Source organism: Haemophilus sp. 27098_8_127 (genome assembly GCF_041433495.1).
In the GTDB taxonomy this organism is placed as follows: Bacteria; Pseudomonadota; Gammaproteobacteria; order Enterobacterales; family Pasteurellaceae; genus Haemophilus_D.
This window is the reverse complement of the sequence record NZ_JAPWBP010000007.1, coordinates 1-57671: the sequence shown is the minus strand read 5'-3', so window position 1 is coordinate 57671 and position 57671 is coordinate 1. Positions and strand designations below refer to the sequence as shown.

Sequence of the window (57671 nt, the reverse complement as noted above, 5' to 3'; positions counted from 1 at the left end):
ATTTGTCGCCAACTTCTTTACCTTCTAAGGCATTTTCAAGACCAATGATTAAGTTATTGTGGCCTTGTAAATATTCTAATGGTTGATTTGCTGGTGCTTCATCAACTAATACACCGTCTTGAGTACGTACTTGGTAAGCAATACTCACAACCGTATTTTTTGCTACTTTCATATTGTTTTCCTTATTAAAAAAATCGTCATTCATTGTATAGAAAATTATTCTTTAAGCAATGCAATTCGCGCATTCACACTGACTTTAATTTTCTCTTTACCACTTTGAGTGTAAGTTTCATCTTTTTCATCCGAGTAAGATAAACTTTTTGCCATCATTGCCCCTGCGGCATAAGGGCGAAAATCATTCGCGGAATCATTGGCAGAAGACACATCAAGGCTTTGTGTGTGATAACCTTTCATCTGCAAAGATTCTTGAATTAATAGGGCTTTATCTTTAACTTTTGCTAAAGCTTCTTTGGTTAATTCTTTTTCTAAGCTATTTAATTTCTCACGTGAAACAGAAGCGCTTACGCGATCAATGGCTAATACGCCATCTAATTCATGTACTAAGGTTGATAATGCTTGAGAATCTTTACTTTCTAAGGTTAATTCTGCACGCGCAATCCAGCCTTGTTGTTTGCCTTTATTGTCATAGCGAATCCAGGTATTGCGAGAATTATCTTTAATTTCAACCGCACTTTGTGCTTTTGCTAACTCAATGGCTTTATTCATTTTTTCTGCCATGGTTTTATTGAGCGCGGATAAATCATTGCCTTCCGCTTGGTAAAAAAGAGACACTTGCAATAAATCGCGTTCTACCTCTCTTTCAGCTTCAACACTAAAGCTGACATCCGTTGGCTGATGAGATACGGGCTCTGCTGCAAAAGAAGTGATAGGCAAGGCAAGTAATGCTAAAGAAAGCGCTTTGAGTTTCATTGTTTCATTCCTATTTGGGTAAGATAAAAATTAAGGGCGGTTTAACGCGCCCTTTGTTATTATTAATGTAAACGTTCGTTGTCGTCTTCGACATCTTCATCGTCAAAAAATTCGCCATCATCGCCGTATTCATCATCTTCCGCATTCGGATCTTCAAAATACGTGCCCCAGCCATCATAAATACCTTTGTATTTTTCCACTAATGGCAGAATTTCTTTTTGCTGTGCATCGATAATTTCGGGCTTTAATTCTACTTCACTGATGATGTCAAAGCAGAAAATCACCTTGCCATTTTCATCTTCAAATTCTTCTGCTTCTGACACTTCATAGCCTGCTTTGAAAGCATCCACGGCAATTTTTTCTAATGTATCAAAATCATAATGAGCGATGTGATGTTCGATAATATAAAGGGCATCCGGATCGCTGCCGTCATTTAATAAATCCGTAATGATTTCACGGGTTTCTTCTTGGAGTTCGTTAAAGTTCGTCATAAGGCATTCCTTTTGTCAGAAAAAGTGCGGTCATTGTAGGGGATAAAGATGAAAATGTCGCTAAAAATTTATTCTCATTTCAGTTTGCCTTGAGGGGGCGGAAAGGTTAAAATTCTGCGCGAATAAATTGTGCTTAACATGCCCAGCTGATCACGCTATTTATTGCAGCGAAAAAGTTGGGCTTTCTTATTTTAGAACGAAAAAAATGGTCAAACATCTCCCTTATTTCACCTTAAAAACACCGCCAAAATCAACCGCACTTTTAAAGCAAGCGTTCTCTGATTTTATTGTTAAAGAAGATCTTGGCTATGAAATGTCAGGCGAAGGCGAATTTGTGGCGGTAAAAATCCGTAAAACTGATTGTAATACGTTGTTTGTGGGCGAAAAACTTGCCAAGTTTGCGGGTGTTTCTGAGCGAAATATGGGGTATGCCGGTTTAAAAGATCGTCATGGCATTACGGAACAATGGTTTTGTTTACAAATGCCGGGGAAGGAAACGCCAGATTTTAGCCAATTTAAGTTGGAAGGCGTCGAGATTTTAGACGTCACTCGCCACAATCGTAAAATTCGTACGGGGAGTCTTCAAGGAAATGACTTTGAGATTTTATTGCGCGGTGCAAAAGAAAGTGATGAGTTGAATGAACGCTTAAATTTTGTGGCGAAATATGGTTTCCCTAACTACTTCACTGAACAACGTTTTGGGCGTGATGGGCATAACCTGACTCAAGCGATTCGTTGGGCTAAAGGGGAGATTAAGGTCAAAGATCGTAAAAAACGCAGTTTTTATCTTTCAGCAGCTCGCAGCGAAATTTTTAATTTAGTTGTAGCAGAACGAATTGAACAAAATGTGGCAGATCAGGTTCTAAGAGACGATATTGTGCAATTAAACGGATCGCACAGTTGGTTTAAGGCTGATGAAAATGAAGATTTAGTGGTCTTACAGCAACGTTTGAACGAACAAGATATTTTGCTCACTGCACCTTTAATTGGCGAAGAAAATTTATCTGCAAGTGCGGTCGAAAATAAAGTCGTTTTGGAACATCAGATTTTCCAAGAATTAATGAAACAAGAACGAATGAAAGCTGCTCGCCGCCCTTTATTAATGCAGGCAAAAGATTTCCATTGGACGTTTGTTGAAGAAGGATTGAAACTCTCATTTTATTTGCCGGCGGGGAGCTATGCCACTGCATTGGTGCGAGAGTTAGTGAATATTAAGGAAGAAGAATAATGCGAATTTTAGTCAGCAATGATGACGGTTTTCATGCCGAAGGGATTCAAGTTTTAGCAAAAGAATTACGCAAAATTGCCGATGTGGTGATCGTTGCGCCCGATCGTAATCGTAGCGCGGCATCAAGCTCATTAACGCTTGTTGAGCCACTTCGCCCGCGTCATTTAGACAGTGGTGATTATTGCGTGAATGGCACACCGGCTGATTGTGTGCATTTGGCACTAAACGGTTTTTTATCTGGACAAGTGGATCTTGTCGTATCAGGCATTAACGCGGGTTGCAATATGGGGGATGATACGATTTATTCAGGTACTTTGGCTGCAGCATTGGAAGGCCGACATTTAGGGTTGCCAGCTATTGCGGTATCTTTAGATGGTCGTTTGCATTATGAAACAGCGGCTCGTGTAGTGTGTGATTTAATTCCGAAATTACATCCTCAATTATTGAATAAACGCGAAGTGATCAATATCAATGTGCCAGATTTGCCTTACGAAGAGCTTAAAGGCATCAAAGTCTGTCATTTAGGTTATCGCTCATCCGCTGCAGAAGTGATTAAACAAGAAGATCCTCGTGGCGAAAATATTTATTGGATTGGCCCGTCAGGCTTGCCAGAATATGATGGTGAAGGTACAGATTTCCATGCGGTAAAAAATGGTTATGTTGCCATTACGCCAATTCAAGCGGATCTTACTGCTCATCAGTCAATTGCTGCTTTACAAGATTGGCTGGAAAGTGAATAATGTGCCGTTTTGAAACGAATTTTCCCTATTGAAGCAATAAAGGATAAGTGAATGAATATTTTTGGTGCGATGTATGATAAAACAATGCAATGGTCAAAACATCGCTTTGCCGTGTTTTGGTTATCCTTTGTGAGTTTTATTGAGGCCATTTTTTTCCCTGTTCCACCGGATGTGATGTTGATTCCGATGTCAATGTCAAAACCGAAAAGTGCATTTCGTTTTGCACTTTATACCACGATTGCTTCGGTTGTCGGTGGAATGATTGGTTATGCTATTGGTTATTACGCCTTTGATTGGGTGCAAGGCTATATTCAACAATGGGGATACCAAGCTGCTTGGGAACAGGCCATGGCGTGGTTTAAAGAATGGGGTATTTTAGTGGTCTTTGTTGCCGGTTTTAGTCCTATTCCTTATAAAGTTTTCACCATTTGTGCCGGCGTGATGCAAATGGCATTTATCCCCTTTGTGATTACTGCGTTTGTGTCGCGTTTTGCTCGTTTTATTTTAGTGGCAAAACTCGCCGCATGGGGCGGAGAAAAATTCGCCGCGAAATTACGTAAATCTATTGAAATCATTGGTTGGAGTGTGGTTGCTCTGGCTGTGATTGCTTATCTTATTTTAAAATAACAGGATGACCTTTTTTATGAATAAATTACTCTTAATTATCTCGAGTGCATTGCTGATTTCAGCTTGTACAGGAGAACCACAAAAACAAGATCCCGATACATTACCTAATGGTATTATGCAACCTGTAGAAGGAACGGGAGCGGTTGCCGGTGGTAGCTTTATGCCGGAAATTGAAAAGAATTCGATGCCAAATCAAATGAAATAAATTTAATGTTAAAGGAAGAATAAATGAAAAAATCGTTTTTATTGCTCCCTGTGAGTATCGCTATTTTAACGGCTTGTAGTTCAAATAGCCCTGCGCCAATTGAAAATGTAGATGGCACACTCTCTCCGGGTGTAATGCAACCTGTTGATAATAATTCAAGTGGTACATGGCAGCCAGAAATCCAACAAAATACGATGCCAAATACCATGGGCAATAGTGTGCCAACGGGAACTCAAACACCACAACCAAGTTTCCAACCAACTTATCAACCGGTTCAACAACCTGCTGCAGCACAGCCTAAACCAACGCCAGCTCCAGCACCGGTTCAACCACAGACTAAAACAGTAACCAAAACGGTTTCTGATTGCACCAGCTCTGGCGCAATCAATGTGCCGCGTAATCCAAATACCAATGCGCCGGATTACAGCCAAATTCAAAAAGGTTCATACAAAGGAAATACCTATAAAGTAAATAAAGGCGATACCATGTTCTTAATCGCTTACTTAACCGGTATGGATGTAAAAGATTTAGCGAGCATGAACAATATGAAAGAGCCTTATAGCTTAAGTGTGGGCCAAACGTTAAAAATTTCAAATTGTTCAACTAAAACGGTTACCACGACTGTACCAGTGAAAACGACGGCACCAACTGCACCAACAGCTCCAGCTGAACCAGAAGTGACTTATACACCAGGTGCGAATGGTACTCAAATTGGCTCTGATGGTACGGTAATTGGTCCAATTAAATCAGGTGTTGCTACAGGTGGCGCATCAACACCAGCGTTTACCAACAATACATCTAGCACACCGGTGACAACGACAACGCAAGAGGAAACCACAAATAATACACCAGTTAATGCGAACGTTGTGGCACCAGTTGCATCAAATGTGGCATGGCAATGGCCAACACAAGGTAACGTGATCCAAGGCTTCTCTAACTCTGATGGTGGTAACAAAGGGATTGATATCAGTGGTTCTCGCGGCCAAGCAGTTAAAGCTGCTGCGAGTGGTCGTGTAGTGTATGCGGGTAACGCATTACGAGGCTATGGTAACTTAATCATCATCAAACATAATGATGATTTCTTAAGTGCTTATGCACACAACGACAAGATCTTAGTTAGCGATCAACAAGAAGTGAAAGCGGGTCAAGAGATTGCGAAAATGGGTAGCACAGGGACAAATGCTGTGAAACTTCACTTCGAGATCCGTTATAAAGGTAAATCTGTGGATCCAGTTAGATACTTACCGAGAAGATAATCTTTTCACAGAAAAAAAGTGCGGTTAAAAATGACCGCACTTTTTGTTATACTCTCACCAATTTTTTCTCAATGCTTAGAATCTAAGGTTAATTCAATGCGTACAAGTCAATATTTATTCTCAACATTAAAAGAAACCCCAGCTGAAGCAGCTATTGTGAGCCATCAATTAATGCTTCGAGCAGGGATGATTCGTCCTCTTGCTTCAGGTCTTTATAACTGGATGCCAACAGGCTGGCGTGTGCTTCGTAAAGTAGAAAAAATCATCCGTGAAGAAATGGATAAAAGCGGCGCACTTGAAATCAAAATGCCAGTCGTGCAACCAGCAGAATTATGGGAAGAGTCAGGTCGTTGGGAACAATATGGTCCAGAATTACTTCGTTTTGAGGATCGCGGAAACCGTAACTTTGTATTAGGTCCAACACACGAAGAAGTGATTACGGATTTAGTTCGTCGCGAAGTGTCATCATACAAACAACTTCCGATTAACTTATACCAAATTCAAACTAAATTCCGTGATGAAGTGCGTCCTCGTTTCGGTGTCATGCGTTCGCGTGAATTTATCATGAAAGATGCGTATTCTTTCCATGCGGATCATGCTAGTTTGCAACAAACGTATGATGTGATGTACCAAACTTATAGCAATATTTTCAATCGCTTAGGTTTAGATTTCCGTGCAGTACAAGCGGATACCGGTTCTATTGGTGGTAGTGCCTCACATGAATTCCAAGTGTTAGCAAACAGCGGTGAAGATGATGTGATTTTCTCTACGGAATCTGATTACGCTGCAAACATTGAATTAGCGGAAGCGGTAGCGATCGGTGAACGTGCCGCGCCAACGAAAGTGATGGAATTAGTTGATACACCAAATGCAAAAACGATTGCAGAGTTGGTGGAACAATTCAATTTGCCAATTGAGAAAACGGTCAAAACCTTAATCGTAAAAGGGGCAAGTGAAGAGCAACCGTTAGTAGCATTAGTAATTCGTGGTGACCATGAATTAAATGAAATCAAAGCGGAAAAATTACCTGAAGTGGCTTCACCATTTGAGTTTGCGGATGAAGCTGTTATTAAAGCAAAAATTGGTGCAGGTGTTGGTTCATTAGGCCCTGTTAATCTCAATATCCCAGTGATTATTGACCGTTCAGTGGCATTAGTGTCTGATTTCAGTGCAGGTGCAAACATTGATGGTAAACATTACTTCAATATCAATTGGGAACGTGATGTAGATTTACCAAAAGTGGCGGATATTCGTAACGTGGTTGAAGGTGATCCAAGCCCAGATGGTAAAGGTACCTTATTGATTAAACGTGGTATCGAAGTAGGCCACATTTTCCAATTAGGTAAAAAATACTCAGAAGCGATGAACGCAACTGTTCAAGGTGAAGATGGTCGTCCAATGGTCGTAACTATGGGATGTTACGGTATTGGTGTGACACGAGTGGTGGCTGCGGCGATTGAACAACATTTTGATGATCGCGGTATTGTATGGCCGACAGATGAAATTGCACCATTCACTGTAGCCGTTGTTCCAATGAATATGCATAAATCTGAAAGTGTTCAAGAATATGCCGAAGAATTGTACCGCACTCTACAAGCACAAGGTGTAGAAGTGATCTTTGATGACCGTAAAGAACGCCCAGGTGTGATGTTTGCTGATATGGAACTTATCGGTGTGCCACATATGGTGGTGATTGGTGAGAAAAATCTCGCAAACGGTGAAATTGAATACAAAAATCGCCGCACTGGTGAAAAACAAATGATTGCAAAAGAGCAGTTGTTAGATTTCTTGAAAGGACAAATTAAAGCTTAATTTGATCCTTTGATATGAAAAAAGGAGATTGAGGCACACACTTCAATCTCCTTTTTTATTATTGATTAGTAATTGCTTGAGGTATTATCAGAAACACCCGTTACAATCGCAATGCCTGCGCTTGCACCAATTCGAGTAGCTCCCGCTTCAATCATCCCTAGTGCGGTTTGAGTGTTACGAATACCGCCAGAGGCTTTCACACCGATGTTACCCACCGTTTTTTTCATTAAAGCCACATCTTCTACGGTTGCCCCACCTTTATTGAAACCCGTTGAGGTTTTAACGAATGCCACACCCAACGCTTTACAGATTTCACAGGCTTTTACGATTTCTTCTTTAGTGAGTAAGCACGTTTCTAAAATTACTTTAAGCGGCACACCATGACAAGCGGTTAATACAGCTTGAATGTCGTCTTTTACGGCATCCCATTGATTTGATTTTATCAAGCCGACATTAATCACCATATCGATTTCACCCGCACCCGTTTTGATTGCTTCTTGGGTTTCAAACGCTTTGACAGAGGATAAGTTAGCGCCAAGTGGAAAACCGACTACGGTACAAATTTTGACGTTTGAGCCAGTGAGTTTTTCTTTGGCTAAAGGAATATAGCCTGAATTAATGCAGACTGAATAAAAGCCGTATTGAATGGCTTCATCACAGAGCTTAAGAATATCCTGTTCTGTTTTTTCAGCAGTAAGGGCCGTGTGATCAATATATTGTGCTAATTGTTTACTATCCATATTTTTCTCCTTATTAAATGATGGGGTTATCATAGCAAAATATCTGTAATTTTGACCGCACTTTTCTGATCGATTACAATCCTTTTATCCTAGATCATGGAATTTGTTGTGAAACTTAAAACCTTATTAAAAAATGCGATTTCGCTCTTGCTGACGTTGATTATCGTGAGCAGTATTCTTGATTTTATTCGTAAACCTAATATTCCGCCTGAAATCAATGCAACGGCACTTTATGATTTACAGGGAAATGCCTTCTTTTTACCCCAATTAGATCAAGCTAAGCCGACGATCATTTATTTCTGGGGAAGTTGGTGTGGTTATTGTCGTTATACTTCTCCAGCGATTAATTCACTTTCAGAAGAAGGCTATCCCGTAGTCTCTGTCGCACTACGTTCGGGGACAAATAAGGACGTGGAGGATTATTTACAAACCCATCACTATCAGTTTACAACGGTGAATGATCCTCAAGGCAAGATTGCGGATCAATGGCAGGTGAATGTGACACCGACGATTATTATTTTAAACAAAGGAAAAATGGATTTAGCCACAACGGGTTGGACAAGTTACTGGGGCTTAAAAGTGCGGTTGTTTTTCACAGAGTTTTTTGGCTAAGCGGCACAAAATCTATTACAATACACAGACTTATTTTAAAGAGGACAGAATTATGATTATCGTAACAGGTGGCGCCGGCTTTATCGGCAGTAATATCGTTAAAGCATTAAACGATATGGGACGCAAAGATATTTTAGTGGTGGATAACTTAAAAGACGGGACTAAATTCATTAACTTAGTGGATCTTGATATCGCAGATTACTGTGATAAAGAAGACTTCATTGCGTCAATTATTGCAGGTGATGATTTAGGCGATATCGATGCGGTATTCCATGAAGGGGCTTGCTCGGCGACCACTGAATGGGACGGTAAATACATCATGCATAATAACTACGAATATTCAAAAGAGTTATTGCATTACTGCTTAGATCGTCAAATTCCGTTCTTGTATGCATCAAGTGCGGCGACTTATGGCGACAAAACTGAATTCCGTGAAGAGCGTGAATTTGAAGGCCCATTGAATGTGTACGGTTATTCTAAATTCTTATTCGACCAATATGTGCGAGCGATTTTACCTGAAGCAAAATCACCAGTATGTGGTTTCCGTTATTTTAACGTGTATGGTCCGCGTGAAGGCCACAAAGGTTCAATGGCAAGCGTGGCATTCCACTTAAATAACCAAATCCTGAAAGGCGAAAATCCAAAATTATTTGCAGGTAGTGAACACTTCCGCCGTGATTTCGTTTATGTAGGTGATGTGGCACAAGTTAATATTTGGTGCTGGCAAAATGGCATTTCGGGTATCTTCAATTGTGGTACTGGCAATGCAGAATCTTTTGCGGAAGTGGCAAAAGCAGTGATTAAATTCCATGGTAAAGGTGCAGTGGAAACTATTCCATTCCCAGAGCATTTGAAATCTCGCTATCAAGAATATACGCAAGCTAACCTTGAGAAACTTCGTGCAACTGGCTACGACAAACCATTTAAAACCGTAGCGGAAGGTGTGGCTGAGTACATGGCGTGGTTAAATAAATAAAAATATTGAACAAATAATGTCGTTCAATACTAGAAAATGAATAAAGTGCGGTTAAAATTAGTCTTATTTTTAGCCGCACTTTTGTTATAAGGTCAAGCATGAATATTTTAATTATCGGCCCGTCTTGGGTCGGCGATATGATGATGTCGCACAGTTTGTATCAACAACTCAAACTGCAATATCCCCATTGCCAAATTGATGTGATGGCACCGAATTGGTGTAAACCGCTTTTAGCCCGTATGCCTGAAGTGCGTCATGCCATTGAAATGCCGCTTGGTCATGGTAAGTTTGCCTTGTGTGAACGTTATCGTTTAGGTAAGGCATTACGCAATCAATATGATATGGCAATCGTATTACCAAACTCGTTGAAGTCAGCCTTTATTCCCGCCTTTGCAAAAATTGCGGTGCGTCGTGGTTGGAAAGGGGAAAGTCGTTATTTCTTACTTAACGATTTACGCAATAACAAACGTGATTACCCAATGATGGTGCAACGTTATGTCGCGTTGGCCTTTGAGCAAAATACGGTACTGAAAGCGGCAGATATTCCTGTTCTAAAACCTTATTTAACCGTTGACCCAACTCAACAAGCGGAAACCTTAAAAAACTTTGAAAAACAGACCGCACTTTTAGGTGAACGTCCGATTATCGGGTTCTGTCCCGGAGCTGAGTTTGGTCCCGCTAAACGTTGGCCACATTATCATTATGCTAAATTGGCCGAAATGCTGATTGAAAAAGGCTATGCGGTAGAATTATTTGGTTCACCAAAAGATGTGGAAGCAGGAGAGCAAATCCGCAATGCGTTGCCAGCAGAACTGCAACCGTTTTGTTTAAATTTAGCGGGACAAACGAATCTTAATCAAGTGGTAGATTTAATTGCTAACTGCACAGCAGTGGTGAGCAATGACAGCGGCTTAATGCATATTGCGGCAGCCACAGATCGCTCATTGGTTGCGCTTTATGGCCCAACGAGTCCAATTTATACGCCACCATTATCAGATAAAGCCGTGATTATTCGTTTAATTGAAGGCGATTTAATTAAGGTGCGTAAAAGTACAGATAGCTCAGAAGGGTATCATCAAAGTTTGATTGATATTACACCAGAAATGGCATTAGAAAAATTAGAGGCATTATTAGCAAAATGAACCCTCTCCGCATACACTTACAATTAATCGGAATGGCTATTTTATGGGGGGCATCTTGGCCTTGGGGGCGGGTGGTTGCCCAAGCTATGCCGACATTTGTTGCCTCCAGTTTGCGATTTTTCTTTGCGATTATTCCGCTCATGATTTGGTTATATGCGGCAAATCGCTTCAAATATGCGAAACAACTAAGAGCGAATCAATGGATAGGGTTGTTTGTGACTGCCTTTTTCGGTGTTTTTGCCTATTCCACGTTTTTTATCTGGGGACTGAAATATCTTCCTGCGGGGCAAGCAGCCGTGATTGTAGCAACAAACCCTGTTTTCACGACGCTTTTGGCAATTTTTTTATTTAAAGAAAAATGGAATCGATGGGTAATACTCGGAATGATTATTGCCATGAGTGGATCGCTATTGGCTCTCACAAAAGGGAATTTTTTACAGATGATGGATTCATTTGGCTTTGGGCAAATATTATTAATTGGGGCGCTAATTTGTTGGGTCGTTTACACCTTATTGGCGAGAAAAGTACTCGCGGGAATTGATTCGCTCACCGCAACCACCTTATCTTCTATTTTTGGTTTTTTATTGTTATTTATGAGCGCGTTATGCGTGGAAAGTGCAGACGATTGGCTTACGGTACTGAATTTATCTCAAGGCGAATGGATCAGTTTGCTTGGACTCGCATTTGGTGCCACAGTATTAGCCTATGCCTGGTATTTTGATGGGGTGAAATACTTAGGGGCAGGTAATGCCTCAGCTTATATTATTCTTGTGCCGATTTTAGGAATTTTATTCTCAGCGGTTTGGTTGAATGAACAAGTGGATTCATCCTTAATTATTGGGGGTATTTTAGCGGTGTCAGGTCTCGGTATTATGCACTGGGGAAGAAGGTTAATTAAATGAAAGTATGCGTGATCAAAACGTCTTCTATGGGCGATGTAATCCATACTTTGCCGGCATTGACTGATGCGCAGCGTGCTATTCCTAATCTCTCCATTGATTGGGTGGTAGAAGAGAATTTTGCCGAAATTCCACATTGGCATTCTGCAGTGAAGCAAATCATTCCAATTGCCTTAAGACGTTGGCGAAAATCGCCTTTTTCGATTCAGACCAAAAACGAGTGGAAATCTTACCGCACTTTATTGCAAGCCAATCAATATGATGCCGTGATTGATGCACAAGGTCTTTTTAAAAGTGCCTTTTTTGCAACACGCTTAGCTAATGGCATTAAACATGGCTATGATCGCAAAAGTATCCGTGAGCCGATTGCCTCATTTTTCTACGATAAAAAATACACTATTTCCTATCAACAACATGCGGTAGAACGTATTCGTCAACTTTTTGCGCAAGCCTTATCTTATCCATTACCGAAAGAAAAAGGGGATTATGACATTGCTCGACATTTCATTTCCGAAGATTCTATCGAACCTTATGTGATCTTTTTTCATTCTACGACAAGAGATGAGAAGCATTGGCCAGAACGAGAATGGCGAAATTTAATCGAAAAACTGACCGCACTTTCTGTTCAAGTCCATTTACCTTGGGGAAATGAAAAAGAAAAGGCAAGAGCAGAGCGATTAGCCGCAGGTTTATCTCATGTAGTCGTTTTGCCTAAGCTTTCATTGAATGAATTGGCTGGACAAATTGCCAATGCGAAAGCCGTGGTATCGGTAGATACAGGGCTTGCCCATTTGACAGCCGCACTGGATAAACCGAATATAACGCTTTATGGTGCAACTGATCCGACCTTAATTGGCTGTTATGGTCAAAATCAGCATTATTTAACGGCGAATACAATGGAAAATATTACTTCAAGCCAAGTGTTTTCTACGCTAAATTTATTAATTAAATAGGCGATAAAATAATCAAATATGTATTTATCTGGATTGATTTTCGTCAAAATATTGCCTATTTTCTGATAGTTAGCAAAATTTAAGGTTGACCATTTAGGTTGTAGTGTATAAACTGCAAAAAGTTCAATTTTTTAATAAACTTCATTAAATAATAGGGAAAGCGTTATGAAAAAAACACTTCTTGCTTTATCTGTGGCTGCATTAGCAGCAGGTTCTGCACAAGCTTATAATTTCCACATTGACCAAACTGGTACTGATGTTGATTTTTACGGTTCTTTACGTGTTAAATGGGAAAGCACTTCTAACAAAACTAACTATGTAAATGGTGATGTAACTAAAGAACACATCAACCACGCAGTAGATAACAATGGTTCACGTTTTGGTATTAAATTAAAACAAAGCTTAGGTGGGGATTTCTACGCTTTAGGCCGTGCGGAATGGCGTATGCGTGGTGATGCGCCTTCACAACATGATTTTGACCATGTTTATACTCGCCAACTTTATGCTGGTTTTGGCCACAAACAATTCGGTGAGTTAACTTACGGTAATATGACAACTATTACTGATGAAGTAACACAAAGTGATTTAGCAAATACTTATAGCTTGACTGATGGTTTATTAGAGACTTCAGCTCGTCGTGTAACACAATATGTTTATAATGGTGACTATGGTTCAAATAAAGTGAAATTTGGTGCGTACTACGGCGGTTCAAGCAAACGTAACATCAAAAACGTAGATTTAAAAAATAACCGTAAAAACACTTGGGGTACAGGTCTTATCTTTGATCATGAAATTGATAGTATCCAAAATGTAACTGTCGCAGCAGGTTTCACTCGTGAAATCTCTGAAAATGCTAACAAAACAGCATATTACAGCAATGCTTACGCTTTAGGCTTAGCATATAACTTTGTTCACACTACTTATGGTTTAGACTTTGCTCACAAAGATACTAAAAATAAAGATGGTGCAGGTAACAAAGTAAAAAATAATGAAGTGACCGCAGTAATTCGCCAAGGTTTAAATGAAGACTGGAATGTATATGCAATGTATTCTTACAAAACTGAGAAAACTTTACCTGTAGGTTCTGCATATTCAAAATCAACAGATCGCCAATTCTTAGTGGGTACTGAATACTATGTGTATAATCAAGGTTCATTAAAAGTGAAACCATTCTTAGAATGGCAAGCTACTCGTACTAAATACGAGAATACCTTCGATAAAGACTCAGGTAAACAGCTTGATCGTAGCCGTGACTTCAAAACTGTTATCGGTTTACGTGCATACTGGTAATTTATCAGTTTAATCTTATAAAACGAGCGGATAGTGAAAGCTATCCGCTTTTCTTTTTGGCTTGTAATTTTGATTTTCACCCCCATAATACTGCACAGGCACGAAGTGCGGTAACAAAACGACATCTTTTTTGAACGTTTTAGATTTATTCACAAAATTGACCGCACTTTTTACTCAAAGAATAAATAGGAACAAATAATGAATTATACTCAAGATAATGACAAACTTTACCGTTACCTTTTTCAAAACCGTGCAGTGCGTGGTGAATGGGTGCGATTAAACCAAACTTTTACTGATACCTTGAATACCCATCATTATCCAAAAGCAGTACAAAACTTATTGGGTGAGATGATGGTAGCGACTAATTTGTTGACCGCAACATTAAAATTTAACGGTAATATTACTGTTCAAATTCAAGGTGATGGCCCATTAAAATTAGCTTTAGTAAATGGTAATGACCAACAACAGATCCGTGCATTAGCACGTGTACAAGGTGATATTCAAGATGGTATGAGCCTTCATGATATGATCGGTAAAGGTGTGTTAGTGATTACGATTGCTCCAACTGAAGGTGAACGTTATCAAGGCGTTATCGGTTTAGATAAACCAACGATTACGGAATGTTTAGAAGACTATTTTGTCCGTTCAGAACAATTACAAACCCAACTTATTATTCGCACAGGTGAATATGAAGGCAAACCAGTTGCTGCAGGGATGTTGTTGCAAATCATGCCAGATGGTCAAGGTACACCAGAAGATTTTGAGCATTTAACTACTTTAGTTGCAACCGTAAAAGATGATGAGTTATTTGGATTGCCCGCAGAAGAATTGCTTTATCGTTTATATCATGAAGAAGTAGTGGAAGTTTTTGAACCGCAAACTGTTTCTTTCTTCTGCGGTTGCTCACCTGAGCGTTCAGGGGCAGCATTATTACTGATTCCAGAAGCTGAAATTGAGGAAATCTTAGAGGAGCATAAAGGCAGCATTGATATGCAGTGTGAATGTTGTGGCACGCATTACTTCTTCAATAAAGAAGCGATTGATAAACTCAAACAAGCCCAATAAGAAAAATCCCCGTTCATGATAACGGGCATTTTTTTATGGACGTTTTATTGTTGCACTTGTTCCAAGCAATGTTTAATTGCGTCAGGAATTGAGCTACCATGATTTTTATTGGGAATGGAAATAAACGCCACAGAATTACCTTGTTTTTCCAATATTCCCGCCAGTTGATGCGCATTGATTGTTCGCATTTGTTTCCGTTGATTAATACGCTGTAATTGTTCCTCAGTGATATTCGGATCCTGTTCAGGATGTTCTTCATAAGAGCCTAATGTAATCAGAATATGTGATGGTTTTTGGCTAATCCAAGGTTCATGTTGAGGTAAAAATGAGCCATTTCCCCACCAAAGAGAAGGGCTTGCTAAGGTGTAATGTTGAAATAAATCCGGTTGATGGAAGAGCACGTATAATCCAAACACCCCCCCAAAAGAATGGCCAAAGAAATATTGTTTTTCCTTGTTGATATCGAAATGTTGTTCAATATAAGGCTTTACATCTTGTTGAATAAAACGTAGAAAATCAGCAGCTTTCCCTCCTTTGGCAAATTCAGCACCTTCTACTGGAAACGTGTAGTCTCTCATTCGTTCCTCAATAGCGTAAGCTTTATCAGATACATAACCGATGCCGACAATAAGGGGGAGAGGTTTATTAGGATTGACCGCATTCACTGCTATTGGAAATTGTGCATTGCCATCCAACGTGTAAAGTGCGGTCAGTTTTTGCGATGTTTTTGGTGGAACAGCAATAAACAAACGGTAATGTTTGTCTTCAAAGGTAAAATCTTTTTGTTGAATTTGATACATTTTTTTCATGCTTTCTTGAATAGGAGGAATCTTAAAGTCGGGTTCTGCTTGCGTACTTTGCGTAAACATCAGCAGGAAAAATAAAAAGGGTAAACGCAGAAATGAGAACATGGTTATCCGGTCTTAATTTGAGAATGGTTATCACTATATAAGAAAAGTAAAGGTAAAATCAACCGCACTTCATCTTGGCTCCCCAAAACACCCTAAAAATAGGTAGGAATTTTCAATGAATGTTCAAAAATTTGATCTAGTTAACATTTTTTTTCTGGCAATTCCCCTACAATAACCACAGGAAAAATTTTTAAACTTTAATCAAGAGGTGAACTATGACTGACATTAAAAATGTAATTAAAGAACTTGAAGCCATTGGTATTCATGACGTAAAAGAAGTGGTTTATAACCCAAGCTATGAACAACTTTTTGAAGAAGAAACCAAACCTGGCTTAGAAGGCTTTGAAAAAGGTACACTTACCACAACTGGAGCGGTGGCTGTTGATACAGGGATCTTTACTGGTCGTTCGCCGAAAGATAAATACATCGTTTTAGATGATACCACAAAAGATACTGTGTGGTGGACTTCTGATGTGGCGAAAAACGATAACAAACCAATGACTCAAGAAACTTGGTCAAGCTTGAAAGGTCTTGTGACTAAACAACTTTCTGGTAAACGTTTATTCGTGGTTGATGGTTTCTGTGGCGCAAGTGAACAAGACCGTATCGCAGTACGTATTGTGACTGAAGTAGCATGGCAAGCACACTTTGTGAAAAATATGTTCATTCGTCCGACAGAAGAACAATTAAAAACCTTTAAACCTGATTTCGTGGTAATGAATGGTTCTAAATGCACCAACCCGAACTGGAAAGAACAAGGTTTGAACTCTGAAAACTTCGTTGCATTCAACTTAACTGAGCGTATCCAATTAATCGGTGGTACTTGGTACGGCGGCGAAATGAAGAAAGGTATGTTCTCAATGATGAACTACTTCCTACCACTTAAAGGTGTAGGTGCAATGCACTGTTCTGCTAACGTAGGTAAAGACGGTGATGTAGCAGTGTTCTTCGGTTTATCAGGTACAGGTAAAACCACCCTTTCCACCGATCCAAAACGTGAATTAATCGGTGACGATGAGCACGGTTGGGATGATGTAGGTATCTTCAACTTCGAAGGTGGTTGCTACGCGAAAACTATCCATCTTTCTGAAGAAAATGAGCCAGATATCTATCGTGCAATCCGTCGCGATGCGTTATTAGAAAACGTAGTGGTTCGTGCTGATGGTTCAGTTGATTTCGATGATGGTTCTAAAACTGAAAATACTCGTGTGTCTTACCCAATTTATCACATTGATAATATTGTTAAACCAGTATCTCGTGCTGGTCACGCAACGAAAGTAATTTTCTTAACTGCGGACGCATTCGGTGTATTACCTCCTGTGTCTAAATTGACACCAGAGCAAACTAAATACTACTTCTTATCTGGTTTCACTGCTAAATTAGCTGGTACAGAGCGTGGCATTACTGAACCAACTCCAACCTTCTCAGCATGTTTCGGTGCGGCGTTCTTAACTCTTCACCCAACACAATATGCTCAAGTGTTAGTGAAACGTATGCAAGCTGCTGGTGCAGAAGCTTACTTAGTTAATACTGGTTGGAACGGTACAGGTAAACGTATCTCAATCAAAGATACTCGTGGTATTATCGATGCCATCTTAGATGGTTCTATCGAAAAAGCAGAAATGGGCGAGTTACCAATCTTTAACTTAGCGATTCCAAAAGCATTACCAGGTGTAGATCCAGCGATCTTAGACCCACGTGATACTTATGCGGATAAAGCTCAATGGCAAGCTAAAGCTGAAGATCTTGCAGGTCGTTTCGTGAAAAACTTCGAAAAATATGCGACTAATGCAGAAGGTAAAGCACTTATCGCAGCAGGCCCAAAAGCTTAATTAGATAAACAGTATCTAATTAAACATCTCTAAAAATAACCGCACTTTGGTTTTTAAATCAAAGTGCGGTTTTTATATTAAGTTTTTTGCGAGCTATTCTTTTGCTACGGTAAGAATAGACCAAATATAAGCCAATATAACCAGTACCGCAGAAACAGAAAACATTATGCTTATCACATCAACGAAAAAGAAACTTTCTAGAATCGGTTTGGTGAAGATGCGTTCCGCATATCTCGCGACAAAAGTGATGATATAAGCCCATAAAGCCCAGGTAACTAGATCTAGTACAAAGCTTTTGGCTTTAATCAGCAAGGGAAGGCTGCTACCTTTATTAATAACCATCAATTGTTGTAAAGTGGCGGTTGCCATTATTTAAACTCCTCTGTCAGGGCTTGTCCATACAGCTAGCTTGGACTTGTTTCTAAAAATCGCTTTTGGGATTCCAACGAGTAACGTTACCGTATTGAGTAACCAATAAACGTAGGGATACCAAATGCAAGAAATTCCATATTGGATCAATCCTTTTTCATAACGAGAGTCGATGTATAAGCTCAAGAGACACTGTAAGAAGAAGGAAAAAAACATGAGCGAGATATTTGTTTCAAACAATTCCATGTTTTGAATGCCTATACCCAAAGTAATCTTGCGGTATAGTGCAAGAGCAACCAGTGCAACCAATAAGATTGCCCAAGTAGCGGTAACAAAATATTCGGCATACATTGGCCATAGACGGCGGTTTTTCCAGCGCCAGACCTGAGGAAAATATTTGATGATGGTTTCTGCGCCACCTTGCGCCCAGCGTAAACGCTGTTTGTATAAACCATAAAGACGTTCAGGCATTAATACCCAACATAAAGCACGGGGCTCATACATGATGTTATAACCGGCTGTTTGAATTTTCCAACTGACATCAATGTCTTCCGTGATCATATTGGTGCTCCAACCACCAATTTCTTCCATTACATCTTTTCTAAATAGGCAGCATACTCCAGATACCGTGAAGATCGTTCCCATCAGGCTTTGAGCGCGTTTGATTAAACCGATAATGGAACTAAATTCAGACACTTGTAAGCGACCTAGGATAGTACTGCGGTTACGTACGCGTGGGTTGCCTGTAACAGCACCATAAGCGCGGTTTAATTCGAGGGATTGCACCATATAGTCGACCGCATCGAAATCTAATATGGCATCGCCATCAATACAGGCTACATATTCACCTTTAGCGACTAATAAGCCATGGTTTAATGCGCTGGCTTTACCTTGGTTTTCTTGATGAAGAGCTACAATTCGCTCATCTTCTTTTGCCCAACGTTCAATAATTTCGCCAGTGTTATCTTTACTCCCATCATTGATAAAGATGAGTTCATAGTTTGGGTATCTGAGTTGAAGCAAGTAAGGAATGGCTTCATCTAAGTTGTCGCCTTCGTTATAGCAAGGCACCATAATGCTAACCATAGGAACGCGTTCTTTAGGCATTTGTTGGAAGGTTGGTTGCCCAAGTTTTCCTTCCATAAAAAGGTAATAGCAAAGACTTGCACTGACCCAATATATTGCCATTCCAGCAGGGTACATAAATACGAAGATACTAATTGCCTCTAAGAATTGTTGGTTCATAGTCAATCCTTAAGGTTTTCCTACATTAGTATTTACCGAAAAATATGGTTTCATTTTGTTCAGATCCGGTTGATTAGTTAAAAAGTTATCCGGATAGTAGCCATAGCTATAAATATGATTTTTTTGTAATAGCGTCATCCAATCAATCAACTCGGATTCAGGAATTGGTTTTTGAGTTCGCCAATTCACTGCTTGGAATTCAAACAAGACTTTATCTAATGGTGCTTGGGTTTTCACATTTTCAATGAGAGAAGCAAACCATTGATAGGCTTCTTCTTGTGAAATAGGCTGCTCATTTTCCATGTATGGCATCGCCATAATGGCCGTCGTGTCGTAATTGTCAGTGAGCGTTTTTAAGTTTTGTGCCAACCATTCTTCTGCATTTGGATTGGTGATCACTGATGCATAAAGATTACGAGCCGTTTTAAGAGAATATGAACCACGCAAGAAATAAGGTTTCAATGCATCGGTAAGTTGATGGGTTAATTGGATTAAATCTTGCGTTTTTTGTTTTGCTTGTGGGCTAACCATACCTTCAGCATGATCACCTTCTGCGCCCTCAAAATCGGTTAGGAACGCGTCATCGTGGAATAAAATGCCATTAAATTTGGCATAGAATGATAAATCGTTATAAATGGATTTAATGATTTCAACATTCTGTTTGTTATAAGGTGAAAGGCGTAAATAAGCCTTTGTTGAAGGCTTGCCCGTGCGGCTATCAATGACATATTCCGCCTCTTTTACGCCTTTTCGTAAATCAAAGGCGAGTACAGGCATCCAAGCGTAGACTTGTACGCCTGCGCGCGTTTGTAATTGCCAGGCAATTCGGCCAAAAATATCATCTCGTACAGGAAGGTATTTATTTGGGAAATACAAGGCATCCGCTACACCATCCCCATCGGGATCAGAGAAGGCTTGAAGATAAACTGTCGTCACACCATAGCGATAGATGCGGTCGATTAACTTATCAAGGTTTTTGGCTTGCTGAGCTTTATCCGCATCATAGACATAATCTAAATCGACATGCAGTACTCGTTGAATTTGTTTGCTTTCATCAATGCCATCAAGATAGTTTTTAACGGTATTTAGATCGGTTTCTGCATTAAGTAATAAGCGTCCAATATGTTTATCGCCAACTTTATTGATGATTTTTTCACCTAATGAGAAATAGTGTGGCATTCCTGCTTGTCGTGCAAGTTGCACAGCAACATCATTAAATTGTCCATAAGGCCACACCATTACACGTGGTTTCTTACCGACATGATTGACTAACGTTTGAACAGAACGAGTGAAATCAGATTTCAATCTGTTTTTGTAGGCATCTTCAGTTTCATATTTCCCGTTTTTATATTCAGGTGCAATCACTGAGGGTAATTGACCACCAGATGGGTTGGCATTTATACCGTTATGAAGATTATGAGTATGTGAGGCTACTTCAACGAGCCCACTTTGTTCCATTTCTTTGACTTGCGACCAAGTGGCAAAAACAGAACGATCTAGCATTTTATCGGCATAAGCGATCTTTTTATTTGCTGGCGTATCTAACCAGCCCGTAACTGGTGCAAAAACAGCGGGGTAGTTATAGGCTTTCAATAGAGGGAAGACCACGTTATACATAGTCTCATAGCCATCATCGAAGCTTAGCAACACCGCATTATCAGGTAATGTGCCTTTACCATTTTCAGCATCGATAACTTGCTGCCAACTGATCACGTTGTATCCGTTTTCTTTTAGCCAATTAAAATGTTTAATTAACATTTGGGCAGAAATCGTTTGAGGAAAATACTGTTTTTGATTTTCAGCCGCACTTTCATCTACCACAGAGTGATAAGCTAATACGCCATAACGATCTTGCGCAAAGGCAAAAGCCGAAAAAAGGGAAAGCATGCAAATAATGATTTTTGCAAAATGTTTTAGAGATCTCATAAGGTTATACCGCTTAAATATTTAATAATAAATAGAAAAGTTTAAATTTCCGAAATTGTTGAATTCAGCACTGCCGTCGTAAATATTCTTTTTACGCCCGATTTCATAAGACACGCCAAATTTTTTACCAATACGCCATTGGTGTCCGTAACTTATCGACCACATTTTTTCTCGACTGAGTTCTGCCTGTTTATAAGCACCCACACTGGCTTTCAGGTGATGATTTAAGGCTAAGCCATAATTAAGTGGTTGGTAGTAACTTAAATCCGCACCGAATTCCAAGCTTGTCGCTTTTGATGGGTTGTAATATTCAGCAGAATCAATGGTTTTATTTTTGCTGTAATCGACTCTGAAATTGTTGGTTAGCGCCCAACGGTCATGTTTGAATGTATTGAGATTCAACCAGAAATTGGCCTCTTTTCTTAAGTTGCCGTCATCAAATTTCATGACGCTACCACCTAGCCCAGCTTGGAAAATATCGGAATAGGAATACGTGGTAGAGAAACCAATATCTTTGGTATACACCCCTTTATTGATGGCTTTAACTGGGGTGCCACTACCATTAATATTGGCGCCTAAATTAAATGACCAATGTTGGTTGAGGGTATAATTTGCCTCTGTAGAGAAATAGGCTTTATCATTAAGCTTAATGCCTTTCCCGCCTTCCATTTTCACTTGGAGTGGATAGAAATTGAGCTCTGTTCCTACACCGATTCGACGCGAAATAAGACTTTCTTTGTCATAAGGGGAGCGAGTTTCTAAATAATGAACGTAGGGATCGTGACCATTTGCTGTTTTCGGTGTGTAAATCGCATAATCTTGACTACTTTCATTGCTATAACTTATTGGTGAGGTGCGATGCTGTAAGCCGACACTCCCTACAATTTTGCCAGAACGCGCTTGTTCATAATGCTTAATAAGGGATTGCGCTGACTGACGTTGTTCTTCATTCATTGCATCAATCGTTTTTGAAACTGTTGGTAAATCATTTTGACTTAAGGCGGTTTCAGCCAGGTTATTACGAGCTTCTTGCTGATCATTTTTACTCAAAAAATAACCGGCTTTTTCCGCCCATAATTTAGCATCATCATAGTTGCCACGATTTCGCTCAAGTTCTGCTTTTTGCAACATCACCCATGGATCACCAGGCGTTTTGTTAAATAGACGATCATCAATAAGTTGCTGAGCCAATTTGCTGTTACCACGCCATAAAGCTAAACGTGCCAAACCAAAATAGCGAGAATCGTAGCCTGGATTCAGAATTTTTGATGTTCGGGTATAGTCATTGATATAAACATTTGAATTCATACGCTCTAAATATTGTTGCGCCAATTCAAATTTGCCCGTATCGCTTGCAGTGAGAGAGAGTTTATGAAGTAAACCATCACTCACAGCGAGTTTATTGTTTAAGACTTGTTGTTCAATTGATTGATAAATTGCTAATGCTTTGTGTGGTGAGCCTTTTGCTGCCCAATAATCACCAAAGGCTTCTTCTAAATATGCAGGCACATTAGATTGAGCCTGTAATGTATTGAAGTCGTCTTTTATTTCATCAAATTTATTCAAGCGAACACCCATCACAAAACGATCTTGCAATGCTTGTTGATACAGAGGATGCTCAGGATTAATTTTGGCCAAAAGTGCGGTCAATTCTTCAAATGATTTTTCTTGTTGTGTAGGCGTTGTCGCATTTTTTGAAGAGGTAATCGTCTTACCATGCTCAAACCACATCATATCTTTTTGATTGAATTGATCAGGATAGGCTTTTTGTAGTTTCTCTTGTAATGGTTGAAGGTTGTATTTCGATGCTAAACGATACAACTCTCTCATCAAGGTGATATTTTTCGGATTTTGTTCTAACTGACGTTGCCAACGGCCAAGTTTAGCCATGTCGGGTTCGGTGAAATCAAGCAAATAACTTTCTGCATCAAGATAAGCATTATTTTGTCCAAAACGTTGTTTATAAACATTCAGTGCATTTTTTGCCGCAGTGTAGTTTTAGTTTTTGGTTTCAGTGGAGGCTAATGCGCCACCAAGCCATCCATTTGGATTATCAGGGAATTGCTTTTGCAATTGGGAATAGAATGCAACGGCACGGTCGTATTGTTTTTCATTTCGAGCGGCTTTGCCTAAATTTTCCAGTTCATTTTGGGAAAATTGCGCTGGTGCGCAGCTTTCGCAAAGTGAAAGTACTTTAGCGGATTGATTCGTCCTCAGATAGAGTGTAATTAAATCATCGCGCACTTTCACATCGTGCGTCCCCTTAAATAAGGCCTCAAGTTTTGGAATAGCTTGATTTAATTGGGCCTCTCCTTGACGAGAGAAAATGATGATATTTTCTCGTTCGGTATCAATAGAGGAATTTTGGGCATAGGCAAGCTGTACTACTGAGGTGCTGATACCTACTAATAGCACTGCCTTAAAGACATGGGATAGAGACTTCATATTAACTTCTACTATGTTTAATTATAATTATTTATTGTGGACTCCATATTTATGACAATGTAAAAAAAGTGTAAGTTTCGTAAAGTGGTCCGACCTCATATTGAGCTATGAAAAACATTAGTTATGTATAAAAGTGGGAATTTTAGGTGAAAAATAGGCATTTTAGTAAAATAAAACGCCTATTTGATATTTAGAGAAGTGATTGAAAGTTATTTCAAAATAAACATCGGTGTGTTACTGATAGGATCACGATGAATGATGACATCCAAATCAAACACATCCTTCAGCAACTCTTCGGTCATCACTTCATCAGGTGTGCCTTGTGCCATTAAGGCACCTTTTTTCATGACGATTAAGTAATCGCAATAGCGGCAGGCTTGGTTGAGATCATGCAACACCGTAATCACGGTTTTACCGTTTTGTTGCATTTGTCGCATCATGCCCATGAGTTCTGCTTGGCGGTTTAAATCAAGATAAGTGGTAGGCTCATCGAGTAGCACTAATTCGGCATCTTGCGCAAGAGTCATGGCTAAAAATACCCGTTGTTGTTGACCACCAGATAAATCGGAAACCAGCTGTTCAGCGAGTTCGGTAGTTTGTGTTTGCGCCATCGCCCAATTAACCAATTCTTCATCTTTTTGGCTGAGTTTGCCCCAGAGATTTAAGTAAGGCGAACGCCCGTAGGCGATCAATTCCCGCACTTTAATCCCTTCGGGTACCAGGTGTTGCTGCGGGAGAAAAGCCAATTCTTGGGCATATTCTTTAGGGCTTTTTTGCCAAATATCCTGACCTTTATGGGTGATTGAACCTTGCTTTGGCTTAAGCAAGCGAGCCACCGCTTTTAATGTGGTGGATTTACCGCAACCATTTGGGCCGATTAATGCAATCACTTTATTTCTCGGGAATTTTAGCGACAGATTTTTAACCACGAGTTTATCTTGATAACCTAAAGATAAATTATTGATTTCAATGCTCATTATTTAGTTCTCATCAATAAGTAGAAGAAATATGGCGCACCGATAATCGCGGTCAGAATACCTGCGGGAAGTTCAGTTGGTGGGTCAATCACCCGCGCCAAAATATCCGAAAGTTGTAATAAGAGGGCGCCAATAATCAAGGCTGCCGGTAATAGGGTACGATGTCTGCCACCGACTAAACGACGGGCAAGATGCGGAGCAACCAAGCCTAAAAAGGCAATCGGACCACAAATTGCCACAGCTGTAGTGGAAAGAGCTACCGCTAACACTAAAACGCTAATTTGCACTTTATTTACGGTTACGCCCAAGGTGGAGGCTTTGTTTTCACCTAAACCAAGGGTATCGAGATCGCGACAGAAAATAAATGGTAAGGGCAGCAATACCACTAACCATGGCAATACCACATTCAAATAAGACCAGCTGCGCCCCCACAGGCTTCCTGTGAGCCATAACATAGCCGTGTTGATCTCGACCGGATTGGTAAGCATCAGATAATGACTAATGGCTGCCCATAATGCGGAAAGTGCGACCCCAATGATTGCCATTTTGATAGGGCGGAAGTTAAAACCGCACACGATCCATAAAATGACAAAAGAGAGCACGCCGCCTAAAAAGGCAAAAATTGGCATCCAGTAAAATGCTAAGTTTGGCAAGAACATCAATACCGAAACAGCAACCAACCCAGCCGCGTTGTTAATCCCTAAAATGTCGGGAGAGGCAAGTGGATTGCGCACCACGCTTTGCACTAACACACCAGAAATTGCTAAGGCTCCGCCTAATAAAATCGCTAATACTGCACGGGGTAGGCGATATTCCATCAAGGTAAAATAGTTTTTATCATCAGGCTGAAAGGCCGCCCAAATTTCCTCAAAAGAAAGCGTATAAGTGCCAAGGCGAATACTCAATCCAAAGAGTAGTACCATCATACTGAGCGTGATGACATAAAAGCCGATAGCGCGAAAAGATACATGAGAGGTTCGCATTAGTGTCTTCCTCTGGCAAATAATACAAAGACTGGGGCACCGATTAAGGCAAGTACCGCACCAGCAGGCACTTCACTAGGGAAATTAACCGCGCGGGCAATGGTATCTGCAGCGAGCATTAAAATTGCGCCGAGTAACATCGCCATGGGGAGAGATTTTCGCAAGTCATAACCAATCCAATAGCGGGCAAGATGGGGCACGAGTAAGCCAATAAAGGCAACTGGGCCAGCAACACTCACGCTTGAGCCCACAATCAATAACGCCATGATGTTAGCGTACCAACGTAAACGAAAGAGATTGATGCCTAGGGAACGAGCGGATTCATCGCTTAAATTGAGTAAATTCAAACGACTGGCAAAAAACAGGCAGAAAAGTGCGGTCAAAATAAAGAACGGAAATAACGTCAATAATTCATTCCAACGAGCATGTGCAATGCCGCCAGCTAGCCAACTCATAATACCGAAGGCATGATCTTCCGCGATAATGAGCACCAATTTCGTGAGGGCGGCACAAAGTAGTGATACAGCAATCCCCGCTAAAATCACCCGGCTACGATCCCCACTGTTGTCTTTCCATCCGTTGCTGATCAGCATCACCACAAACCAACTCAGACCGCCACCGATACTGGCCACTAAGGCAATGCTATAACCAGAAAGAATCAAGGGGCTAAAAGCACTGGCGGTTACCATGGAAAGACTGGCTCCCGAGTTTACGCTGAGTAGCGTAGGCGAGGCTAGTGGATTGCGCGTAATGGTTTGTAACAACGCCCCCGCCACCGCAAGATTGGCACCTAAAATCATGCCAACTAATGCGCGCGGTAAGCGTAAATCGGTTACCGTAATTTTGGCAATTTCATCGCCATCGGGGAGGAGCGCTTGTAAAGCTGCAAGCGGTCGAATTTCGATGGGATAATACAAAAACAGGCTTCCCCATAATAGGAAAGCCAGAATAATAAGGGGGAGTCCCCAACGGAAAGTAGACTTCATCATTATTTTTGTTTCACGAAACCTTCAATTTGTTTTGCCATAATTTTGCTCGCTTCTAAGCCACGACCACGAGCCCACATGTCGGCATCAACGCTGTAAACATGGTTCGCTTTTACGGCAGGAATGGCTTTCCAAAGTGGCTCGGCTTCCCATTTGCGCGCAATACTTTCATCACGGTAATGGGCGATGAACAAGTATTCCGGTTTTTCCATTACTAATTGTTCAAGGTTGATTTCCACGAAAGCTTGATCACTATTGAGTTTAGTTGGGGCAAAACCTAATGTCGTTAAGAAACTACCCACATAGCCATTGTCATTTTGGATATTAAATTTATCTTCTCGGGAAGTACCAAATGAGGCTTTTTTGCCTTGTACACCTAGATTTTTTGCAATGTTGGCAATGTAATCATTATGTTCATTGATCTTCGCTTTCATTTCGGCGCTTTTACCCACTAAATCACCAATTTTTTGCGCGGTTTCAAGATTTTCTTGATAACTTTCATGACGAGAATCAAACATCACCGTTGGCGCGATTTTTTTCAATTCTTCAAACACCGCTGTGTGACGGGAAGGATCGGCAATAATTAAATCGGGTTTGAGGGAAGCAATCACTTCAAGACTCGGTTGAGAACGCGTGCCAACGGATTGCCATGCAGCAATTTTTTCGCGCACTTGCGGCAAAATACGATCGACTTTGTTATCGTCAGCCACACCCACTGGGCTAACACCGACTTGGGCTAAAGCATCCACAAAAGAATATTCCAATGCCACAACACGGCTTGGGGTTTTATCAAGGGTAAATTCACCTTTGGCATCTTTAACCGTCACGGCGCTAGCGAATGCGGATACCATTAACAATGCGGAAGCTAAAGTAGTTTTGAATAATTTTTTCATATTGTGTCCTCAATAATAAAAAGCATTTGGATTATACACTCAAACAATGTTATTGAGAATAGTTATATTTTATCTATTTGGTCGGATTTCTCTATTTTGCCCGCATTCTAGCAAGCAAGTTGACAGCGATAATGATGACTAATGAACCAATCCAGAAATTCAGACTAGGTACGTTATCCCAGAAGAGCCAGTCACAGATGCTGGAGAAAATGACGCCAGTAAAAGCAAAAGGCGTAATGACATTTGCAGGCGCGTATTTAAAGGCGCGAGTCAATAACAATTGGAAAATAAGACCGAATCCGCCCACTAAAAGTAGCAGAGTAAATCCATGTAATGTTGGCATTTTCCACTGCGTGATGAAAAAGAGTGGCAATAAAATCGAGCCTAATAAGTGAAAGTAAAACACGATATTTTTAGGTGAGTTGTGTTTATTGAGCTCTTGTAAGCTGATAAATGCCATGGCTGCTAGCACAGCAGCACCTAACGCATAACCTACATGGATAGGGTTGATATTCATTGATCCGTTGGTCAGCATAATGATGGATACACCGATAAAACCCATAAAACTACAAGCTAATACTTTTAATGGTGTTCTGACTTTAAAGAAAAACAGCAATAAAGGCACAAAAAGTGAGGATGTATTCATCAATAAAGTCGCAATGGAAATTGGTAAATATTTAATCGCGTAAAAGGTTAACAACATACTGGCAATGCCGGCGAGATTACGCAAAACGAGAAACTTCCATTGCGACATATCAACTTTGAAATCGCCATCTTTAATTAAAAAAGGCAGGAGAAACACAAAACCAATAAAAAAACGGGAAAATAAAATTTCACTGGACGGTAATTCATCAGAGGCGTATTTTACAAATACGCCCATTAAGGCAATGCTGATGTAAGCTAACACCATACAAACAACAGCTTTTTGATAATTATTGCGGATATGTATGTTTGGCATAAGGGTTCCTTGCATAAAGTGCGGTAAAAAATTGCCTTATTTTGTAAGAAAATGGGCTTGTCTTCGTCTAATGAAATGTAATCTGAAGATATTTTCTATAATAAGGAAAGAAAATGAAATATACAAAAACATTTCTCATATTAACCGCACTTTTTGGCGGTTTGCAAAGTAGTTTAACGTATGCTGATGATCCAACTTCATCAAAGGAGCAAAAAATGACAATGGAAAGTAAACAAGAACATCAAATTATTTATCTTGCTGGTGGTTGTTTTTGGGGACTAGAAGCTTATATGGAACGCATTCAAGGCGTGACCGATGCCGTTTCTGGCTATGCCAATGGAAAAGGCGATACCACGAACTATCAATTATTGCACGCGACAGATCATGCTGAAACCGTGAAAGTCACTTACGATCCAAACAAAATTTCGTTAGATAAATTATTGCAATATTATTTCCGTGTTATCGACCCAACCAGTATCAATAAGCAAGGCAATGATCGTGGCAGACAATATCGCACGGGTATTTATTATCAAAACGAACAAGATAAAGCCGTTATTGAAGCGGCATTGAAAACTTTACAAAGTAAATATCAAGAACCGATTCAAATTGAAGTGGAACCGCTGAAAAATTATGTAGAGGCGGAAGAGTATCATCAGGATTATCTCAAGAAAAACCCGAATGGCTATTGTCATATCGACATCAAAAAAGCCGATGAGCCATTAATTGATGATAAAAAATACCCAAAACCAAGTGATACAGAATTAAAGCAAAAATTGACCGCACTTCAATATGATGTGACGCAGGGCAAACACACCGAACGTTCTTTTAGTAACGAATATTGGGATAATTTCGCGCCAGGTATTTATGTGGATATCACCACGGGAGAACCGTTATTTTCTTCCAAAGATAAGTTTGAATCCGGTTGTGGTTGGCCAAGTTTTACCAAACCGATTGCCGCTGAAGTGGCGGAGTATCAAAGAGATAATAGCTTTAATATGACTCGTATTGAGGTGTTAAGTCGCAGTGGTCATGCCCATTTAGGCCATGTGTTTGATGATGGTCCGCGCGATAAAGGTGGTTTACGTTATTGCATCAATAGCGCATCGATTAAGTTTATTCCATTAGATGAAATGGAAAAACAAGGCTATGGTGATTTGATTCCCTTTGTGAAATAAGAGGAAAAAATGAGAAAAATATTGACCGCACTTTTATTGTTTTTGAGTCCATTGAGTTTTGCACAAGAGAAGGTGTCTTTGGCGGATATCCCCTTGAAGACATTGGATAATCAAACCGTCTCTTTATCACAATATCAAGGCAAACCGCTTTATATCAAAATGTGGGCATCCTGGTGTTCAATTTGCTTAGCAGGCTTAGCGGAAATTGATGATCTTAGTGCAGAAAAAAATCTTAATTTTAATGTGATTACGATTGCCTCACCTGGACAAAAGAACGAACAAAATAGCCAAAAATTTATCAATTGGTATAAAGGCTTGGACTATAAAAATATCACGGTATTATTGGATGAAAATGGGGAAATTATTAAACGTGCTAATGTATTAGGCTATCCGTTTAATTTGCTATTGGATAAGAATTTAAATCTTATCAAAGCGCAGCCAGGTCATTTGAATTCAGATCAAATTAAACAATTTGTGAAGGAATAAAAAAGTGCGGTCATTTTTGACCGCACTTTTTATATTGGCTTGATTATGCAAATGCCTGTAATTCAGGGTTGATTGGGGTTTCAGCGATGTTGTTCACATAGTTACATAATGTGGCGAGGCTGACACCTAAAATCACATCAATGGCATTTTCTTGGGTATAACCAGCATCAAAGAACGCTTTAAGCTGCGCTTCCGTTAATTTTGCTTTTTGCAAAATAACAGCAAGGGTGAAACGCGCTAAAGTATCCAGTTTTTTATCACTTTCAATACGAGCTGTCGCACGAATTTGATGTACAAGCTCTTCTTCAAGTTTTAACACTTTTAAAGCGATCTTCGTGTGGCCTGCTACACAGAAACCACAGCCATTGACTACGGCAGCAGTAATTTGTACCACTTCGCGTTCTGTTGCAGTTAGGCTGTTACGACCATTAATGCCGCCCACTGTGCGATAAGTTTCAAGTGCAGTAGGGGCATTTGCGAGAACACCAATTAAATTTGGAATAAACCCATTGGCATTTTGTACGGCTTTTAAGGCTTCTTGTGCTGCTTCAGGTGCTGATTCAATGGTGTGAATTTTAAATTGAGACATAAACTACTCCTAAGGGATAAATCATAAATTTCTGCTTGATAATACCTTTCTAACTTAAATAAGAAAAAGAAGAAAAGCTTATTTCATATAGCCAAAAGTTATGATTATTTTGGCGTCGCTATGCCAAATGTGTTTTGACGATAGACAGTAATCTCTCCAACTCTTTTTTGCCTTTTTCGGAAAGGACTTTGTTGTCGCGCAACATTTGGGTGGCACGAGCTTCAATAAAGCGAAGGTAATCACTGTTTTGGGTTTCTTGGAATTGCTTTTCGGCTAACTGCATTTCGGTGAAATCTTTATTGGTTTGAGCAATTAGCACTTTTTGTCCGATTAATACAATTAATGCGGCAATTAAAGCGATGACGGCGCCATAGCCATTAGTGGGGTAATAAAGAATGCCCGCGAGAACAAAAAGTGCGGTCACTAAATTGGATGAATTTTTAATATAGCCTTCAGCTGGTGGTGGCTTGATGAGATCTTTCCAGTTCATAGGATTTATATTTCATGCTAAAAAATTTGCCTTCCCTCAAGCGAAAGAGGGAAGGCAATATCATAATGTATTAGGCTAACACACCAAAATGATAGCCTAAAATACCCACGCCGAATAAGGCGAAGATGATGTACATGGCGTTGATTTTTTTACGTAATAAATACATACATAAGAAAGTTAAACCTAACGCCGCAAGGCCAGGGAGAAGATCGTTTAACACGCTTTGTACGGTGGTCACTACTTCTTCGCCCATTTGGTTTTTATAGCGGGAAAGTTCTAATGGAATATTAATACTTGTCCATTTCGATACCAGTGAGCCCATGACAAAGAGACCGAGGATAGACGCCCCCTGCGTCAATTTTTGTAAGCGACCGCCGCCCATATCGTTAACGATGGTGGTGCCTTTTTCATAGCCATATTTAAAGCCATACCAACGGGTTAAGCCGCGGCAAAGGTTGATACCGATGAAGAAAAGCAATGGCCCTAAAAGGCTACCGGTAATGGCTAAACCTGCACCAAGTGCGGCCAATACAGGACGTAATGTTCCCCAGAAAATTGGGTCACCCACACCGGCTAATGGGCCCATTAAACCGACTTTCACCCCGCTAATTGCTGAGTCATCAATATCGTTACCGTTCGCACGTTCTTGTTCCATCGCCGCAGTAACACCAATGATAGATGATGCTACCCAAGGTTGGGTGTTGAAGAATTCTAAGTGGCGTTTTAATGCCGCTGCTTGATCTTCTTTTTTGCTGTAAAGACGTTTAATGGCTGGGATCATCGATACACAGAAACCCATTGCTTGCATACGTTCAAAGTTGAAGGAACCTAGCAAGAAAGTTGAACGCCAGTAAGTGCTACGAATATCGCCTTTTGTTAATGATTTTTTAGTTTGTTCAGTCATAATTTCTTCCTTATAGTCCTTCAAGTTCATCGTCAGCTAATTCACGTTTTGCAACTGCTTGTGGTGCAGTAGATTGATGGAAACGTGGGTTTAATTGAATATAAATCATCGCTAAGCATGTGCCTAAAATACCGAGACCGACAAGGTTGTAATTGGTGAAAGAGGCGATCACGAAGCCTAAGAAGAAGAATGGCATTAACGCGCCTGCACGCATCATATTGATTACCATCGCATAACCGACGACCACGATAAAGCCACCGGCGATTTGTAAACCGCGAGTGACCACTTCAGGAATCGCGTTCAATGCTTCAGTCACCGTATCCGTACCTGCTACTAAGGCAACGAAGAAGGTTGGAATCGCCACACGTAACGCTTGTAACGCAAGACCGCTGAAGTGACAGAATTCAATACCGCGGAAGTTGGCTTTTGCGGCAAAATCATCGGCTTTGTGTTGAAGGAAGATAGTTAAAGTACGAACGAAGATGGTTAATACTTGACCTGCTGCCGCTACCGGAATTGCAATCGCTAATGCACTACCTTTATCTTGGCCGCCTTTGATGACGAGGATAGTCGCAATCACACTGGCTAATGCCGCATCTGGTGCCATTGCTGCACCCACGTTCATCCAGCCTAATGCCACTAATTCAAGGGTACCACCGACAATAATACCGGTTTCTAAATCACCTAATACTAAGCCGATTAGGGTACAAGCAACTAAAGGACGATGGGTTTGACGTTCGTCCAATACACTCCCCATACCGCAAATGGCGGCAACGAGCGTGACTAAAATAATTTCCATTGTTGTCATAATGAATTGTCCTCGTAATTAAAATTGAATCGCATCAAGCTCTTTGTGCGTGAGCATTGATTTCGGGCTGCTCGCCACTTGTTGTAAGCTTAATTCCACGCCTTTATCTAAAAGCTGTTTAAATGCCGCTACATCTGTTGGGTTGACGGCAACGGCTTGAGAAATAAGTTTATCGCCTTCGCGATAGGTCATACCGCCCACATTGACCTTATCAATTTTCACGCCACCCTCGATTAAACGCAGGATGTCTGTTGGGTTGGTTACCAACCAAAGGATGTTTTTACCTGCATATTTCGGGTTGTGATACACCTTAATCGCTTTTTCCACAGGAATCACATAAGCTTTCAAATGTTCAGGGGCGATTTGAAGTAATAAATCACGACGAAGCGCATCATTCGCCACATCATCATTTATCGCAAAAATCGCTTCACATTTCACTGCTTTCGCCCAAGAGGTTGCCACTTGACCGTGGATTAAACGGCTATCAATACGCAATAAGGAAATGTTCATATTGCCAGAAAGTGCGGTCGGATTTGGAGCGGTTTTTGGTGCTTCAGCTGGTTTAGCAGCTGGCGTTGGAGCAGGCTTGCTTTCTTTAGGTTGACGGAAGGATTTTACGGCAGCGACCCCGACTTCTTTCGCGGTTTCTACCAATTCATCTAAGCTGGCGCCATCTTTAGCATCAAGCACTTCTAGCAACATCGGTAGATTAATGCCGGTGACGATATCGGTATTATCTCTTTCACTGGCGACTCGGCTTGCCGCGTTATAAGGGCTACCACCAAATAAATCGACCAGAAAGAGCACCGGTTCATTTTCAGGCAGCGTGGCAATAATCGCATTGTATTTCTCGATTAAATGCTCACCGCCTTCACCCGGTAAGAAAGTCACGACATGGCAGTTTTCATCTTCGCCATACACCATAGCGGCGGAATTGACGATTTCTTCAGAAAACTTACCGTGCGTTGCAACGATAATGTGGGTCATGGATATTCCTCCCATTGAGTTGATAAAATCAGTCTATTTTGCTTCCAATACGCATTACGCAAACGATTGCTCCGAATGGAGTTTAGTGTATGGATTTGAAGATTACCGTCAAATAAAGAATAGTCAAATAGTGATCGAGATCAAATAAACAGGTAAGATGACTTACAACTTTTGAGGTATTTATGAATGAAATGCAAAGTGCGGTAGATTTTTTGATTATTTTTCAGAATAGAAAGCATTTCGCGACAAGATAAATAGGAAAAGGTTAAAATAAGTCAAATTTTCTGTTGGGAGTTTCGATGTTTTTTGTTTATCTCATTATCGCCTTAGCGGCAGGTGTCGCACTCGCCACGCAATCGGCAATTAATACACAACTCGCGAAAGCCATGAGTGGCGAAGCGGTGATCGCGACCTTTATTTCTTTTGCCGTGGGAACAATCGTTCTCTTTTTTATTGCTTGGGTGAAAACCGATTTATGGGGAAATTTGTCTGCTATCCCTTCACAACCTTGGTGGAAATTAATCGGTGGGGTACTCGGTGCAGTTGTCGTGTTCACAACGGTTTTACTTGCACCTAAGCTAGGCATTACCGCGATGTTATTTTTTATCATTGTCGGACAATTAATTACTGCAGCTACTATCGATCATTTTGGTCTTATTGGAATGCCGATCCGAGAAGTGAACATCACAAAATTCATCGGATTAATTATTGTCGCCTTTGGATTAGTGTTTTATTTCTTTGGGGATAAGTTGGTTGAGCTATTTGGGGCGAGATAGGATAGAATACGCCTCTATTTATTGATTAATCGCGTAATTGGGGAAACTATGCGAAAGCGTTGCCTGTGGGTTTTGATTATTTTGTTGCTATTGATCGTAATAAGCATTGGCTTATTACGCGTTTTTGCGACCCCGAAACGTGTGGAACAACTTGCAAATCATTTTTTAGCTCCCCATTATCACATTGAATTAGCGGATGACTGGCAATGGAAAGCGACAGGTTTAACATTGCCAGAGTTAAAAGTGAAAGCAGATCAATGTACCCTCGTAAACCTCGATAATACGCAACTCACTTGGTGGAATACGCATAGTCTTGATATTGAAAAGGCGAGCTTGGATTATGATTGTTTAACTCATTTACCAAGCGATAATGCTGAAAAAACACCACCAAATCTGACCGCACTTTGGGCAGCATTGCCTATTTCCCACGTTAACGTTAAACACTTTCAATTAACGAATGCTGAAGCGTTGACACAAGGGGCTTTAAAACCTTTCTTATCGGCTGATTGGGCGTTAGATGCAAACTATAATGGCAACCAATTAGCGCTTGAAGCTCAAGCGAATAATGATGGGCTTGAGCTACATCACCAATCCACGGTCACGCCACGAGATGGGATCTTCCAATGGACGGGCAATACCGATATCAAACAATCAGGCGATAAAACCTATGATCTTCAGTTCACTGCAAATTTTGAGCCCGATCTTTCTCAACTGCCTCAACAAGGAAATGTTTTATTCAATTGGAATAACCCAGAACTAGCCGTCACAAAAGGCGAGGCAAAAGTGTCGTGGCAAGGTGCGGATGGTCAGTTAAATGTTCAAGATTTAACGGCAAATTCGCCGTTGTTGGATGTGCCTTTCGTCTTCACCAAAGACGGTTTGGATATTTCATGGGGGAAATTTTATTGGACCTTCGATAGCTATCAACCGATTAAAGGCTTCCTTGGGTTATCTATTCATCGTGCGGCAGAAGGCTTGTTGCCATTAAGCATTGATATGAACGTGATCTTGCAAACCTTTGGCGAAATGGGCAAAGGGGAGATCGTGATTTCAGGGAAAAATGGTGAAATCGGCGGTGGCGATGACAATAACGAATTGGATTTTGAGCTGAAAACACGCGGGGATTTACGTTATAACGCTACCGTGGCACAAACCAATTTAACCTATCATCTCGGCGGGCTCTTCACACATCCAGTGGTGTATTTTTACCCGGGGTCGGTCTTTAAAATGGATACTGTGCAACCAGATACCAAATTACATGTTCGTTTACCGTTAGATGACATTATTATTGGTCGTTATGGCTTAGAAGGGCGTTTGCAGGCAACGTTGAATGGCACAACCCCGCAGTTTGAAAATCTCAATTTAAAATTAGACGGAAACGCTCACGAGTTTATTGCCGGTATTAAAACCGTGTTTGACTTGCGGGATGAAGAGCATAAGTTGCAGTCTGTGGAAAAACAAGCGACAAACCGTTGGGATTGGACAATCAATGGTAGTGCAAACTGGAAATCCTTAAATACGCCAGTCAAAATGGAAGGAAAAGGCTTTTGGGAAGCGGATCATATTGAATTAAATCAGCTTTCTGCACGTACTAACGAAGTGAAAATGAAAGAGGTGAAAATGGCACCGCTTTCGTTGGAACTCAAAGACAGACTCCGCTGGAATTATGAAAAAGAGCATATTCGTGGTTTGTTACAAGCAAAAACGGATTGGGTTGAATTGGCTTATGGCGGTCGTTTTGTTTCGCCGATTTTCGGTTTAGGTATTGAAGGAAAAAGCATCAATCATTTCAATCTAGCAGGGGATTTAAAAGCAGGTGAACTGGGGCCGTTGGATGTATCAGCCGTGTATCAGAATACTGCACTCTCAGGCAAAATCAGCTGGAAAGAACAATCCGCAAAAGTGTTCCAATCACTTTTCCCTCAACAATGGAATTGGATAATTCATGAGGGCAGCATTAAAGGACAAAGTGAATTCGCAATCAATGGCAATGGCGTGAAGATGAAGGGGGAGCTGAACCTGAAAAACGGCAAAATCACCATGCCAGATGGTGAAGTGTATGGCTTGAATATTCGCTTCCCGATGAATTATGAAAACGAGGCATTGCAAGTGGCTTCGAGTAAACCAATCCATATTTCGACTCAAAATATTCGATATGGTGCGCTTTCCGTCGCAAATGGGGAATTGGATTTGTTTGGACGTTATCCGAACACCATGAAAAATCCGCTTACTTTGAGAAATGTGAAACTTTCCTTATTTGATGGTTTGTTGACGGTGCCTCAGCTCACTTTCCCACAAAGCAAAATGGCAACGCTTTCTTTCACCAATATTGATTTAGCCCAAGTGTTAGCCTTGGCACAATATAATCAAGTCACCTTAACCGGCCGCGCGAATGCGATCCTACCATTTTGGCTTGGACATAAGGAATGTTTGATTTGTAATGGTACATTGGAACAAGTGGGAAATGTGTCCATCAAATTAACCGATGAAATGGTGAAAGGGTTGAAAAAAGGTGGTTGGACAGAAAATATCTTGGTGGATTTATTAAAAGAAATGGAACTGCAAAATTCCCATGCGGCGGTGACGCTCGATCCTAAAGGGCAGATGAGGTTGCGTGCGAGTATCAGCGGGTTTAATCCAACCAAGCGAACCAATAATCCGATAACGTTAAATTATACGCACCAAGAAAATATGTTTGAATTGTGGAATATGATTGACTATGGCTCGCAATTTGAACAAAATCTGCAATATAAACTTTATAAGCAATTAGACAAGACAAATGATAAAACACCTTAAATTTCAACCGCACTTTTTTATTTTTGCAGCAATGTTTACACTTACAGCTTGCACACCGACCATTCAATTAGATACACCAAAGGAAGGCATCACCATTAATATGAATGTGGTGGTGGACCACAACATTAAAGTGGAAATGGATGAGAAATCTCAAAAAGCTGTGGGTGAGGTAGAGCCTGTGAAGAAATAATTGAATAAAAAAGACAATCTGAAAAGATTGTCTTTTTTGTATAAACTATAAAAATATTGCATATATAAATAATTAGAAGTGCTAGAATAAATCTTATATAAATATCAATTTATTTATGTCTTATGTCTAAAGAAATTTATCTTCCTCGAGTTCTACATGGTACTGATGGCAAAGAATTTAATGAATCTGAATTGCTTTCATTTAAGAATAAAGTGATTATTGTTCTAGCTGAGCCAGGAGCTGGTAAAAGTTGTTTATTGGATAGCTTGTCAGAGCAATTAGGTATCAGAAAAAGTGTTGCCAATATATTTATTCATTCGAATCCACAGCAATGTTCTTCGCTTGCTATTGATGGTTTTGATGAGTTAGTAAAAATTGATCCATCAACGGTAACACAAGCACTAATGATGGCCAGCAATACTTTGGCAAAAAGGATTATTTTATCTAGTCGTTCTAGTGAATGGTCTGAAAGTTATACACTACAGTGTAGAAATATTTTTAGTGAAGATCCTTTGTTGGTTTATTTGAAGCGATTTGATGAACAAGAACAAAAAATTCTCTTTTTACACTATTATCCAGAGCAAAATGTAGAAAAATTTTTAGAGGATGCAACTAACATTGAGTTAGCGTCTCTATTGTCTAATCCTTTATTTCTAAAATTATTTTCAAAATCTTATGTGGAAAATAATCAATATTTTGAAAATCGTCATTCTGCTTTTAAGTTGGCTATTGAAGGATTAGCAAAAGAAAATAATAGTGGTTATTCTTATGATAGAAATATATTACCAGCATCTAAAAAAATTGAATTAGTAGAAGATGTTTTTACTAAGCTGATGCTATCAGGTTCAGAAGGTGTGAGTTTAAGTGATTCTGCATCTAATCATTTCTACCCGCATATTGTTACTTTAAATTCAGATAAAAATATTAATCAAATTTTATCTACACAATTTTTTCTTCCTAGTGATGGAGTAGAACAACACAGGCCTGTTCATAGGATTGTTGCAGAATATTGTGCTGGTAATTATCTTGCTAAAAGATTGACCTCAATAGACAATCCATTATCACTGCTCAAAATCTTATCTATTATTGCTCCGAATAATATTGTACGTGATGAATTACGCGGTTTGTTCGCTTGGATGACTGTATTATCAGAAAATCAACGCATTCAGGAAGAGCTAATTGATTTAGATCCTTATGCTATTTTATCGAATGGAGACCCAGCTTTATTATTACCTTGCTCAAAGAAAAAACTACTATCCAAATTAAAAGTTTTAAATCAAGAAAATCCTTATTTTCGCCGTAGCGATAGATGGCGAAGTTTCAGTATCTCTGGATTTTTCACAGATGAATTGCTCGATGAACTGAAAAGTTTGTTATCTCCAGATAATTCTGATGGGGATTTACAAGGACTGTTATTAGAACTATTAATAGATTCTCCAATAGTTTCAAAACTAACTAATGAACTAAAAAGCATTGTTTGCAACATTAGCGTTGAATCTAGATATGAATATAACCGAAGATTGGCAGGAAAGTGTTTAGCAAAAATTAAAGACTCTAATTACCGAGAGATTTGGGAATATCTAATTGAAGCTAGAGATAATACCTCACTTGCTATCGTAGCGGATATGATGACCAAATCTAATGGTGAATTTGAAATAGATGATTATATTAAATTTTTAAGAATTTGCTCCGAGTTATATCCTACGGATTATCGTATTGAAAGCGTTATTGGTAAACGTTTCTTTATTAAGCGATTTATTCAAAAACTGAGTTTTGCTCTAGTTATACCATTGTTAAATGAGTTATCTGCTAATTTGTCTTGCTCTTGTCAAAGAAAGTATAATTGTCAATGCCGAGTTGGCATCAGTAAAATTATTAGTATGCTATTAGATCGCTATTTTGAGCTATCCCAAGAACCTTGGGATGCCGAAAAAATTTGGGGATGGCTAAAAAATACTTATTTTCAAAGAAAGATAGCAAAAGAAGAAAGTTTGTCAGTAAAGATTTTATCTGAAGATGATTTTTTAAGACAAAATATTATTAGAATTTCATTTAAAAACATATTTGATAATAAATCTATTCATGAAACTAAATTTTATATATTTGAAAAAGGCCATTCCGGCTTAAATTTCCAATTGCAAGATTACAAATGCATCATTGATTTAGCCTTTGATACTGATAATGTTGAATTATGGTCGAGCTTTATGGCTAGACATAATTTCTATGGTCACAAGGGAACCAATCTGTTGCGTCAACACATGCGCATGCAAGCATTTGAAAAGAATGCGTTTTTGCGTGTTTGGTATAGAAATAATATAGAAGATAAAAAGAGTTATAAACGTAATATTTATAGAGATAGTAGAAAAAAAGGACATAGAGAGCGTAATAAGAAACAACGAAATATTCGTTATAAAAATATTCAATATATTCAAAAAAATAGACAATTAATAGAAAGCGGGAAACACTGGAACTCTCTTTTACATTTTTCTAAAATTCTTTTACTCGAACCTAATAAAATTGTAGAAAATTTTGGAGATGAGCAACTGGTTAGGAATGCGCTCTATAACTGTTTAGATTATATACAGCCGAATATCCCAAGTTTATCTAAATTAGCAGAGTCACAATGCCAATCTCAATTTCTATATATTGAGTTCATTCTATATGCCTCTTGTTTAGAGATTTTAAAACGGGATGGAACATTAAATACTGTATCAGTCGAGGTATTAATTGCATTACGTACTAATTTATCTGCTTATTTTCCAGGAGTGAATTCTGATGATAGAGATCGACTAAAACAAGAAGTGGATAGATGTCTATTCTCTAACCCAGCCGATGCAGAAAAATTTTTACGTGAGTATATTGAGCCACAATTGGCTTGCTTGGAGTGTAAAAGTGCACAAGTAAATTGGCTAGCAGATGATGAAGCATTTAACTTTTTGCAAAATACTCTTCCTTTAGAGTGGTTGGAACATTTTCCCGATATGAATTTTTCAGCACAAAAGGAATTATTAAAGTTAGCTATTCAGTTTGGTAATCGCGAAAAACTTAAAGAGATCGTGCAGCAATACTGTGAAAACTTACTCAATATAAATCCTACCTTAGAAGAGGAAGATATTAAATTTAAAAGAAATTTTTGGTTTGCTCACGCTTTTTATCTATTAGATGAAAATTATGAGATTTTTTGGAAAGAGTTAATTAAGGATGTTAATAGTATCTTTATTTTAGAAGAGCATTTTGGCAGTTTTGGTGATTATACAAAATGGATAATGCTTTCGCCTGTCAAAATTGAATTAATTCTGAATGCTTTTATTAAAAAATGGGAAGAAGTGTATTTACCTAACTATTATGGCTCGGATAGCCCAGATTCAGAAAAAGCTTATCGTTTTTTAAGTGAACTAATTGATAAATTAGGAGATAGCTATCAAGATAATCCAATACCTGTTCTAGATCGCTTATTGAATAATAGTCAATATAGAAATTTTTATAATAGTTTAAAAAGTATTCGATTTAATTACTTATGTAAATTAGCAGTCCAAAATTTCCAAATGCCAACAGCGGATCAAGTGGCTAATTTTTTAGAGCGGAATGAAATAATTAGCGTTGAAAATTTACGCGCAGTTATATTGGAAGAATTACGAAATTATCAAAAAGATTTAGATGGACATGATATTACTACAAAATCAATCTTTTATCATGGAGAAATAAATATCCAGAATCGAGTTGATGAAAATACAGCAACACAGCGTATAGCAGAGCGTTTGAGATTACGGCTTGAAAATCAGCAAGTTAATATTATGCGTGAAGGCTATATGAAAGATAATAATCGATGTGATCTTGTTTTTTCTAAGCTGATTAACGGTAAAACAAAAATTCTACCTGTTGAAGTAAAAGGGCAATGGCATCTGAAACTTTATTCTGCATTCGATTCGCAGTTGGATCGTTTATATACTATTCACCCAAATGCCGATGGACAAGGTATTTATTTAGTATTATGGTTTGGTGCAAATGAAAAGGTAGCTAATCGGAGAACTCATGGAATAAATAATGCCAAAGAACTATATTTTGATCTTCAAAAGCACATGTCTGAAGAATTGAAAAAAAGGCTAGATGTTTTTGTTTTAGACTTATCAGTTGATTAAATAATATTCCTAGGGTATTTCTTGAAAGGCGGTCACAGTAATTAATATCCTAGACGCTCTTTTTCATTTCAAAGTGCGGCCAGATTTCAAAGCGTTTTTATAAATCGTCTTCAAAATCTGACCGCTTGTAAGCAGCCTATTTTTTGTAAAACCTCTGCTAATACATCTAATTTTACCGTATCCAAACCTGCTTCGTAACGGGCTTTTTGAAAAGCGCGTAAGGCTTCAAATTCACACGTAGGCTCGGTGATTTTTTTCCTTTTTATCCCACTAAAACCGACGTCATGCTGAGCGATCCGGCAATCAGATTATCGTTGAAAAACGTAATGTCGTCTTGCAGTTCACGTAATGCCATGATATACAGCAACGGCAAGTAATGATCGGGTGTTGGTACAGAAAGCTCAACCTTTTCACCTAGCTGATCATAGTGCACCAAGGTTTTATCATCTTGTGTCGCAATTGCTTGATTGATCGATTCACGGAAAGCAAACGCCCAGTCATACCCCGCGCCGATTTGATTGATATGTTCCCAGCTTATCGCTCTCAGATTATGCACAATATTGCCGCTGCCGATAATTAACACGCCTTGTTCACGCAAAGCAGCTAATTTTTTCGCCAAGTTGAAATGCCATTCTGCCGATTGCAAACGGTTAAGGCTAAGTTGCACCGCGGGAATATCGGCATCAGGATACAGATATTTCAACACCGCCCAAGCACCATGATCAAAACCACGCGTCGGGTTCAGCTCCACATTTTCCGACTGTAATAATGACCGCACTTGCTCCGCCAATTCTGGCGAACCGGGCGCGGGATATTGCACTTGGTTGAGTTCATCGGGGAAGTCGTAGAAATCGTAAATCATTTCAGGGTGTTCACCTGATGTTACCTGCAAACGGCTGCTGTACCAATGCGCTGAAATCATCAAAATAGCTTTTGGTTTGGCAAACTTTTGCGTAATTAGGCTGAAATTCTGGTTGAACGGATTTTCTTTATCTAACGCATTCATCGGGCTACCATGCCCAACAAACAATACAGGCATTTTTTTCATTATTTTCTCCTAATATTTTCTCCTAAATATTTGATGGAGCAGATTGTACGGTTAAATCTTTGTGTGAAAAATACCACTTTATGAACAACATCTTTTACTAATCAGAAATAATGAATGATAAGGTTTAGAGAGATTGATGTGTTAAATAAGGTAAATATTACAAAGTGCGGTTAAATTTTACGAAAATTTTACTTAAAATTTACTTCATTCACAGTTTATTATCTTTATATTTAGGCGTATGATGACTATCAGTTTTACATAACCCCTAAATTTATTTAGGTAAATATATTATTTCTATTTAATTGGAGATTGAATGATGAAAAAATTACTCACAATAGTACTTTCTGCGGCAGCGATTGCCGTACCTTTTTTTGCTTCTGCGAATACTGCGCCACAAACAGAACAAAGTGCAGTACAACCGGAAAAAGCAAAAGGCGTTTGGATTGATGTACGTTCAGCCGAGGAATTTAACGCAGGTCATTTACAAGATGCGGTGAATATTCCACACGATAAAATCGTTGAAGGCGTTAAAGCGATTGGCTCAGATAAAGATGCACCAATCAATCTTTATTGTCGTAGCGGTCGCCGTGCGGAAGCCGCACTCACTGAGTTGAAAAATGCCGGCTATACCAATGTAACCAACCACGGCGGTTATGAAGATTTGGTTAAAAAAGGTTTGAAATAAACAACATATATTTAAAGCAAAAATCCCCTAGAGCAGAGCAGTAGGGGATTTTTACTATAAAGAGCGGTCAAATTTTTAAGTGTTTTGCAAATCATCTTAAAAACTCGACCGCGTTTATTTTTACTTCAATTTAACTGCAGTAGTCCCTTATTTAAAGTCGTGTTTTCAATGTCGGTAATATTGCATCCCAAGCGGTTAAAGCTTCTTGCTCACTGAGTGGCGAACCCTTAGTATTTTTCTCATTGGCACCGAACGTCATCTTAAATCTCACACTGCCATCATCTTTTTCCCAGATAAATAGATATCGATTTCCCTGCCACTTAACCAGTTTTTCACTACCGGTCATGCCATTGATGTTGCGCTTTCCTTTGCGTATGGTGCTGTATTTCGCCCACGAGAGGAGTTTATCCAAAGCACTATCTTTAGCGAAAAGATCTCGTTCTAATAGTGATTTATCACCTTCCTCCAAAGATCCACCTGTCGTTAGCTCGGCATAAACGTCTTTATAGTCTTTGATTTTAATGCCCGCACTGCCAAAAAACGGCTCATTTCCCTTATCGGCAATAAATCCCTCTGTTAAACAGACACCTTGTTGCTGTGGCATTTCAGTATCTTTACGATCTCTCAGCTTGTCGAAAAAATCATTCCGTATATGCCCAATAGCTTCGTCAACTTTACTTTTTTCCAGCTGTTTCAGGTTTGGTGGCGCTTTGCCGTTAACAGGCATAATGCTTGAAAGGGTTTGAATGGAATAGGCATAATTCTTGCCTAACTTGAAATAGAAATTGACATAATAGATCATGCCTTTTAGGTGCTTTGACACCGAGTGTTCCCATGAACCAGGAGCCTGTGTGACCATCGCTATCGCTTTATTAGGAATAATTATGCGGTTTTCTATAAAACTCTCGCTTCCGTTATATCCTTTTTCTTTAACCTCTAATACGGATTCTACTTCCAGATTCCAATAATCTGGTCGCACAATTATCTGCCAACCATTGTATTTAAGCCAACCAGTCTCACTGATACGGTTAGATGGTAAGTTAATTTGGTAACGCCCGCTGCAAAATGGCTGCTCAGTCCAGTACGTAGCCGCTTTTTGAGCATAATTGTTCGCTGTATTTTCTACTGCTGAGTGGGTTTGGGCGTGTTGACTGCAAGAAGACAACATAACACTAGTTAAAATAGTGTTATAAAACATCAGTGTAGAAATTTTCATCTTCGGCATGTGATCTCTTCCTTACTGTAAATTTGAGAATGCTAAATAAAATGGAAATTCTGCTAATACTTTTCTTTCCATATTGATCTTAATAGATGAGTTTACATGCTTTAAGTGTAAAGTGCAACTCTTCACTATTCAAAACGGTATCGAGTTAATTAAGAGAGGATTCAATACATTTTAGAGAAAATAAAAGGCCTTTTGACATTTCAAAAGACCTTTTTCACATCAAAGAGCGGTCAGATTTTGTTTACTAAATACAATAATCTTCTTTTAATAAGTGACGATAGGCATAAAGATAAGATGCACCGACAAATGCTGCACCACCCGTGACATTGCCTAAAAAGACAGGAATCATATTGAAGAAGAATTGGCTCCAAGTCACATTAGCACCAGCAAAAATCCCGGCAGGAATTATAAACATATTGGCGACAAAGTGTTGTAATCCGATAAGCACAAAAATCATCACTGGGAACCATATGGCTAGGATACGACCAGAGGTTTGTTTGGCGCCGAAATAGAACCAAATACCCATGCAGACCATCCAGTTACAGGCAATAGCAGAAATAAAGGCACGACCAAAATCCATTTGCACTTTAGCCTCGGCGATAGCAATGGTTTTAGCAGAGGCTGCACCTTCAGATAAACCGACATAATGCCCTAAGAAATAGGCCATAAACAGCGCACCGAGCAGGTTGCCTAAACTCACTACAATCCAGTTACGAAATAATTTTTTAAGGCTTACTCGTTTTGTTAAACGGCCTAATGCCATCATCATCATATTTCCCGTGGCTAATTCACCACCACCGATTAGAATACAAATCAAACAAATAGGAAACACCGACGCACCAAGTAATGTTGATAGCCCACTCCACTCCGGAGGAATACCGCTCACTACTTTTAAATAGGCCATATAACCAAAACTCACATAGCCGCCACCTAAAAAACTTAAAATAGCCAGTGTTTTTAGGTGTCCTTGCGACTTAGCATAACTTTTATCAATAACATCTTGTAAGATTTCGTGGGGATAAAGATCGCGATGCTGCATAGTTGTACCTCTAGTGAAAATAAGATAGTAAAAATGTAGCAAAGCACATAGCAAAAACGAAAGAATTGTTAAATATATGTACTGATTTTTAGTTATAACGAAATTGAATAATAATCCGAACCTAAAATTAGGTGTCTAGGTTCTTTTTTGAGGAGCAAAGTGCGGTTGGTGGTGAAACAATGTCGCCCAAGTTAGAAACGGTATAAGGAAACATCGTCTGTTACATTTTTCTATAAATCAAAATCCGTGTAAATTCAGTCGGGTAGTCCAATCTGAATGTTGTACTGGATGAATGGTAGAGGCGAAACTCAACGGTAACGTTAGGGTATTTATCGATAGAAAATTCATAGGAAGTGAAAAAATATGTGGTTTCATCAAAAACTGTTCTCAATGTTTCTGATTTTTCCTCACTTTTTTTAAGATTCAGATGAAAGTATTTTGTCAATTCATCTTTGTTAAATAGGATATTTATTGAACCTTTGCTTTCATCCCAATAGAGATTAAGTTTCGTATTCTGTTTTAACTCTTTAGGTACAACCAAATGAACCTTTGATTTTTCCAAAGTGTAGCTTGTATAACCGTTTTTCATGTTTGTATGACTAAGAACCTTGATATTCCTACGTTTATATTGCAATGAATCAGGATCAACAGATTGTTTTTTCTCCATAATTTCAGATGCAATATCAATCATTTCTGCTAAATAGGCTTTTTCCAATTGGATTTCTGTTTGTGTCATGGAAAATATATTTTGCGAATAGAACAATAAAAAAATAACAGATAATTTCGAAAGAATTTGTTTAAAATTTTCCATATATTCTTACTCCTGAAAATGTTCAAAGGAAATAAAGCAAAGATACATCGTGTTCTTTTTTCTGGTTCTAGTAATGTTGCTTATCTAAGATATTTTCTCCTTGATATTTATACTATTTTCCAGTATTCAAATAAAGATATATTAGATTCGGATGCTGTGCAATAAATTGAGTATTTATTGTGTTTTAGTGCTTGAGCGAGATAAGGCGCACGAATAATTGATGTCAAAATGAGAGATAAAAAAGAGACCTTTCAATGAAAGGTCTCTCTTCGTATAGATAATCTTGTATTAATACAACTCAGAATGGAATGTTGTCATCAAATGCGTCCATTGGTGGCTCAGCTTGTGGCGCTGGCGCAGATTGTGCTGGACGAGATTGATAGCTTGGTTGTGGTGCTGATTGTGCAGGTGTATAACCGCCCATCTCTTGATTACGACCACCTAACATTTGTAAGTTATCACCTTGGATTTCAGTGGTGTAACGATCTTGGCCGTTGTTATCTTGCCATTTACGGGTTTTTAAACGACCTTCAACATAAACTTGTGAACCTTTGCGTAAGTATTGCCCCGCAATTTCCGCTAAACGACGATATAACACGATACGGTGCCATTCCGTCACTTCACGACGTTCGCCCGTGTTTTTATCTGTCCAGCTTTCACTTGTTGCCACGCTGATATTTGCTACCGCTTCGCCATTTGGCATCGTGCGGATTTCAGGATCATTACCTAAATTACCCACGATGATTACTTTATTAATACCTGCCATAGAATCCTCTATATTTTAGAAATAAGGTGAAAAATTTTGGCTATTTTGCCTTAAAAGAAACAAAAGATCCATAAAAATTAACTGGATATTTGCACAGATATTGAAATATGCGATAATGGTCGCAATTTTTGAATTTATTTTCTTAAGGCAATCGCTTTTTTTATGGATACTATCGACATTCGTGGGGCTAGAACCCACAACCTCAAAAACATCAATTTAACCATTCCGCGCGATAAATTAATTGTGATAACAGGCTTGTCTGGTTCGGGCAAATCTTCTTTAGCATTTGATACGCTTTATGCGGAAGGGCAGCGTCGTTATGTGGAATCGCTTTCTGCTTACGCGCGTCAATTCCTTTCTTTGATGGAAAAACCAGATGTGGATTCGATTGAGGGCTTGTCGCCGGCGATTTCTATTGAGCAAAAATCCACTTCTCATAATCCGCGTTCAACCGTGGGCACGATCACCGAAATTTACGATTATCTGCGTTTGCTGTTTGCTCGCGTAGGGGAGCCGCGTTGTCCTGATCATGATGTGCCATTAACGGCACAAACCATCAGTCAAATGGTGGATAAAGTTTTAAGTCTGCCTGAAGAAAGCAAAATGATGTTGCTTGCGCCTGTGGTGAAAAACCGTAAAGGTGAACATGTTAAGTTGTTAGATAGTTTAGCGGCACAAGGTTATATTCGTGCAAGAATTGATGGTGAAATCTGTGATTTATCTGATCCGCCAGAACTTGCTTTACAGAAAAAACATACCATTGAAGTGGTAGTGGACCGCTTTAAAGTGCGGTCAGATTTAGCTACACGTTTGGCTGAATCCTTTGAGACGGCTTTAGAGCTTTCTGGTGGTACAGCGGTTGTGGCAGATATGGATAATCCTAACGCTGAAGAATTGGTTTTCTCGGCAAACTTTGCTTGTCCACATTGTGGCTATTCTGTACCAGAATTAGAGCCTCGCTTATTTTCATTTAATAACCCAGCAGGGGCGTGTCCGACTTGTGATGGCTTAGGTGTTCAGCAGTTCTTCGATGAAAGCCGTGTGGTGCAAAATGAAAGCATTTCTCTCGCAGGCGGTGCGGTGAAAGGTTGGGATCGTCGTAATTTCTATTACTATCAAATGCTTACCTCGTTGGCGAAACACTACAAATTTGATATTGAAACGCCATACGAAGATTTGCCACAAAAAATTAAAGATATAGTGATGCACGGTTCAGGCAAGGAAGAAATTGAATTCCAATATATGAACGACCGTGGCGATGTGGTGATCCGCAAACATCCTTTTGAAGGGATTTTGAATAACATGGCGCGCCGTTATAAAGAAACGGAATCCATGTCTGTGCGCGAAGAGTTGGCGAAAAATATCAGTAACCGTCCTTGTGCAGATTGTGGTGGTTCACGTCTTCGCCCTGAAGCTCGAAACGTGTATATTGGCAGCATTAACTTACCGCAAATTTCAGAGAAAAGTATTGGTGAAAGCCTTGAGTTTTTCCAAGGGCTTACTTTAACTGGTCAAAAAGCACAAATTGCGGAAAAAATCCTGAAAGAGATCAAAGAGCGGTTGGAATTCTTAGTGAATGTGGGGTTGAATTATCTTTCCCTTTCTCGCTCAGCAGAAACCCTTTCGGGCGGTGAAGCACAACGTATTCGTCTTGCGAGTCAGATTGGTGCGGGCTTAGTAGGCGTCATGTATGTGTTGGATGAACCTTCTATTGGTTTGCATCAACGTGATAATGAACGTCTGTTAAATACGCTGATTCATCTGCGTAATTTGGGCAACACCGTAATTGTGGTGGAACATGATGAAGATGCCATTCGAGAAGCCGATCATATTATTGATATTGGTCCTGGAGCAGGTGTACACGGTGGCCAAGTGATTGCTCAGGGGACAGCCAAAGAAATTATGGCGAACCCAAATTCAATTACGGGTAAGTTCTTATCGGGTGAAGAAAAAATCGAAATTCCGAAAAAACGAACCGCACTTGATAAAAGCAAACTTCTAAAATTAAAAGGTGCGACAGGGAATAATCTGAAAGGTGTGAATTTAGAGATCCCAGTGGGCTTATTTACTTGTATTACGGGGGTATCAGGTTCAGGTAAATCAACGCTAATTAATGATACGTTATTCCCATTGGCTCAAAACGCCTTAAATCGTGCGGAAAAAACGGATTTTGCGCCTTATAAATCAATTGAAGGCTTGGAATATTTCGACAAGGTGATCGATATTAACCAGAGTCCAATTGGTCGTACACCGCGTTCTAACCCTGCAACTTACACCGGTTTATTCACGCCAATTCGTGAATTATTTGCGGGCGTACCAGAGGCGCGTGCGCGTGGTTATAATCCAGGACGCTTTAGCTTTAACGTACGCGGTGGTCGTTGTGAAGCATGTCAAGGTGATGGCGTACTAAAAGTAGAAATGCACTTCTTGCCGGATGTGTATGTGCCTTGTGATCAATGTAAAGGTAAACGCTATAACCGTGAAACCTTGGAGATCCGTTATAAAGGCAAAACTATTCACCAAGTGTTAGATATGACGGTGGAAGAAGCTCGTGAGTTTTTTGATGCGATCCCAATGATTGCACGTAAATTGCAAACCCTAATGGATGTAGGCTTATCTTATATTCGTTTAGGTCAGTCTTCTACCACGCTTTCAGGTGGTGAGGCACAACGTGTTAAGTTAGCAACTGAGCTTTCAAAACGCGATACCGGTAAAACCCTTTATATTTTGGATGAACCCACAACTGGTCTGCATTTTGCCGATATTAAACAACTTCTCGAGGTGTTACATCGCTTGCGCGATCAAGGCAATACTATCGTGGTGATCGAACACAACTTAGATGTGATCAAAACCGCAGACTGGATTGTGGATCTTGGTCCAGAAGGGGGCAGTGGCGGTGGTCAAATCATCGCGACAGGCACCCCAGAAGAGGTCGCCAAAGTCAAAGGTTCGCACACCGCGAGATTCCTAAAAGACATTTTGGCAAAAGGCTAGAAAAATCAACCGCACTTTTGAAGATCATCAAAGTGCGGTTATTTACTAGAATTGTATTACAACATTGGATATTTTTACTATCTGATTGGATATAGCTAATGTTGAGAATTCTGATAATCTCTATTGCTCCATCAATAACTCATACAATGCTACATTAATATAAAAATTTTCTTTTCCAATTTTTTCCTTCTTCAAAATACCGATCCTGACCAATGCTTCTAAACGAGTTCTTGCTGTATTACGATGAATTTGGCAGTCTCGTACGACGAAATCAATTTTCGTATAAGGGTGTTTATATAGATTGTTAATCAGTTCATGGCTGTAAATCTGCGGTAACTCACTGCGGATGAGCTGTTTGTGATTTTGCATTAAAGCTTTAATTCCATTGATTAAAGTAACCGTTCGTTTTGCGGTTTCTGTAATGCCTTCTAGTATAAATATCAACCATGATTCCCAATTTTGGCTATCACGGACAGACTGCAATAACAGGTAGTATTTTGCTTTATTTCGATTGATATATCGGGAAAGATACAGAATTGGAGTATCGAGTAAATCTTGTTGAATCAGATATAGAATATTCAATATTCGTCCAGTCCGACCGTTGCCATCATAAAACGGGTGAATACTTTCAAATTGATGATGAATCAGTGCCATTTTTACCAAGGGATCGTAATCAAGTTGTGCCGAGTCGTTGATAAATCTTTCTAAATCAGACATATATTTTTCAATATCAGTAGGATTTTGCGGTGGCATATAAACAATTTCTTTTGTCGTTTGATTTACCAGCCCCGTTCCTTGCTGCCTTCTAAAACCCGCATTGTTTCCTTCCAATGCAGCCTGAATTTTTTTAATTAGATTGAGTGTGATTAATTTATCGGAACGGACGGAGTCAAAGCCTAATGACATGGCTTGCGCGTAGTAGTGAACTTCTTTTGCAGCTACGGTAGTGAATTGGTGTGTATTGATATTGCTTTGATATAAATCATCTTGCGTGGTAATGATATTTTCAATCTCCGAACTTTCTTTCGCCTCCTGCAAGGGTAATGTCCCTAGCAGAATATTTTGATTCGGCATTGTCTGTACCACGCCTTTTAACTCACCTAATGCCTGATGAGCAGCACTGCAAGCTTTCAATACCGCTTTACTTTCTATCTCGCCCAAGGCAAATAAATCTGGAATTTGATAGTTGTTCATTATGACTTCCTTCATGCATAAAAAGGTGTGGTTTCTTGTGCACGTTTACATAACATGCACAATATTTAGAATATTTTGTGCATATTAGTACAATGCACATAAATTTTCTATTTTTTTGTGCATGTTTCTGGTTCTAAAGCAGAAGATATAATATTTGGCTAAATCTCCCAGTTTTTCAATTGTCTCAAATAACAAATTCTTGTCGTTTCAGATAGAAAAGTGCGGTTATTTTTTGGGATGTTTTTAACGTTTGCTGCTGAACGGTGGTTTGGCAAACCAAATGAGAACAACTAAGGAAATAAATGTTATCGCAGAAACTAAGAAGATTTCATTGGCACCAATAATAAAGCCTTGAGCGGTGATTTGTCTGGCAATATATGATGCCGTTTGTTCTTCACTTAAACCAAAACTCCCCATAGTTTGGAAGAATTGTTGGGAAATCGGATTATATGGATTAATGACTTCTGTGAGTTGCGTGTGATGCACGGCTTCGCGGTTATACCAAATAAAAGTAGTAAGTGATGTGCCTATTGAGCCGGCAAGGGTTCGAAGGAAATTAAATAAGCTCGACGCCGAAGCCATTTTTTCAGGTGGTAAACCTGAAAGGGTAATGGTTGTCAGCGGCATAAAGAAACAAGCAACGGCTAAGCCTTGCACAAATTGCGGTAATGCCACATCCATAAACGTCATTTCAGGTTCAAAGGTCACAGCTCGCCAATAAAAGGTGAGTGCATAAACCATAAAACTGACGGTAATTAAAATCCGCATATCAATTTTATTACCGAATTTCCCGATAATCGGCGCAAGTAGAATCGGCAATAATCCAACTGGTGCAGCCGCAAGCCCCGCCCATGTTGCTGTATAGTTGTAAACCTGTTGGAGCAGAAGCGGGATAAGCACGACCGTCCCTGAATACACCAAGAAAGCAAGGCTGGTTGAAACACAACCTACGGTGAAATTTCGAGATTTGAATAAGGAGACATCCACAACGGGATTATCGTCCGTGAGTTCCCAAATGATGAGGGCGATTAAACCTACTGCAGCGATAATAGTAAGCACCACAATTTCAGTGGAATTAAACCAGTCTAGCTCGCGCCCTTGATCCAGCATTAATTGCAACGCACCCACACCGAGTGCTAACAAAATCAGTCCAATAGTATTAATAGGTTGATGAGAAATTCTGCTTTCTCGGCCTTCTAAAATTTTCCAACTGATTAAGACAACGGCAAGCCCGATCGGAACGTTGATAAAGAAAATCCAACCCCAGTGAATATTATCGCTGATCCAACCGCCTAAAATAGGCCCACAAATCGGGGCGACGACGATTGTCATTGACCAAAAGGCCAATGCCATTCCGCGTTTTTCAGGCGGGTAGTTATTCAATAATAAGCTTTGAGAAAGGGGAATGATGGGGCCAGCAACTGCACCTTGAAGGACACGAAAAACGATCAACATTTCCAAGCTATTTGCAATACCACAAAGCCAAGAGGCTAGCACGAATAGTAGCGTTGCGATTAAAAATAATCGCACTTCACCAAAACGTTTTGCCAGCCAGCCTGTAATCGGGATCGAAATCGCATTTGCCACACCGAACGAGGTAATTACCCACGTTCCTTGGCTAGACGAGGCACCCAAATCACCTGCAATGGTTGGAATAGCTACGTTGGCGATGGTGGAGTCTAGCACGAGCATAAAGGTGGCTAATGAAAGCACCAATGTGAGCATCGCTAACGCACCGCCTTGTAGCGGCTTGAAATGAGATTGCGGCATAACGAAACCTAATAGCTATTGTCGCGAATAATAGATTCGATCAAATTATTGACCGCACTTTCATCATATTGCAGCACATTCGTGGAATAAAGCGTTGTGGTTGGTGCTTGGTTACGCAAGGTTTCGCCTTGGCTATCACTCACATCCACTTTCACGGTGGCAGAAAGTCCAATACGTAATGGGTTTTCAGCCAGTTGTTGAGGATCTAATTGAATACGCACAGGCACGCGTTGCACCACTTTGATCCAGTTACCGGTCGCATTTTGAGTAGGCAATAATGAGAATGCACTGCCTGTACCCATTTCAATTCCGACAACTTTACCATCAAAGGTTTTATCTTTTCCGTAGAGATCGAAGTGAATTTTAACCGGTTGACCAATTCGCATATGGGTTAATTGTGTTTCTTTGAAGTTGGCGTCTAACCACATTTGATCGGTGGTAACCACTGCCATTAAAGCGCCACCAACAGAAACTGCTTGTCCTACTTGCGCATTGCGACGAGCCACATAGCCTTTAATTGGACTGCGGATTTTTGTGCGTTCTAAATTCAACCAAGCTTGTTTAAAATTACTGACCGCACTTTGAATTTGCGGCTGTTCACTTAAAGGCCCGTCTAACAATAAGGCTTGATTTGCCTCAAGTTGGTTTTGTGAAGTCGTTAAGTTTGCTTTGGCGAGTTCAACCGCTTCTTTCGCGTGTTGGAATGATTCTTTATCTATTGCGCCATCTTTGACTAATTGCACACGACGGTTCAAGTTTCCTTGTGCTTGAGCAAGGGTAATTTCATTTGCACGAACGGCTGATTTTAATTGTTTTACGGTGTAATTCAGTTGCGAAACTTGGCGAACTGCATTGGCTAAATTGCTTTTAGCTTGCTCAAAACTCAATTTGGCATTGGTGTCATCCAATTCTAATAACACATCACCCGCTTGTACGGGATCCATATTATCGACATTAATTTTCGAAATATTCCCCGCGACTTGTGCCGATACCATCACCTGATTGCCGCTGACATAGGCATCTTCCGTTTCTTCAAAGCCTTTAATAAAGAAATACCAATAAGCCGCCGAACCGATTGCAATCAGAAGAAGCAAAAGAATAAAAATAGAAAGCCCTTTTTTACGTTGTTGAGATTTATCATTTGAGGACGTTTGTGTATCTGTTTGTTGATCGGACATAATGTGCGCCTTATCTAAAAATGCTGAAGTAACAAGGCTTCAGTTTATAAATATGAATATTTGTTCATTATGACTGTGAATGAGAATTAATTCAAGAATGACCGCACTTGTTTAGATAAAAGTGCGGCCAATTTCAATGACGTTTTTTCATAACAAACAGGTGTCGGCTTTGCTAAAGCAGAGAGTGGGATTTTATTATAGTATTTGGATATAAAAGCAAAATTAATATGTGTTTGTTTTTTTAGGATAATTTATTTACGTACTTTTACATAAATTATATTGAAAATGCCTAGATTTTATTATGCGGGTGTTAGATAATGGAGATTTGTCTCTGCTTGGGCATTTTGAGGCTGGCTCATTGTTTTATATAAGTTAAATTTATACAAAGGAGTTTCATTCTTTATGAATAAGATTTTTAAAGTAATTTGGAATCGTACTACACAATCGTTGGTAGTAACGTCCGAATTAGCGAAAGGCGCGGCTAAGGCGTCATGTGAGAATAAGGCTGTAGAAAGTAAAGCCTCATTTGGAAGAGTGTTTAAATTATCAACTCTAGTGCTCGCCTTAACTGGTGTCGTTAACTATGCAAATGCAGCCTACCAGATGAATGGTTTGGTAAATAGTGGTGATAGTATTGCAATTAGTGGAAATACAGGCAAAAAAGCCGATGCACGAGGGATTGGACCACGTACCGATACAGGGAATATTGCTATTGGTACAGATTCAGCTGCCCAAGGTGGTAATTCTGTAGCAATCGGGTATGAATCTAAAACGAGAGGTAATGGCGGCACAGCTGTTGGTCAAGGTGCTAAAGCTGGTGTTTCAAAAGATGATGGCTCAGCATCTTCAGCTTTTGGTTATTATGCAAATGCTGCAGCAAGTGGCTCAACCGCATTAGGCTTTCGAACTGTTGCTTCTACTCAACAGGCTACAGCAGTTGGTTATCAAGCAGCAGCCTCTGGCCAAGGTGCAACTGCTTTGGGGTCTAATGCAATTGCTTCTAATCAAAGTACAATCGCTATTTCTGCAGGTCCTAATACCACAACTGCAAGTGGAGTTGGTTCTATCGCGATTGGTACGAATGTAACTTCGAATGGAACTGGAAATATTGCAACTGGTGCAGGTGCTAATGCAACTGGAAATGGTGCTATTGCAACTGGTTCAGCTTCAGTCGCAAATGGAAATAATGCATTAGCAGTTGGAACGAATACAAATGCAACAGGTGCTAAGGCTATTGCAATTGGTTCAGATTCTAAGGCATTAAAAAATTCTAGCTTAGCTATCGGTGATGCAGCTAATGCGAAGAATGCTAATGATGTTGCTTTAGGTGCAGGTTCAGTCACTGGAAATCGTAATGCATTAACTTCAATTACAATTAATGGAAATGAAGTTGGTAATAATGGTCAAGAGAGTGGAACGTCTGTTCTCGCGGTCGGTAATAGTACCTCTGCTAGACAGGTTCAATATGTTTCAGCAGGCTTAATTAGCGCAACTTCTACCGATGCGATTAATGGTTCACAGCTTTACAACGTGATTACAGTCGTAAATTCAACAGCAAGTACGGCGACAGCCGCTAAAACGACTGCAGATAATGCACAAACTACCGCAGATAATGCTCAGACTACAGCAACATCCGCTAAAACGACAGCAGATCGTGCACAAACTACAGCAACAGCGGCAAACACTACCGCAAACAATGCATTGGCTTTAGCTAAGGAGGCATCATCTACCTATTTCCATGTAAATAATGGAGTTGATGATATAGATAAACAGCCTTCAGCTGAGAGTTTAAGGACTAATGAAGGCCCAGTTAGTTCATATGCTGGTGCGCAAGGCACATTTTCTGTTACAGCTGGTGTGCAGGCAACAACAACCTCTGCTGGAGCTGATTCGGTTGTTATGGGGCATGTGGCTTCATCAGCATCTCCATCTGCAGTTGTAATTGGTTCATATAGCTCAGTCCAAGCTGATGCGGCAAATGCAATAGTAATTGGTTCAGATAGCTCAGTCCAAGCTAATGCGGCAAATGCAATAGTAATTGGTAGAAACTCAAGCGTGAAAGCTAATGCCAAAAATGCAACTGTATTAGGTTCTAACTCTGTCGCGCAAGAAAATTCAGTGAATGCGACTGTAGTGGGACAATTCTCTGCAGCGGGTAAAGATTCTGTGAATGCAACCGTTGTAGGTTCAAGAAGTTATGTTCGTCCAAATACAAATGATGGTACAGCATTAGGTCATTACGCTGGTGTGGATAACAGCACAACAAATGGTACATCAGTTGGTGCTCGCACTTGGGTTGGTGAAAATGTAAACAATGGTACCGCATTAGGGGTGTATAACCTTGTTGGTAATAACACCCAAAATACTATTGCTGTAGGTGTTGCAAATAACGTAAAAGATGGCGTTAAAAATAACACGATTATTGGACACGGTAATACTATTGCATCAAATGGTACAACCGTATTGGGTAATAACTTAAATATCGCTGCAGGTTTAGATGAAGCAGTGGTTTTAGGTAATCATTCAACTACGACAGGTTCTCATCCTATTGCAAATGTAACTGAAGCAACTGTGGGTAATTTAACCTATAGTGGCTTCAAAGGAACAGTTGCGGGCGCAGGCAGTTTCGTAAGCGTTGGAGCAACAGGTAATGAGCGCAAATTGATCAATGTTGCAGCAGGTAATATTTCTGCAACTTCAACAGAAGCGATCAATGGTTCACAACTTTATGCAGTAACTTCACAATTAGATAAAACAAACGAAACAGCGAAAACAGCAGCTTCAAGTGCAAGCAGTGCGGTTTCTTTAGCCTCTACAGCAGCTTCAGCAGCAACATCAGCTGCGGAAGTGGTTAATAACAACTTAAATAAAATTGAAAGTGCGGCATCTGCAGCTGCAAGCTCTGCTACAGCAGCAGATAAATCTGCGCAATCTTCAGCATCTTCTGCAACAGAAGCGGATAAATCAGCGAAATCTGCAGCAAGCTCAGCAACTGAAGCAGACAAGTCTGCTAAATCTTCAGCATCTTCTGCAACAGAAGCAGATAAATCAGCGAAGTCTTCCGCAAGCTCTGCAGTAGAAGCAGATAAATCAGCGAAGTCATCAGCATCTTCTGCAACTGAAGCAGACA

Annotated in this window: 48 protein-coding genes and 2 pseudogenes (1 of these 50 running past the window's edge); 23 read left to right on the top strand and 27 right to left on the bottom strand. The window is 39.7% G+C overall.

The window, feature by feature from the left end; genetic code table 11:
* The 3 genes from slyD to rraB form a co-directional block, all read right to left on the bottom strand.
* Positions 1-172: the 5' portion of a peptidylprolyl isomerase gene (slyD, locus tag O3746_RS08245; protein WP_049364711.1), read on the bottom strand. The gene continues 467 nt to the left of window position 1, outside the view; the window shows 172 of its 639 coding nt (coding positions 1-172); it begins with the start codon at positions 170-172; the stop codon falls past the left edge of the window.
* Between the two features lie 44 nt (positions 173-216).
* A complete protein-coding gene (locus O3746_RS08240) occupies positions 217-930 on the bottom strand; it encodes an SIMPL domain-containing protein (protein ID WP_049364712.1) in 714 nt (237 codons plus the stop codon).
* Positions 931-992: 62 nt separating this feature from the next.
* Positions 993-1421, bottom strand: coding sequence for a ribonuclease E inhibitor RraB (rraB, locus tag O3746_RS08235; RefSeq protein WP_049363970.1), 429 nt, complete (start codon positions 1419-1421; stop codon positions 993-995).
* A 205-nt stretch (positions 1422-1626) separates the two neighbouring features.
* Between rraB and truD the strand changes: the two genes are divergently transcribed.
* From truD to proS, 6 genes are all read left to right on the top strand, one after another.
* Positions 1627-2649: a tRNA pseudouridine(13) synthase TruD gene (truD, locus tag O3746_RS08230; protein WP_049364713.1), complete on the top strand. Its 1023-nt coding sequence runs from the start codon at positions 1627-1629 to the stop codon at positions 2647-2649.
* On the top strand, positions 2649-3389 hold the full coding sequence (gene surE, locus O3746_RS08225) for a 5'/3'-nucleotidase SurE (protein ID WP_049364714.1): 741 nt from the start codon (positions 2649-2651) through the stop codon (positions 3387-3389). The genes truD and surE overlap by 1 nt, the downstream gene beginning before the upstream one ends.
* 51 nt (positions 3390-3440) lie before the next feature.
* Positions 3441-4016: a YqaA family protein gene (locus tag O3746_RS08220; protein WP_049364715.1), complete on the top strand. Its 576-nt coding sequence runs from the start codon at positions 3441-3443 to the stop codon at positions 4014-4016.
* Positions 4017-4032: 16 nt separating this feature from the next.
* A complete protein-coding gene (locus tag O3746_RS08215) occupies positions 4033-4221 on the top strand; it encodes a hypothetical protein (protein WP_371448566.1) in 189 nt (62 codons plus the stop codon).
* 23 nt (positions 4222-4244) lie between these two features.
* Positions 4245-5477: a murein hydrolase activator NlpD gene (nlpD, locus tag O3746_RS08210; RefSeq protein WP_371448564.1), complete on the top strand. Its 1233-nt coding sequence runs from the start codon at positions 4245-4247 to the stop codon at positions 5475-5477.
* A 96-nt stretch (positions 5478-5573) separates the two neighbouring features.
* Entirely contained in the window at positions 5574-7289 is a 1716-nt protein-coding gene (gene proS / locus O3746_RS08205; protein WP_371448562.1) for a proline--tRNA ligase, read from the top strand.
* A gap of 65 nt (positions 7290-7354) precedes the next feature.
* Here proS and deoC read toward each other — a convergent pair whose 3' ends face one another.
* On the bottom strand, positions 7355-8029 hold the full coding sequence (gene deoC, locus O3746_RS08200; protein WP_371448560.1) for a deoxyribose-phosphate aldolase: 675 nt from the start codon (positions 8027-8029) through the stop codon (positions 7355-7357).
* A 108-nt stretch (positions 8030-8137) separates the two neighbouring features.
* Between deoC and O3746_RS08195 the strand changes: the two genes are divergently transcribed.
* From O3746_RS08195 to hslO, 7 genes are all read left to right on the top strand, one after another.
* On the top strand, positions 8138-8641 hold the full coding sequence (locus tag O3746_RS08195) for a protein disulfide oxidoreductase (protein WP_049384628.1): 504 nt from the start codon (positions 8138-8140) through the stop codon (positions 8639-8641).
* 52 nt (positions 8642-8693) lie between these two features.
* On the top strand, positions 8694-9617 hold the full coding sequence (gene rfaD, locus O3746_RS08190) for an ADP-glyceromanno-heptose 6-epimerase (RefSeq protein ID WP_049384627.1): 924 nt from the start codon (positions 8694-8696) through the stop codon (positions 9615-9617).
* A gap of 98 nt (positions 9618-9715) precedes the next feature.
* A complete protein-coding gene (waaF, locus tag O3746_RS08185; protein WP_049368100.1) occupies positions 9716-10759 on the top strand; it encodes a lipopolysaccharide heptosyltransferase II in 1044 nt (347 codons plus the stop codon).
* Complete coding sequence (locus O3746_RS08180; RefSeq protein ID WP_049364722.1) at positions 10756-11661, top strand: DMT family transporter; 906 nt, start codon at positions 10756-10758, stop codon at positions 11659-11661. Before waaF ends, O3746_RS08180 begins: the two co-directional genes overlap by 4 nt.
* Positions 11658-12611 carry a lipopolysaccharide heptosyltransferase RfaC gene (gene rfaC, locus O3746_RS08175; RefSeq protein ID WP_049368101.1) on the top strand — a complete coding sequence of 318 codons (954 nt, stop codon included), beginning with the start codon at positions 11658-11660 and terminating at the stop codon, positions 12609-12611. The genes O3746_RS08180 and rfaC overlap by 4 nt, the downstream gene beginning before the upstream one ends.
* Positions 12612-12776: 165 nt before the next feature.
* On the top strand, positions 12777-13901 hold the full coding sequence (locus tag O3746_RS08170; protein WP_049368102.1) for a porin: 1125 nt from the start codon (positions 12777-12779) through the stop codon (positions 13899-13901).
* Between the two features lie 198 nt (positions 13902-14099).
* Positions 14100-14966, top strand: a complete 867-nt coding sequence (gene hslO / locus O3746_RS08165; RefSeq protein ID WP_049368103.1) for an Hsp33 family molecular chaperone HslO — start codon at positions 14100-14102, stop codon at positions 14964-14966.
* A 44-nt stretch (positions 14967-15010) separates the two neighbouring features.
* On the opposite strand, the gene O3746_RS08160 is transcribed toward hslO, so the two are convergent.
* Positions 15011-15835, bottom strand: a complete 825-nt coding sequence (locus O3746_RS08160; RefSeq protein ID WP_371448642.1) for an alpha/beta hydrolase — start codon at positions 15833-15835, stop codon at positions 15011-15013.
* Between the two features lie 257 nt (positions 15836-16092).
* Here O3746_RS08160 and pckA point away from each other — a divergent pair, with 257 nt between their 5' ends.
* A complete protein-coding gene (gene pckA / locus O3746_RS08155; RefSeq protein WP_111315170.1) occupies positions 16093-17709 on the top strand; it encodes a phosphoenolpyruvate carboxykinase (ATP) in 1617 nt (538 codons plus the stop codon).
* 93 nt (positions 17710-17802) lie between these two features.
* Here the strand turns inward: pckA and O3746_RS08150 are convergent, their stop codons facing one another.
* The 9 genes and pseudogenes from O3746_RS08150 to O3746_RS08110 form a co-directional block, all read right to left on the bottom strand.
* Positions 17803-18078 (bottom strand): HmsD, encoded by a 276-nt coding sequence (locus tag O3746_RS08150; protein ID WP_065421612.1) that lies wholly within the window; start codon positions 18076-18078, stop codon positions 17803-17805.
* 3 nt (positions 18079-18081) lie between these two features.
* A complete protein-coding gene (pgaC, locus tag O3746_RS08145; RefSeq protein ID WP_371448554.1) occupies positions 18082-19323 on the bottom strand; it encodes a poly-beta-1,6-N-acetyl-D-glucosamine synthase in 1242 nt (413 codons plus the stop codon).
* 9 nt (positions 19324-19332) lie between these two features.
* Positions 19333-21249, bottom strand: coding sequence for a poly-beta-1,6-N-acetyl-D-glucosamine N-deacetylase PgaB (pgaB, locus tag O3746_RS08140; protein WP_371448552.1), 1917 nt, complete (start codon positions 21247-21249; stop codon positions 19333-19335).
* Between the two features lie 21 nt (positions 21250-21270).
* A pseudogene (pgaA, locus tag O3746_RS08135) lies at positions 21271-23694 on the bottom strand (poly-beta-1,6 N-acetyl-D-glucosamine export porin PgaA).
* Between the two features lie 209 nt (positions 23695-23903).
* Positions 23904-24671 carry a Fe(3+) dicitrate ABC transporter ATP-binding protein FecE gene (gene fecE, locus O3746_RS08130; protein ID WP_049371815.1) on the bottom strand — a complete coding sequence of 256 codons (768 nt, stop codon included), beginning with the start codon at positions 24669-24671 and terminating at the stop codon, positions 23904-23906.
* Positions 24671-25654 (bottom strand): Fe(3+) dicitrate ABC transporter permease subunit FecD, encoded by a 984-nt coding sequence (gene fecD, locus O3746_RS08125; protein WP_070592657.1) that lies wholly within the window; start codon positions 25652-25654, stop codon positions 24671-24673. Before fecD ends, fecE begins: the two co-directional genes overlap by 1 nt.
* A complete protein-coding gene (gene fecC / locus O3746_RS08120) occupies positions 25654-26643 on the bottom strand; it encodes an iron-dicitrate ABC transporter permease FecC (protein ID WP_049369871.1) in 990 nt (329 codons plus the stop codon). The genes fecD and fecC overlap by 1 nt, the downstream gene beginning before the upstream one ends.
* The gene (locus O3746_RS08115) at positions 26643-27533 is read right to left on the bottom strand and encodes a Fe(3+) dicitrate ABC transporter substrate-binding protein (RefSeq protein ID WP_054420205.1); all 891 of its coding nucleotides are present in this window, start codon (positions 27531-27533) and stop codon (positions 26643-26645) included. The genes fecC and O3746_RS08115 overlap by 1 nt, the downstream gene beginning before the upstream one ends.
* A 91-nt stretch (positions 27534-27624) precedes the next feature.
* Entirely contained in the window at positions 27625-28491 is an 867-nt protein-coding gene (locus O3746_RS08110) for a DMT family transporter (protein ID WP_054420204.1), read from the bottom strand.
* 113 nt (positions 28492-28604) lie between these two features.
* Here O3746_RS08110 and msrAB point away from each other — a divergent pair, with 113 nt between their 5' ends.
* Together msrAB and O3746_RS08100 are read left to right on the top strand one after the other, a co-directional pair.
* Positions 28605-29666: a bifunctional peptide-methionine (S)-S-oxide reductase MsrA/peptide-methionine (R)-S-oxide reductase MsrB gene (gene msrAB, locus O3746_RS08105; protein ID WP_295674074.1), complete on the top strand. Its 1062-nt coding sequence runs from the start codon at positions 28605-28607 to the stop codon at positions 29664-29666.
* A 9-nt stretch (positions 29667-29675) separates the two neighbouring features.
* A complete protein-coding gene (locus tag O3746_RS08100; RefSeq protein ID WP_371448547.1) occupies positions 29676-30152 on the top strand; it encodes a redoxin family protein in 477 nt (158 codons plus the stop codon).
* Between the two features lie 43 nt (positions 30153-30195).
* Here O3746_RS08100 and O3746_RS08095 read toward each other — a convergent pair whose 3' ends face one another.
* The 5 genes and pseudogenes from O3746_RS08095 to O3746_RS08075 all read right to left on the bottom strand — a co-directional run bounded on the left by O3746_RS08095 (position 30196) and on the right by O3746_RS08075 (position 33930).
* Positions 30196-30741, bottom strand: a complete 546-nt coding sequence (locus O3746_RS08095) for a carboxymuconolactone decarboxylase family protein (RefSeq protein ID WP_371448545.1) — start codon at positions 30739-30741, stop codon at positions 30196-30198.
* Between the two features lie 121 nt (positions 30742-30862).
* Positions 30863-31231 (bottom strand): annotated as a pseudogene (locus tag O3746_RS08090) (hypothetical protein); the annotation flags it as partial.
* Between the two features lie 70 nt (positions 31232-31301).
* Positions 31302-32135: a PTS mannose transporter subunit IID gene (manZ, locus tag O3746_RS08085; protein ID WP_014064279.1), complete on the bottom strand. Its 834-nt coding sequence runs from the start codon at positions 32133-32135 to the stop codon at positions 31302-31304.
* A 10-nt stretch (positions 32136-32145) separates the two neighbouring features.
* Positions 32146-32943 carry a PTS mannose/fructose/sorbose transporter subunit IIC gene (locus tag O3746_RS08080; protein WP_005695178.1) on the bottom strand — a complete coding sequence of 266 codons (798 nt, stop codon included), beginning with the start codon at positions 32941-32943 and terminating at the stop codon, positions 32146-32148.
* Between the two features lie 18 nt (positions 32944-32961).
* Entirely contained in the window at positions 32962-33930 is a 969-nt protein-coding gene (locus O3746_RS08075) for a mannose/fructose/sorbose PTS transporter subunit IIB (RefSeq protein WP_290959795.1), read from the bottom strand.
* A 299-nt stretch (positions 33931-34229) separates the two neighbouring features.
* On the opposite strand from O3746_RS08075, the gene O3746_RS08070 reads away from it, so the two are divergent.
* The 4 genes from O3746_RS08070 (at position 34230) to O3746_RS08055 (ending at position 41831) form a co-directional block, all read left to right on the top strand.
* Positions 34230-34706, top strand: a complete 477-nt coding sequence (locus O3746_RS08070) for a DMT family transporter (RefSeq protein ID WP_290959798.1) — start codon at positions 34230-34232, stop codon at positions 34704-34706.
* Positions 34707-34754: 48 nt separating this feature from the next.
* Positions 34755-37502 (top strand): YdbH family protein, encoded by a 2748-nt coding sequence (locus O3746_RS08065; protein WP_371448541.1) that lies wholly within the window; start codon positions 34755-34757, stop codon positions 37500-37502.
* The gene (locus O3746_RS08060; RefSeq protein WP_049364050.1) at positions 37486-37692 is read left to right on the top strand and encodes a YnbE family lipoprotein; all 207 of its coding nucleotides are present in this window, start codon (positions 37486-37488) and stop codon (positions 37690-37692) included. The genes O3746_RS08065 and O3746_RS08060 overlap by 17 nt, the downstream gene beginning before the upstream one ends.
* Positions 37693-37814: 122 nt before the next feature.
* On the top strand, positions 37815-41831 hold the full coding sequence (locus O3746_RS08055) for a hypothetical protein (protein ID WP_049369859.1): 4017 nt from the start codon (positions 37815-37817) through the stop codon (positions 41829-41831).
* Between the two features lie 262 nt (positions 41832-42093).
* On the opposite strand, the gene ygiD is transcribed toward O3746_RS08055, so the two are convergent.
* Positions 42094-42879 carry a 4,5-DOPA dioxygenase extradiol gene (gene ygiD, locus O3746_RS08050; protein ID WP_371448539.1) on the bottom strand — a complete coding sequence of 262 codons (786 nt, stop codon included), beginning with the start codon at positions 42877-42879 and terminating at the stop codon, positions 42094-42096.
* Positions 42880-43195: 316 nt separating this feature from the next.
* On the opposite strand from ygiD, the gene O3746_RS08045 reads away from it, so the two are divergent.
* Positions 43196-43564, top strand: coding sequence for a rhodanese-like domain-containing protein (locus O3746_RS08045; protein ID WP_049369932.1), 369 nt, complete (start codon positions 43196-43198; stop codon positions 43562-43564).
* A gap of 151 nt (positions 43565-43715) precedes the next feature.
* Here the strand turns inward: O3746_RS08045 and O3746_RS08040 are convergent, their stop codons facing one another.
* From O3746_RS08040 to O3746_RS08025, 4 genes are all read right to left on the bottom strand, one after another.
* A complete protein-coding gene (locus tag O3746_RS08040) occupies positions 43716-44789 on the bottom strand; it encodes a T6SS immunity protein Tli4 family protein (protein WP_371448537.1) in 1074 nt (357 codons plus the stop codon).
* A gap of 244 nt (positions 44790-45033) precedes the next feature.
* The gene (locus O3746_RS08035; RefSeq protein WP_371448534.1) at positions 45034-45828 is read right to left on the bottom strand and encodes a formate/nitrite transporter family protein; all 795 of its coding nucleotides are present in this window, start codon (positions 45826-45828) and stop codon (positions 45034-45036) included.
* A gap of 220 nt (positions 45829-46048) precedes the next feature.
* Complete coding sequence (locus O3746_RS08030; RefSeq protein ID WP_371448532.1) at positions 46049-46639, bottom strand: hypothetical protein; 591 nt, start codon at positions 46637-46639, stop codon at positions 46049-46051.
* 298 nt (positions 46640-46937) lie between these two features.
* The gene (locus O3746_RS08025; protein WP_049357843.1) at positions 46938-47405 is read right to left on the bottom strand and encodes a single-stranded DNA-binding protein; all 468 of its coding nucleotides are present in this window, start codon (positions 47403-47405) and stop codon (positions 46938-46940) included.
* A gap of 162 nt (positions 47406-47567) precedes the next feature.
* On the opposite strand from O3746_RS08025, the gene uvrA reads away from it, so the two are divergent.
* Positions 47568-50399 (top strand): excinuclease ABC subunit UvrA, encoded by a 2832-nt coding sequence (uvrA, locus tag O3746_RS08020; RefSeq protein WP_371448529.1) that lies wholly within the window; start codon positions 47568-47570, stop codon positions 50397-50399.
* 120 nt (positions 50400-50519) lie between these two features.
* On the opposite strand, the gene O3746_RS08015 is transcribed toward uvrA, so the two are convergent.
* The 3 genes from O3746_RS08015 to O3746_RS08005 form a co-directional block, all read right to left on the bottom strand.
* Positions 50520-51593 carry a Fic family protein gene (locus tag O3746_RS08015; RefSeq protein WP_371448527.1) on the bottom strand — a complete coding sequence of 358 codons (1074 nt, stop codon included), beginning with the start codon at positions 51591-51593 and terminating at the stop codon, positions 50520-50522.
* A gap of 243 nt (positions 51594-51836) precedes the next feature.
* Positions 51837-53363: a DHA2 family efflux MFS transporter permease subunit gene (locus O3746_RS08010; RefSeq protein ID WP_371448525.1), complete on the bottom strand. Its 1527-nt coding sequence runs from the start codon at positions 53361-53363 to the stop codon at positions 51837-51839.
* A gap of 8 nt (positions 53364-53371) precedes the next feature.
* Entirely contained in the window at positions 53372-54541 is a 1170-nt protein-coding gene (locus O3746_RS08005) for an EmrA/EmrK family multidrug efflux transporter periplasmic adaptor subunit (protein WP_371448523.1), read from the bottom strand.
* Positions 54542-54943: 402 nt separating this feature from the next.
* Between O3746_RS08005 and O3746_RS08000 the strand changes: the two genes are divergently transcribed.
* A partial coding sequence (locus O3746_RS08000; RefSeq protein WP_371448521.1) for an ESPR-type extended signal peptide-containing protein occupies positions 54944-57671 on the top strand: 2728 nt, incomplete at its 3' end.

Excerpts from the sequence above, each read along its gene's own strand:
- O3746_RS08240 (WP_049364712.1), bottom strand. The coding sequence starts at position 930 with ATGAAACTCAAAGCGCTTTCTTTAGCATTACTTGCCTTGCCTATCACT.
- rraB (WP_049363970.1), bottom strand. The coding sequence starts at position 1,421 with ATGACGAACTTTAACGAACTCCAAGAAGAAACCCGTGAAATCATTACG.
- truD (WP_049364713.1), top strand. The coding sequence starts at position 1,627 with ATGGTCAAACATCTCCCTTATTTCACCTTAAAAACACCGCCAAAATCA.
- surE (WP_049364714.1), top strand. The coding sequence starts at position 2,649 with ATGCGAATTTTAGTCAGCAATGATGACGGTTTTCATGCCGAAGGGATT.
- O3746_RS08220 (WP_049364715.1), top strand. The coding sequence starts at position 3,441 with ATGAATATTTTTGGTGCGATGTATGATAAAACAATGCAATGGTCAAAA.
- O3746_RS08215 (WP_371448566.1), top strand. The coding sequence starts at position 4,033 with ATGAATAAATTACTCTTAATTATCTCGAGTGCATTGCTGATTTCAGCT.
- nlpD (WP_371448564.1), top strand. The coding sequence starts at position 4,245 with ATGAAAAAATCGTTTTTATTGCTCCCTGTGAGTATCGCTATTTTAACG.
- proS (WP_371448562.1), top strand. The coding sequence starts at position 5,574 with ATGCGTACAAGTCAATATTTATTCTCAACATTAAAAGAAACCCCAGCT.
- deoC (WP_371448560.1), bottom strand. The coding sequence starts at position 8,029 with ATGGATAGTAAACAATTAGCACAATATATTGATCACACGGCCCTTACT.
- rfaD (WP_049384627.1), top strand. The coding sequence starts at position 8,694 with ATGATTATCGTAACAGGTGGCGCCGGCTTTATCGGCAGTAATATCGTT.
- waaF (WP_049368100.1), top strand. The coding sequence starts at position 9,716 with ATGAATATTTTAATTATCGGCCCGTCTTGGGTCGGCGATATGATGATG.
- O3746_RS08180 (WP_049364722.1), top strand. The coding sequence starts at position 10,756 with ATGAACCCTCTCCGCATACACTTACAATTAATCGGAATGGCTATTTTA.
- rfaC (WP_049368101.1), top strand. The coding sequence starts at position 11,658 with ATGAAAGTATGCGTGATCAAAACGTCTTCTATGGGCGATGTAATCCAT.
- O3746_RS08170 (WP_049368102.1), top strand. The coding sequence starts at position 12,777 with ATGAAAAAAACACTTCTTGCTTTATCTGTGGCTGCATTAGCAGCAGGT.
- hslO (WP_049368103.1), top strand. The coding sequence starts at position 14,100 with ATGAATTATACTCAAGATAATGACAAACTTTACCGTTACCTTTTTCAA.
- O3746_RS08160 (WP_371448642.1), bottom strand. The coding sequence starts at position 15,835 with ATGTTTACGCAAAGTACGCAAGCAGAACCCGACTTTAAGATTCCTCCT.
- pckA (WP_111315170.1), top strand. The coding sequence starts at position 16,093 with ATGACTGACATTAAAAATGTAATTAAAGAACTTGAAGCCATTGGTATT.
- O3746_RS08150 (WP_065421612.1), bottom strand. The coding sequence starts at position 18,078 with ATGGCAACCGCCACTTTACAACAATTGATGGTTATTAATAAAGGTAGC.
- pgaC (WP_371448554.1), bottom strand. The coding sequence starts at position 19,323 with ATGAACCAACAATTCTTAGAGGCAATTAGTATCTTCGTATTTATGTAC.
- pgaB (WP_371448552.1), bottom strand. The coding sequence starts at position 21,249 with ATGAGATCTCTAAAACATTTTGCAAAAATCATTATTTGCATGCTTTCC.
- fecE (WP_049371815.1), bottom strand. The coding sequence starts at position 24,671 with ATGAGCATTGAAATCAATAATTTATCTTTAGGTTATCAAGATAAACTC.
- fecD (WP_070592657.1), bottom strand. The coding sequence starts at position 25,654 with ATGCGAACCTCTCATGTATCTTTTCGCGCTATCGGCTTTTATGTCATC.
- fecC (WP_049369871.1), bottom strand. The coding sequence starts at position 26,643 with ATGATGAAGTCTACTTTCCGTTGGGGACTCCCCCTTATTATTCTGGCT.
- O3746_RS08115 (WP_054420205.1), bottom strand. The coding sequence starts at position 27,533 with ATGAAAAAATTATTCAAAACTACTTTAGCTTCCGCATTGTTAATGGTA.
- O3746_RS08110 (WP_054420204.1), bottom strand. The coding sequence starts at position 28,491 with ATGCCAAACATACATATCCGCAATAATTATCAAAAAGCTGTTGTTTGT.
- msrAB (WP_295674074.1), top strand. The coding sequence starts at position 28,605 with ATGAAATATACAAAAACATTTCTCATATTAACCGCACTTTTTGGCGGT.
- O3746_RS08100 (WP_371448547.1), top strand. The coding sequence starts at position 29,676 with ATGAGAAAAATATTGACCGCACTTTTATTGTTTTTGAGTCCATTGAGT.
- O3746_RS08095 (WP_371448545.1), bottom strand. The coding sequence starts at position 30,741 with ATGTCTCAATTTAAAATTCACACCATTGAATCAGCACCTGAAGCAGCA.
- manZ (WP_014064279.1), bottom strand. The coding sequence starts at position 32,135 with ATGACTGAACAAACTAAAAAATCATTAACAAAAGGCGATATTCGTAGC.
- O3746_RS08080 (WP_005695178.1), bottom strand. The coding sequence starts at position 32,943 with ATGACAACAATGGAAATTATTTTAGTCACGCTCGTTGCCGCCATTTGC.
- O3746_RS08075 (WP_290959795.1), bottom strand. The coding sequence starts at position 33,930 with ATGACCCACATTATCGTTGCAACGCACGGTAAGTTTTCTGAAGAAATC.
- O3746_RS08070 (WP_290959798.1), top strand. The coding sequence starts at position 34,230 with ATGTTTTTTGTTTATCTCATTATCGCCTTAGCGGCAGGTGTCGCACTC.
- O3746_RS08065 (WP_371448541.1), top strand. The coding sequence starts at position 34,755 with ATGCGAAAGCGTTGCCTGTGGGTTTTGATTATTTTGTTGCTATTGATC.
- O3746_RS08060 (WP_049364050.1), top strand. The coding sequence starts at position 37,486 with ATGATAAAACACCTTAAATTTCAACCGCACTTTTTTATTTTTGCAGCA.
- O3746_RS08055 (WP_049369859.1), top strand. The coding sequence starts at position 37,815 with ATGTCTAAAGAAATTTATCTTCCTCGAGTTCTACATGGTACTGATGGC.
- ygiD (WP_371448539.1), bottom strand. The coding sequence starts at position 42,879 with ATGAAAAAAATGCCTGTATTGTTTGTTGGGCATGGTAGCCCGATGAAT.
- O3746_RS08045 (WP_049369932.1), top strand. The coding sequence starts at position 43,196 with ATGAAAAAATTACTCACAATAGTACTTTCTGCGGCAGCGATTGCCGTA.
- O3746_RS08040 (WP_371448537.1), bottom strand. The coding sequence starts at position 44,789 with ATGCCGAAGATGAAAATTTCTACACTGATGTTTTATAACACTATTTTA.
- O3746_RS08035 (WP_371448534.1), bottom strand. The coding sequence starts at position 45,828 with ATGCAGCATCGCGATCTTTATCCCCACGAAATCTTACAAGATGTTATT.
- O3746_RS08030 (WP_371448532.1), bottom strand. The coding sequence starts at position 46,639 with ATGGAAAATTTTAAACAAATTCTTTCGAAATTATCTGTTATTTTTTTA.
- O3746_RS08025 (WP_049357843.1), bottom strand. The coding sequence starts at position 47,405 with ATGGCAGGTATTAATAAAGTAATCATCGTGGGTAATTTAGGTAATGAT.
- uvrA (WP_371448529.1), top strand. The coding sequence starts at position 47,568 with ATGGATACTATCGACATTCGTGGGGCTAGAACCCACAACCTCAAAAAC.
- O3746_RS08015 (WP_371448527.1), bottom strand. The coding sequence starts at position 51,593 with ATGAACAACTATCAAATTCCAGATTTATTTGCCTTGGGCGAGATAGAA.
- O3746_RS08010 (WP_371448525.1), bottom strand. The coding sequence starts at position 53,363 with ATGCCGCAATCTCATTTCAAGCCGCTACAAGGCGGTGCGTTAGCGATG.
- O3746_RS08005 (WP_371448523.1), bottom strand. The coding sequence starts at position 54,541 with ATGTCCGATCAACAAACAGATACACAAACGTCCTCAAATGATAAATCT.